A 57671-nucleotide genomic window follows, 5' to 3' on the forward strand; every position below is an offset into this window, starting at 1 on the left:
TTGAGTGCTTGTCTGCCCATTCTCCAATGGTTGTTGTGTTGAACACCTGAACTCGCTATTACTTTCTATTGGCACGTTTGTATCTTGTACAAATTCCTTAGTTTCATATAAAGACTCTTGGGCTTTGGTAGACAGCGTTGTTGATTGGGAAGTGTTTCTGATCCCCAACATTTCTTCTATTTCTAGTAACCGTTCGACATCTAATGAGTACTCCAAATGATTTTCCAGTTCGTTCTCTGGAGCAACTTTTTGTTTCTTATACGGGGGAACTTGTACTTTGTTATTCTGTTCTGACACTGCATGACTATCTTGGTTTTGTGTCATTTTCAGTTCATTTTCGTTAATAATGTTTTGCAACGTTCTCTTTCTTTGAATTGTTTCCGATCGCGAGTGTTGTTGCTCAGCAAGATTACCTGTATTATTTTCCGATAGAGGTGGACCAAAATGATGTCTGTTAGATGGAAACTCCTCTTTTTCTTGTTTTTCTGATTCAAGGCTCTTCTTTAAAAGATAGTCCCTAAATTCTTGTAATTGTTTATGTAACGAAACTGTTTGATCATCCGTAAGATTGCCTACTATTTCTGAGTAAGATAGCGATTTTTGTTGCGTATGTGTTTCTTTTTTTGTGTCTACTGAGGAAAACCGTTGAATTTTTTTTGGCATTATGATACCTCCTTTTTTACTGCAATTAGTTTACCATAGTATCATAATGATGAAAGTTCCATATTTTTATGTAACAAAGAAGTAATTGTTCTTTACTTTTTATGTTTAGAATATAACTACCAATAAAAAAAACGATAAAAAAATCCAAAATTCTAAGGAATCTCCTTAAGAATCTTGGATTTTTTAAGGCCTACTTGTTAGGTCCTCATTCGTTGCTTTTAAGAATGTTTTGAAACCTTGATTCGGTTGATCGCACGATGCAAAGCAACTGTCGCACGTTTCAATTCATTCGTATCTTCTTTTTCTTTTGCTTCTGCGATTTGTCGCTCAGCACGTTGTTTGGCTCTTTCTGCCCGAGAAACGTCAATATCTCTTTCACGTTCTGCACTATCGGCAACGATTGAAACAACATTGTCACGAACTTCCATGATTCCGCCATTGACAGCAATCCAATCGACGTGGGTATCAGAGTCTGTTCTCTTCACACGGACTTCATCAATTGTTAATGGAACAATGATCGGCGCATGTTTAGGTAAAATACCAAGTTCCCCCGCTGTAGTACGTGCTACTACGATCGCTGCATGGTGATCATAGACCAAACCGTCAGGAGTCACCACATTCACAGTTAAATATTGATCCATGGGGCACCCCTTTCTAGTAGCCTAGTTTTTTCGCTTTTTCTACGACGTCTTCTATTCTACCAACACTTCGGAATGCTTCTTCAGGAAGATCATCGTATTTACCTTCTAAGATTTCACGGAAACCCTTGACTGTTTCTTCAACTGGTACATAAGAACCAGGAAGACCTGTAAATTGTTCCGCTACGTTAAAGTTTTGTGACAAGAAGAATTGAACTCTACGTGCACGTGAAACTAAAACTTTTTCTTGATCAGATAATTCATCCATCCCTAAGATCGCAATGATATCTTGTAATTCACGGTAACGTTGTAAGACATGTTGGACTTCAGTCGCTACTTTATAATGTTCTTCACCAACGATTTCAGGTGCCAAAGCACTTGAAGATGAAGCCAATGGGTCCACGGCTGGATAGATCCCTTGTTCTGTCAATTTACGCTCTAAGTTTGTTGTAGCATCTAAGTGGGCAAATGCTGTTGCTGGCGCTGGGTCAGTATAGTCATCGGCTGGTACATAGATTGCTTGGATCGAAGTGATCGAACCTTTTTTCGTTGATGTGATACGTTCTTGTAATTGACCCATTTCAGTTGCTAACGTTGGTTGGTAACCAACGGCAGAAGGCATACGACCTAAAAGGGCAGATACTTCTGAACCAGCTTGAGTGAAACGGAAAATATTATCAATAAACAATAGCACGTCTTGACCTTCTACATCACGGAAGTATTCAGCGATCGTCAAACCAGTCAAAGCTACCCGCATCCGAGCACCTGGTGGTTCGTTCATTTGTCCGAACACCATCGCTGTTTTTTCGATAACGCCTGAATCTTTCATTTCATAGTAAAGGTCATTTCCTTCACGAGTACGTTCCCCAACACCGGTAAATACAGAAATACCACCATGTTCTTGGGCAATATTATGGATCAATTCTTGGATCAATACCGTTTTACCTACACCGGCACCACCGAATAATCCAACTTTCCCACCTTTTAAGTAAGGTGCTAACAAATCGATAACTTTGATCCCAGTTTCAAGGATCTCCGTACTAGTACTTAATTCATCAAAGCTTGGTGCTTTTTTATGAATCTCACTACGTTCTGCATCTTCTGGGAAAGATGATCCTAAATCGATCGTATCTCCTAAAACGTTGAATACACGTCCTAGTGTATCTTTCCCTACTGGAACAGAAATGGCTTTACCAGTATCGATAACTTCCATACCACGTTGTAAACCATCTGTTGATTCCATGGCAATGGTACGGATCACTCCGTCCCCTAATTCTAATGCTGTTTCAAGAACAACTTTTGATTTTTTCTCATCATTTTTATAAACAACTAATGCGTTGTTGATATCTGGTAAGGATTGGTCTAAAGAAAATTCCACGTCGACAACGGGACCGATTACTTGAACAATCTTGCCTGAACTCATCTTTTTTCCTCCAATCTCAATACTATTCTAGCGCCGAAGCTCCGGCAACAATTTCGGTAATTTCTTGGGTAATAGCCCCTTGTCTTGCACGGTTATAAGATACCGTCAAATCATCAATGATCGTTGCAGCATTATCCGTTGCTGTCTTCATGGCAGTCATGCCGGCAGCGTGTTCTGCTGTCTTCGCATCAACGATTGCACCATAGATTAAGCTTTCCGCATATTGAGGCAATAACTGCGCCAAGATTTCTTCTTTTGAAGGTTCAAAAATGTATTCTTGGTCAAAAGTAGTTGCTTCTTCTGGATCTAAATCTGAAATTGGCAGCATTTTTTCTACACGAAATTGGCTAGTTAGTGAATTGATATGATGATTGTAGCATACGTACAATTCATCAAATACTTCATTTTGATACATCGTTGTTGCCATACCTACGATTTTACGCACTTCATCAAAACTTGGTTGGTCCGATAAATTACGTAATTCGTAAGCCAAATTAATTCCTCTAGCCTTGAAGAAATCTGCACCTGTACCTCCGATTGCGATCATCACATAATCGTCAGGAGATTTATGGTCTTCTTCTAAAATAGACATTGTTTGCTTTAAAATCGAACTGTTATAGCCACCAACTAAACCACCATCAGCGGTAATCACGATATACCCCGTTTTCTTTACCGGACGGCTGATTAACATACTATTGTAATTGATATCTCCACGAGGATTATCAGAAGCAATATCATTTAGTTGAGTAGCTGTCAAATGAGTGACGATTTCTCTGACTTTATTTGCATAAATCTGAAACTTCTGAGAAGAAGCTTCAGATTTTGTCAGTTTAGAAGCGGACACCATTTGCATTGCTCGAGTGATTTGACTCGTTTTCTTCGTTGAAGCAATCCGAGTCTTGATTTCATTTAATGAAGCGCCCATTCATCTCACCTCACTATGCATTTTGAATGGATTTCAATTTGTCTTCTGTTGAAGAAGTGTTTCCTTTTGTCGCTAAGAAAATATCTTTGTATTCTTGGATCGCTTGATTCAATCGTTCTTCTTCTGGAAGATCTTTCGTTGTACGGATCGTTTCAAAGATATCTGCATGATTCGTATCTAGATATTCAAATAATTCATGTTCAAAATCTAAGATGCTGTCAACTGGAATACTATCTAAGAATCCATGTGTCAAAGCATATAAGATAACTACTTGTTTTTCAACAGCTAGTGGTGCATGAAGTTTTTGTTTCAAGATCTCAACTGTACGACGTCCACGATTCAATTTCGCTTGAGTCGCAGCATCTAAATCAGAACCAAATTGGGTAAATGCTTCTAATTCACGGTAACTTGCTAAGTCAAGACGTAATGTTCCTGCCACTTTTTTCATTGCTTTGATTTGAGCAGAACCACCTACACGGGAAACGGATAACCCAGCATCAACGGCTGGACGAGTTCCAGCGTAGAACAAGTCACTTTCTAAGAAGATTTGTCCGTCAGTGATTGAAATAACGTTTGTTGGAATATAAGCAGAGATATCTCCAGCTTGTGTTTCAACAAATGGTAAAGCAGTCATTGAACCGCCACCTAAATCATCACTTAGTTTTGCCGCACGTTCTAGTAAACGTGAGTGCAAGTAGAAAACATCCCCTGGATAAGCTTCACGACCTGGAGGACGGCGTAATAGCAATGAAAGTTCACGATAAGCAACAGCTTGTTTTGATAAGTCATCAAAGATAATCAATACATGTTTGCCGTTGTACATGAATTCTTCACCCATTGCAGTTCCTGCATAAGGCGCAATATAAAGTAATGGCGCAGGTTGTGATGCACCCGCATTGACTACGATCGTGTAATCCATTGCTCCATATTTTTTCAAAGTTTCTACTTGTGTACGCACAGTAGAATCCTTTTGACCGATCGCCACATAGATACAGATCATATCTTGACCTTTTTGGTTAAGGATCGTATCGATTGCGATAGATGTTTTACCCGTTTTACGGTCACCAATAACTAATTCACGTTGGCCACGTCCGATTGGAACTAAAGCATCGATGGCTTTTAGACCTGTTTGCATTGGTTCATTGACAGATTTACGTTGCATAACGCCTGGTGCCATCGCTTCGACTGGTCGAGCTTTATCTGTAACGATTTCTCCTAACCCATCGATTGGTTGACCTAGCGGATTAACGACACGTCCGATCAAGGCGTCCCCAACTGGAACTTCCATGATTTTACCTGTTCGTTTTACTTTGTCTCCTTCACGAATGGATTCGAAATCACCAAGGATAATGATACCTACATCATTTGATTCTAAGTTTTGCGCCATTCCGTATGAGCCGTTTGAAAATTCAAGCAACTCACCACTCATCGCATTTTCTAAACCGTGTGCGCGAGCAATCCCGTCACCGACATAAGTCACGGTACCGATTTCTTCGACTGAAAGCACGTTTTGATAATTTTCAATTTGTTCTTTGATCAAGGCACTAATTTCTTCTGCTTTGATAGCCATTCGATTCACCTACCTCTTTGTACTATCTATTTAATTGATTACGCATTTTTTCTAATTGCGTGCGAATGCTTCCGTCGATCACTCGATGGTTGGCTTCAACAATTGCCCCACCAATAATAGAAGAATCAACGATTTGCTTCAATTCAACTGTTTGATAGTCCATTGTTTTTGCAACATTCATTTCTAGTTTTTGTAATTGTTCATCAGAAAGTGGTACTGCTGTTTTTACACTACCTAAAAGTAGTCCTTTGTAATCGTTGTAGCGATGTTCGTATTCATCGATCATAAACGATAATTCAGACATCCGATTATAACTATAGACCACTTCTAAAAAGTTTTTCACGATACCGTCAAACCCACTGACAAGTTTATCCATAATGATTCGTTTTTCGTGAGGTTCTAAGCGGACGTCACTAAGTACGTTGCCTAATCCAGATACTTCACTATAGATTTGGCGTAAGCTTAGTAATTCTTGGTAAATTTCTTCTGCGCTATTTGAATCGATCGCCAGTTCAAATAGTGCTTTACCGTAGCGTCTGCCGACAGTATATTTATCTAGTTTCATTTGAAGAACCTAGACCTTCGATATATTGATTGATTAAAGATTCATGCATTTCTGGAGACAATTCTTTGTTCAAGATTTTAGCCGCGATTTGAAGAGAAAGATCTGCTACATCATCTTTTACAGAGTTTAAAGCTGTATCACGTTCTAACATGATATCAGTTTGCGCTTTGCTTTTTAGACGTGCAACTTCTTCTTGCGTTTCCTTCAAAATATTTTGACGGCTTAATTCTCCACTTTCTTTCGCATTTTTAATGATATCAGCTGCATCAGAGCGAGACGCTAACAATTGTTGTTCGCGTTCTTGTTCCATTTTTGCTGAATTGATGCGAGATTTTTCGGCAGAATCTAAATCATTGGCGATCTTATCTTCACGTTTTTTCAAAATATCGCTGATTGGTCCCCAAGCAAAATGTTTCAATAGAAACATTAGTATCAAAAATGAGCCGCTGACAACGATGATATTACCTAACATCGGATTACCAACTTCTGCAATTGCCAATTGATTCAGCATAGGCTAGCCTTCCTTTCTTTAAGGTGTATCTCATGGATGATGAAGGAATCCTGATTTCAATGATTGAAACAGCCTCCTCAACGCCTTTTGTTCTAGTATTATGATGAAACAACTCAATTATTTTGAAAATAACCAGGTTGTTTTTTTTCAGTTTTCGACAATTAAAAGAGGATTAGTGACAGTTGTCCTATCCTCAAACAGTTAATTGATTAAACAGCAAAGACTAGAATCAAGGCAATAACCACACCTAGAATAGGAACAGCTTCAACTAAGGCTACCCCGATGAACATTGTTGTACGTAATTGACCAGACATTTCAGGTTGGCGTGCCATTGATTCGATTGTTTTAGAGATTACTTGACCATTACCATAACCAGCTCCGATAGCTGCTCCCATGATTGCGATTGCTGCTGCGATATAATTCATAATTTATTTCCTCCTAAATATAGATAAATAGTAGTTTGTTAAAAACGATGTTACTCTTCTACTTCAATCTTATGGCTCATATATACCATCGATAAAGTGACAAAGACAAATGCTTGGATGCTTCCGATAAACAATGAGAATGCGATCCAGACCATCTCTAAAGGAATTGCTAACGGTAATGAGAACCAACCTAAATTATTCATCATATTGGCAATCAAGGTAAGTAAAACTTCCCCCGCGTAGATATTCCCGTAAAGACGCAAAGCAAGTGTTAATAGGTTCGTAAATTCTTCGATCAGCTTCATTGGAAACATGAAACTATATGGTTTCAAGAACGAATTTACAAAATACCCTTTAAATCCAAGCTTTTTCACCCCGAATAAATGAGTAAGTGTGATCATTATAAATGCCAAAGTTAAAGTAACAAACGGGTCTGCTGTCGGACTTTTCCAAAGTGTTGTTTCGCTAGGTAAGACGATTTTCGTTATTAAACCTATATTATTTGCCACGAAGACAAACAAGAACAATGTAAAAGCCAACAAATGAAAATTATTCAATTCTTTTCTAGGCAGATTATCTGTTACGATCCCTCGGGTAAAGTCAATGACCCATTCCAGCGCATTTTGTTTCCCCGTTGGTTTCATCTTAAGATTTCTTGTAAAGAAGTAAACTAAGAAGAAGACAATCAAACAGGTCAATAACACCATCATACAAACAGTACCATCAAACCAAACCGGTCCAATATGGAACGTTAGCGAGCGTTCATCCAATCCATTTCACCTCTTTTCCCTGAATTTCACATAAAATCAAATTCATGTGTACATCTGGTTTTTCTAAATCGTTTTCTAACCAAACGGTATCATACCACCATGAAACAGAAAATTCAAAACATTTTCATGAAAATCAGACAATTTTTTATTTCAGTCAAAAAAGTTTGCTTTTTCCTAAAAATCATCGTGGCGTTTTACAAGAAAAAACCTGTGATATCATGCTTTATCAGATTAAATGCTAACAAATTTTATCATTAAGTAAACCTAAAAGCACCGAATATGCGAAAAAGGATAATGAAATTATCTAGAGAAATTTTTTAATGTTCGATCAATTTGACGATCCACATCTTTTCGTTTTAGATCTTCTCGCTTGTCATAAGATTTCTTCCCTTTCGCAAGACCAATCAAAACTTTGGCATACCCATCACGAATATATACTTTTAAGGGTACGATCGTGACCCCGGTATTCTTTGTTTCAGTCTCTAGCCGTGAAATCTGTTTTTTGTGTAATAGTAACTTTCTTGTTCGTAACGGATCATGGTTAAAAATATTGCCTTGTTCATAGGGACTGATATGAACATTATGCAAAAATGCTTCACCGTTTCGAATACGGACAAATCCATCTTTCAAATTGATTCGGCTGTTTCGGATCGATTTGATTTCTGTTCCTTGCAGCACCATTCCTGCTTCCATCGTATCGATAATCGAATAATCATGGCGAGCCTTTTTATTTTGGGCGATTAACTTTCCGTCGCCTTTTGGCATATGACATTCCTCCAAACTGGTATTCATAGTGATTATTGGTTATTTTTTCTTTTTCTTCTTAATTCCCTTATAAAAAGGTTTTTTCCCTTTTTTATTAGATGGTCCTTTTCCTTTTTTCCGCTCATTTGAATAGGAATTTTTCTTTCCATTCCGTTCAGTATGAGATTTTGATGAACGCTTTTGATGACGATTAGAAGGACGATTTTTGTTTGACGTTTTTGGACGTTCTAATGGAACGATTTCTTCTGCATCAATCAATTCAAAGTCGATTGCACGTTCTTCCGGGTCTGCTTTGATGACTTTTACCCGCACTTTTTGACCGATTTTAAAAGTTAACCCTGTTCGTTCGCCTACTAATGCTAAATGATTCTCAATAAAGTGGAAATAGTCTTGTTTCAACTCATTGATATGAATCAACCCTTCAATCGTATTGGGTAATTCGATAAACAACCCAAATTTAACAACTGAACTGATGATCCCTTCAAATTCCTCTCCTACTTTATCCATCATGTATTCAGCTTTCTTCATTGCATCTACTTCACGCTCTGCCTCGACCGCACGACGTTCCATCTTTGAACTATGCTCCGCAATTTCGGGTAGCTCATTTTCCCAATAAGTTTGATTTGCTTCACTTGGGTCTTGTCCATACGAGCGAATTAAGCGATGGACGATCAAATCTGGATAACGTCTGATAGGCGAAGTGAAATGCGTATAATATTCCGCAGCTAATCCATAGTGCCCAAAATTATCTTCTGAATAACGTGCTTGTTGCATACTTCTCAACAGCATCGTATTGATAACAGCTGATTCCGGTTTGTCTTCGACGTTTTCAATGACTTTTTGAAGATCTTTAGGTGTGATTGTTCCTTTTGTTCCACGAACGACGATTCCTAGTGCAGAAGCAAAATCAAAGAAACGTTGCATCTTTTCTTCTTTAGGTTGCTCGTGAATCCGATAAATGAATGGAAAGTTGCGTTTATTAAAATGTTCCGCCACCGTTTCATTTGCCGCCAACATGAAAGATTCGATCAACCGTTCGCCTACGCCACGGCTTCGCAATAAGATATCAGTTGGTTGTCCATCTGGTTCTACGAGTATTTTTGCTTCACGGTCTTCAAAAGAAATCGCTCCTCGACGAATCCGCATTTCTTCTAAAATCTGATGTAGCTCTTGCATCTCTTGAAACATCGGCACTAATTGCTTATACCGTTCCATTACCTGCTCATCTTGTTCTTCTAAAATCTGATTGACCGCTGTATAGGTCATTCGTTCCGTCGTTTGGATGACACTTGGAAAAATATCATGAGATACCACCTGACCATTTGGATCAATCTCCATCTCACAACTCATTGTTAGTCTTGGTACGTGAGGGTTCAATGAACAAATCCCGTTTGATAATCTTTGTGGGATCATTGGAATGACACGGTCGGTTAAATACACACTCGTTCCTCGTTCGTAAGCTTCACGATCTAACTGGCTTCCTTCGGTCACATAATTGGAAACATCTGCAATGTGTACACCTAAGAAATAATTACCGTTGGCTAATTTTTTCACAGTAACAGCATCATCCAAATCTTTGGCATCTTCTCCGTCAATCGTCACGATCAATTGTTCCCGTAAGTCTCTCCGGCCAACTAGGTCTTTTTCATTGATCGTATCTGGCACTTGATCAGCTTCTGCCAAGACATCATCTGGAAATTTTGTCGGAATCCCGTTTGAGACAACAATCGATAGGATATCCATTCCAGGATCATTTTTATGGCCGATGACTTGTTTGACAATACCTTCTAAACTGGTCGCGTAGTTTTTCTCAGGATAATGGGTCAGCTCAACCATTACGATACTCCCATCAACTGGTCGAATCCCTTCAGCTGCTGCATAAACTTTAAACTGATTCAATTTTTTGTCTTTTGGGATAACCACCCCATAAAGATCCGTTTCATTTATCTCGTCGTCTGTGTAAGCCACGAATTCTCCAGCTAACTGCGTAGTTGCTCGTTTGCGGATCTCAACTACTTTACCTTCTGCTCCACGATCCATCGCAGTATCGGCCGTTTTTATGATATCGATCGCTACCGTATCGCCATCCATGGCATACCCAGTTGCTTCTTTAGGAATATAGATATCATCTTCTTCTGGATCAATCGTCACAAAGCCGAAGCCTCTTTCATTGGCCCGAAACGTTCCTTCGATCAATACTGGTTTTAATGGCAGCTTCACTTTTCCTTTTTTGGTAAAGACCACACTTTGTTCTCGTTCCATTTGAGCGATCGTCTGAACGAGTAGCTTGAAATCTTCACTTTTTTGCAAGCCCAATCCTTGGGCGATTTCTTCCATTGAAAAGCTTTTTTTGCGCTCGCTCTCAATAAAAAAAATAATTTTTTCTTTCAATGTTTCTTTTGTCATTTTCATTCCTCATTCCAAGGTAAATTCTCTAGAAACTCCAACACATCTTTTTCCAGTAATTTTCTAGACTCTCCAACGGTGATCACATGTTTGCTGTTGGGATACCATTGAAGGGTCACTCTTTTATCGGCTAATTTTTTTGCTGTTTCGTAGACTCCAGCTGGATCAATCATTTCATCTTGACCGGCTTGGGCTAAAAAAACAGGTGCTTGGATGTTACTAAGTTTTCCTTCTGTAATTGCTGCTTGGTTTTGTATCTCTGCTAATTGCTGATAAACATTTGGTCGAAGCGCAGCGACAGTTTCTTCGATTTCCTGTTCAGATTCCCCTGCAAGTTTTAGCACATAACGTTCATATCGCTCAAAATTTTCTGGCACATGATTTTCAACTGGTGAAATCGGCGAGCAGAAACATCCGCCACCAATGATCTCTGGCTGTTCTGCTAATGCTCGAACAGCGAAGATTCCTCCCATTGATAATCCAAAAACAGCAACTTGGGAAAAACCTTCTGCTTTTAAAAAGTGGATGGCTTGTTTCGTATCTTCCCACCATGTTTCCGTTTTTTGCGCTAAAATGTCTTGTGGAGCTAGCGTTCCATGTCCAGTAAACAATGGAGCATAGACAGTATATTCTGACTTTTCCAAATATCGAGCCAGCATGCGCACATCATTCGGACTTCCAGAATAGGCATGTAAGAGTAGCACAGCTCTCTTACTATGTTTTGCATAAAGGGGTTTTGGTAGACTTTTCATTAGGTTCACCTCGTTCTTCTCATTTTAACATAGATTGGCGATCCCTTAGGACAAAACCGCTCTTTTGGCAAATAAAAAAGAGCCGCGACGTCAATCACTGCTCTGCATGAAAGGAATTCTTTTTTCGCTCATTCAAATCAACTACTTAAAAAATTAAGCCGAAATTTTTTGAACGAAAAAACGATTCATAATTATTTCGACTAATCGTTAAATCAACTTTTTATTTAGAAGATAAAAAGGCTAGTACAAATAATAAAATCATCCAAATGGCACCCATTACCGCTGTCGAACGTTGCATGACTGCTTCAAAACCACGTGCTTTTTGTTTACCGAATAATTGATCCGCTCCGCCAGTAAATGCACTTGCTGCACTGTTTTGTTTACTTGGTTGCATCATGATTGCAATGACCATTACAATCGATAACACGATCACGATTCCTAAAATTACATTATACATTAAGCAGCCTCCTTTCCGTAAAATATCATCTATTTTACTTTATCATATAAAAAAAACTCTGACAACCTTCTCTTGCGAATGGGGCTCCAATTTTAGATAACATTTAGTATTAGTACTTATTCATGGGCAAAGACTGAAAAGACGAAAAAACCGAAAGAATAACACCGCTGATAGCCGGTTGCTACAATTTCGGTTTCTCTAATTTAAAAAAAGTTCATTTAGCGGATAGATCCACTTTTTGTCATTTCATTCATTGACGATCGTACGAAAACGAGTCGATTATTTACGAAGCACATCTTGATATTCAGGTTTTCTTTCAAATTCTTTCTTCGCATATGGACACAATGGAATAATTTTTTTACCTTCTCTTCGAGCTAGTTCTACGCCATTAAGCACTAATTTTTCTGCTAATTTTTGTCCACGATACTCTGGTTCTACAAATGTATGATCAATGATCATGATGTCTGGTCCTGCATCAGACCAAGTCATTTCCCCGATTTCTTTTGCTTCATCATTCAATAATACGAAACGATTTTTTTCTTCTTTGATTTCCATTTTCGCCACTCCCCGTATTGACCAAATAATTTGTTCTCCTTGATTCTAACAGTCTAGTTCTCAGCAAACAATTATTTATACTCGGAATAACCTGATTATCTCCAATCGATTCGCTGTTCGATAAATGAGAAAACAACCGTCCAATATTTGGTGGGATTTTTCACGGCTGCTTCTAAATGTTGAGCTTCTGGGATCAGAAAAAGATCATTTTCACCAGCTGTCGCATTTTGGATCGTATAAGCGGCACTGACTGGAACGAACTGATCCTCTTCCCCATGAATGATCAATACTGGCAGGTGATTACTGCCCAACTGACGGGTTGCTGACGCCTGTTTCAAAGAATAACCAGCATATTTCTTTGCATAGCGATTTGCATGGCGCATGATCATTTTTTTAGGAAGAAAGGTTAGTTTGCTCAACATGTAGCGAAACTCCGCATAGACGGAAACAAACCCGCTATCCAGGATAAACCCACGAACTGCAGGAGGTAGTTTTTCCCCACTAGCCATCATGATAGCAGAGGCACCCATTGAACTCCCATGTAAAATAATGTTAGCATCTGGCTGCAGCTGTAAAATATAGTTGATCCAGATAATCAAGTCTAAACGATCCAACCAACCCATTCCGATGATTTCTCCTTCACTCTTACCGTGAGCACGCAAATCAGGAATCAAGACGTTAAACCCTGCTTCTGCATATTTCTTTCCAATATAAGACATATCTGTTTTCCCATCACTTCGATAGTCATGGACACAAACAACCCATTTTTTGTTGGGAGAGGAACTTTGAAAGATTCGTCCTAACAGTTTTAACCCATCATGACTTTTGACTTCGATTTCTTTGCCTTTATTCCAAAAGCCCTCAGCTTCTGTTTCCGCAAGTTGCCGCTGCTTTTCCACGATCGTAAAAGCCGATGGGTCCATCAACTGATGACCTGTTTTCTCATACCAATCATATCCTCTTTGTAAACCCGATTGAATTAATTTTTGCGCATAGTAAGAAGAAAGTCCACGATAAATGACTGCGCCTAAAATGAGAACTATAAGAATAAGATACATGACAATCACTTATCTTCCCCGCTTTCCTTAAATATTTTTTCTATTATCAATCCGTATAGCCTTCTATTCCATTGTACCATTTTCTAAAAAAACTGCTCAAGTTTTCACCCTAGGCTTCATTGAAATTTAAAACCAATCAAATAGGAATAAAAAATAAGATAACATTTACATTTTATTTAAAAGCCAGTATACTGATTCCGTGCATTTTAATCAAGGAGTATCCTTGGACTGGTTCGGAAACTTCCCAGAATAAAAAACTAAGTATCTCTACAGAAAGGAGATTGGAAATAATGCGAAAAGTAATTATTGACTGCGATCCTGGAATCGATGACACTTTAGCATTGATGTTAGCCATTAAGTCCCCCGAAATCGAGGTGGTTGCGATCACGACGGTCTGCGGTAATGTACCTGTGACGATCGGTAGCCAAAATGTTTTCAAATGTTTGAAACGTTGCGGACGCTTAGACATCCCCGTCTATCAAGGGCAAACACAACCGTTGAAACAGCCGTTTATTAGCGCACAAGACACTCATGGGATGGACGGATTAGGCGAGACAAACTTTGCTCAAGTACAAGAAAAACAAATAGAAGAAAAATCAGCAGTCGATTTTTTGGCGGAATACTTTTCTAAAGAAACAAACACCTCGATCATTGCACTTGGCCCTTTGACCAATATTGCTCGTGCTTTGATGAAAAATCCACATTTAGGGAAACATTTCGAGCGATTTATTTCAATGGGTGGCACCTACAAAAGCCACGGAAACTGTTCACCAGTTGCTGAGTACAATTATTGGTGCGATCCTGATGCAGCTGCCTTTGTGTTTGAAAATTTAGGGAACACGATTGAAATGGTCGGTTTAGATGTTACGAGAGAAATCGTTTTGACACCTACCTTATTAGAATATTGTTGTCAGCTCAATCCTGAAGAAGGAGAATTTCTAAAAGCGATCACTCGTTTTTATTTTGATTTTCACTGGCAACAAGAAAGAATCCTAGGGTGCGTCATCAATGATCCTCTGGCCGTTGCCTACTTTATCGACGAAAGCATTTGTCAGGGATTTACTAGTTATACCGCTGTTGAAACGCAAGGAATCAGCCGCGGGCAAACACTAGTCGATCGCTTTGATTTTTGGCAAAAAGCACCAAACAGCACCATTATGACAGAAGTTGATACTCATCTATTTTTTCGGAAGTTTTTGACCGTTCTTTTAAATGCACAAGAAGAAACGATTAAAAAAGATCTGGAAAGATTAAAGATGGGATGAAAAACATGCGCAAAAAAAGAATCACCACACAGACGATTACGATCGTCGCTTTATGTATCGGAATCAATTATATCGGCGGAACCATTGCATTATGGCTACGATTACCGATCTATCTTGATTCGATCGGTACCATATTCGCTGGGACTTTGTTAGGTCCAGTATTTGGGTTACTCACTGGCTTGGCCAGCGGGGTATTAAGTGGTGTTACCACCGATATCTTCTCGTTGTATTATTCACCTGTTCAAATGGTAACAGGTTTACTTGCTGGAGTGATTTTCCATCAACGATTCACTCGCAGTAAGAACCGCTGGACCTTAGTTTTCTGGGCACTTGTCTTATCACTGCCTGGAACCATCCTTTCTTCCCTAATCACTGTAAAACTCTTTGGGGGAGTCACTTCTTCTGGTTCAAGCATGATCGTTCAGTTCCTCCATGGAATTGGGTTCAATCAAACAATGAGCGTGATTCTCGTTCAAGCGGGAACCGATTACCTCGACCGCCTGCTCTCAGTAGTCGTCGTCACCCTTGTCGTCTTGGCATTGCCGAAAAGGGTTGTGAACAGAGCGATTTGAGCTGCGTAGTTGTGATGAGCTGGAGTAAATACACGTGCGAATAGAAGTCGGTTACTTCAATTAGTAAATCAAAAAAAACGCAAAACATGAAAATTTGTTTTGCGTTTTTTTGATTTAATTGAAGGATCTACTTTGTACTTTTTTGTATTTTGAACCAAAATAGGCTGTTATGCTAAATAAGACAAGATGATTGCTTGATATGTGTCAATCATATCCAAGTAATTATCGATTTCTACATATTCGTCTATTTGATGAGGCAAGTTTACGACTCCGGGACCGAATACCACAAAATCGAAGGAGTGAGCGGATTTAGTAAATTCAGCTGCATCTGTCGTTGCTGCTGCACCTACTAGGGGCAATGGTTGCTTGAACTGTTTTTGAATATGGTGGATCAACGAAGAATCAGGATTTGCTTTCACAGGAATCTTATTGTAGTCGATCGTCAATTCTAAGTGATAGTTCGTTCCTTCATTCAATTCATCCACGATCTTTTGTAATAAATCAATGATTTGATCGTTTGGAAATTCAGGGATTGAGCGGATATTTCCTTGTAATTGCGCCTGACTTGGAATACTGTTGACTTGATTTCCTCCGTTGATCACTGTAACGTTATGAATCGTTTTTCCTAATGCTGAATTTTGAAAATCATTCGCTAAAGCATCCATTTGCTCATTTGCACGCGTAATAAATTCATTTAAATGGTTGATCGCATTGTAGCCTTCTTGAGGCATTGAGCTGTGGGCTTCTTTACCATGAGAAACAACGGTGTAGTTTATTGAACCCATGTGAGTATACATCAAATTGTAATTGGTTGGTTCACCAATGATCAATCCGTCTAAATCGTCGACATAACCTGCTTTTGTCAGTTGTTCACTACCTAATTCTCCTACTTCTTCCCCTACTGTCGCTAATAATTTGATTGTCCCGTTAAACGGTTTCCCAGACTCTTTCAATTCAATCATCGCAATCACCATAGCGGCTAGCCCGCTTTTCATATCGGTAGCACCACGTCCATACAAACGATTACCTTTTATTTCTGCTGCAAAAGGCGGATAGGTCCAATTCGATTCGTCTCCTGCAGACACAACATCCATGTGACCAGACAAACCTAATACTCTTCCTTGACCATTGTGATACGTCGCCACCAAGTTATCACGCCCCTCAGTGTGAGAAATGATTTCTCCTTGGATTCCATGTTGATTCAATAATTGATTTAAGTAGGCGGCTACTTCCCCTTCGTTCCCATTCACTGACTTGATTCGGATCAGTTCTTGTAAAATAGCTATTTTTTCTTCATTTCCCATCCTGTCTCACACTCCTGCTGTTTCTTTCTATTTTACTGAAACAGTGTATCATTTTCAATCATTCATCCATTCTCAGTCGATTAGTTAGCAGCAGCCATTGACACTCCTATGTCTAAAGACACCGAAGCACCCCAAAATAGAAAAAGCTATTTCGGGATGCTTCGGCAATTCGTTATTGAGCTGTTGTAGATCGAAAACAGTTTTCAATGAACCGCTCCGTCTGCTCATAACATTTTTTTGATTCTGGCAATGTATAATTAAATTGATATTCATGACTGATTTCTTTTTTCTGGTCTTTATAAAATAGTTCGTCTACAGGGACGTCTAACTCTTTTAATTTATTTGCGAAAGCAATCCCTTGATCTTGGAAAGAGTACGCATTTCCATCTGTGATATACGTAGGCGGAAAGTCTTTTGAAACTTGATCAACTAAACTAGCTTGATATAAGCGTTCGTCTGTTTGCCAATCTTTCGTTCCAATCAAAGACCAAGCTACCGTTTTAACGAAGAAATGCATCAATCGATCACTCGATTGCTGTTTTGCCGTTTGTTGCAAATCAACTGGTCCACAGTAAGAAATGGCTCCTTTGATCGCTGTTGGATCAATCATTTGTTTCATCTTCATTTCTTTTGCATACTGTTGATTTGTTTGGATAGTGACATACTGTAAGGCAATCTGAGCGCCTGCACTATCGCCACCAAAAATCAGCTTTGAAAGATCCAACTTCTGATTGTTCTCTTTTTTTAATTGTTGGACTAATTCATTGACTTGGACTACTTGATTGGGATACTGAGAGCTAGGTGCCGGTTCATAGTTCATAGCAACAACTGCGATGTGCGTATCTGAAGCTAATCTTGTTGCAAATTCTTTTACACCTGCTTTATCCCCGCTCACATAGCCTCCACCGTGAACCCAGATCAACGTGGGTAAAGGTCCCTCACTGCCTTTAGGATAATAGATATCGTAGTTGTTTTTTTTGAATTGTGATTGATAAGAACGATCAGTGAGCGAACTGGTGGAATCTTTTGCTTGTTCATACGTTTCTTTATCTGTGATCGTTACAGCATCGCTAAACAGATGTCGGATCACATAAGCACCCGGTCTCGGTGAAACTTGAAAAGCAATCACGACCAATAAAATGGTACTGAGAAGCAAAATACCGAACCATTTGAACCCCTTTAAAATTTTTGCTTTCATACACTTTCCCCATTATTCTTTTTTTTCCTTTTATCATAATATCTTAGCAATAATTAAATCGTTTGTAAACGTGACAAAAAACGATTATGTAATTCAGTTTTTGTTAGGATAATCTCTAAATTTTTTCTGCAAAAAAAGACCTTTCTCCTATCTTCAAGATAAGAGAAAGGTACTTTTTAATAACTTTAGAATGAAGTAGACCAGCACAGCTATATAATCGACGCTCTGCTATCGTCGTACTTATTTGATCGTCCTAAAATTATTTGTTTTTTAAGTTGTAGAAAGATTTCAAACCTTTGTATTCAGCAACTTCGCCTAATTGGTCTTCGATACGTAGTAATTGGTTGTATTTAGCAATACGGTCAGTACGTGATAGAGAACCAGTTTTGATTTGACCAGCGTTTGTTGCAACAGCAATATCAGAGATTGTTGAATCTTCTGTTTCACCTGAACGGTGAGAAACAACTGCTGTGTAGCCAGCTTCTTTAGCCATTTCGATTGCTTCAAAAGTTTCTGTCAAAGTACCGATTTGGTTAACTTTGATTAGGATTGAGTTAGCGATTCCTTTTTCAATACCTTCAGATAATTTTTGAGTGTTTGTTACGAACAAGTCGTCACCAACTAATTGAACTTTGTCGCCTAATACGTCAGTTAATTTCTTGAATCCGTCCCAGTCGTTTTCGTCTAATCCGTCTTCGATTGAGATGATTGGATATTTAGAAACTAATTCTTCGTAGAATTTGATCATTTCGTCAGTTGTTTTTTCGCCTTCGCCTGAATCAGCTAATACGTAAACACCTTTTTCTTTGTCGTAGAATTCTGAAGAAGCAGCATCCATAGCAAGAACAACGTCTTTACCAGGTACATAGCCAGCTTTTTCGATTGCTTCGATGATTACTTCAAAACCTTCTTCGTTTGAACCAAGGTTAGGAGCGAATCCACCTTCGTCACCAACAGAAGTAGCTAATCCACGAGATTTCAAGATTGCTGCTAATGCGTGGAATACTTCAGCACCCATACGTAGAGCTTCTTTGAATGTTGGAGCGCCAACAGGCATGATCATGAATTCTTGGAAGTCGATTGAGTTATCCGCATGTGATCCACCGTTGATGATGTTCATCATTGGAGTTGGTAAAACTTTTGTATTGAATCCGCCTAGGTAGTGGTATAAAGGTACTTCTAGGTAGTCAGCAGCTGCACGAGCAACAGCGATAGATACACCTAAAATTGCGTTCGCACCTAATTTACCTTTGTTAGGAGTTCCGTCTAAAGCGATCATAGCTTTATCGATTGCCATTTGGTCACGTACATCGTAGCCAATGATTGCTTCAGCAATGATGTTGTTTACGTTGTCAACAGCTTTAGTTACACCTTTACCGCCATAACGAGCTTTGTCTCCATCACGTAATTCAACGGCTTCGTATTCACCAGTTGAAGCACCTGAAGGAACCATTCCACGGCCAAAAGCTCCGCTTTCTGTGTATACTTCTACTTCGATTGTTGGGTTACCGCGTGAGTCTAAGATCTCGCGAGCGTAAACATCAGTAATAATTGACATGTTTTGTCTCTCCTTTGAGTTTGTTTTTTCCTAAGGGATTTCCCTCATATACGATTTTAGTTAATTTTAGGCGTTAGTGCAAACATTTCTTGCATTTTTCGCAAATTTTCACTAATTATTTTACAGCGTCTAATAATGCTAAGAATGAATCAGCTTGTAAGCTTGCGCCACCAACTAATGCTCCGTCAACATTTTCTTTCGCCATATATTCAGCAATGTTTTCTGGTTTTACAGAACCACCGTATTGGATACGTACTGCATCAGATACTTCTTTGCCGTATAATTTTTCAACTGTTTGACGTACAACGCCACAGATTTCGTCAGCAATTTGTGCATCAGCTGATTTACCAGTACCGATTGCCCAAATTGGTTCGTAAGCAATAACCATGTTGCTTACTTGGCCATCTGTCAATCCTTCAAGACCAGCAGTGATTTGTCCTTCGATCCATTCAGCTGTTTTTCCAGCTTCGTAAGTTTCTAAAGATTCACCACAGCAAAGAATTGGGATCATGCCGTTTGCAAAGATAGCTTTCGCTTTTTTGTTGATGTCTTCATCTGTTTCATGGAAGTATTCACGACGTTCTGAATGTCCGATGATCACATAGTCCACACCTAAGTCTGCTAAAGCAGCTGGTGAAGTTTCACCTGTGAATGCACCTGAGTTTTCCCAGTAGCAGTTTTGTGCTGAGATTTTTAATTCTGTTCCTTCAGCTGAAGCCATTAGTTCTTGTAAGAACAAAGCAGGTGATCCGATAACAGAATCAACTTTTTCATTTGAAGGGATGTTGTTTTTTACTGCTTCAGCAAATTCTTTTGCTTCAGATGCAGTTTTGTTCATTTTCCAGTTACCAGCGATAATTGGTTTACGCATGACAGTATGCACTCCTTTAAAATTATGAGTCGTGGAACTCTCCTCCACGTATAAAAAGAAAAAGCTGCTTTTTGGTTAAGTTTATTTGAGTTTGAATCAATTCACCGTTGCAAAAAGCAGCTGTCTTCATCTAAATCAGATACAACGAACGATGCTTATTTATCGTTGATTGCAGCTAAACCAGGTAGTTCTTTACCTTCTAGTAATTCTAAGCTTGCGCCGCCACCTGTTGAGATATGTGTGAATTTGTCAGCAAAACCTAATTGTTCTGCAGCAGCTGCTGAGTCACCACCACCGATGATTGTTGTTGCATCTTCAAGGTTAGCGATTGCTTCACAAACACCGATTGTACCTTTAGCAAAGTTACTCATTTCGAACACACCCATTGGTCCGTTCCAAACAACTGTTTTTGCACCTTGTAATGTATCAGCAAATAATTTCACTGATGCAGGGCCGATGTCTAAAGCCATCAATCCTTCAGGGATATCGCCTTCGATTACTTGTGTTTCAACATCGTTTGAGAACTCTGGAGCACAAACGTTATCGATTGGCAAGACTAATTTGTCGCCAGCTTTTTCGATCAATTCTTTTGCTAATTCAACTTTATCAGCTTCTACTAAAGAGTTACCGATTTTGATTCCTTTAGCTTCGTAGAATGTGTAAGTCATTCCGCCGCCGATCAAGATTTTGTCTGCTTTAGGAATCAAGTTTTCGATTACACCGATTTTATCAGAAACTTTTGCGCCACCTAAGATTGCGATCATAGGGCGTTTTGGTTCTTCAACGGCTTCACCGATAAATTTGATTTCTTTTTCCATCAAGAATCCAGCAACTGTTGGGATACCAGTTGAAGCAATTCCGACGTTTGAAGCATGCGCACGGTGAGCTGTACCGAAAGCATCATTGACAAATACATCACCTAATGAAGCCCAGTATTTACCTAGGTCTGCATCATTTTTGCTTTCTTTTTTGCCATCAATGTCTTCAAAACGAGTGTTTTCAAAAACAACCACGTCGCCATCTTTCATGCCATTGATTGCTGCTTCTAATTCTGCACCACGAGTTTCAGGAACGAAAGTTACTTCTTTTCCTAATAGTTCGCCTAAACGTTTTGCAACTGGAGCTAAAGATTTACCTTCTTTATCTTCTTCCGTTTTTACACGTCCTAAGTGAGAGAAAAGAATTGCTTTTCCGCCTTGTTCTAATACGTAGTTGATTGTTGGTAATGCTGCTTTGATACGTGTGTCATCTGTGATCACGCCATCTTTCAAAGGAACATTAAAGTCAACACGGACAAGAACTTTTTTATCTTTTAAATCAATATCTTTCACTGTTTTCTTAGCCATTTTATTTCCTCCTAAATAAACTTACTATCAAAAAAAGCGGAAGAAGCGCGATTGCTTCCCCGCTTTTAAGTGTACATGCTTATAAATTACACTTGTACGTTTGGTCTATCTTATAAGTTAGCGAAGTATTCTAAAGTACGTACTAATTGTGCAGTGTAAGACATTTCGTTGTCATACCAAGCAACAGTTTTAACTAATTGTTTGTCGCCAACAGTCATTACTTTAGTTTGTGTAGCGTCAAATAATGAACCGAAAGTCATACCAACGATATCAGAAGAAACGATTTCGTCTGTGTTGTATCCGTAAGATTCGTTTGAAGCTTCTTTCATTGCTGCGTTGATTTCGTCAACAGTTACTTCTTTTTCAAGAACTGTAACTAATTCAGTTAATGAACCTGTTGGTACAGGAACACGTTGAGCAGCTCCGTCTAATTTACCGTTCAATTCAGGGATTACTAAACCGATAGCTTTAGCAGCACCTGTTGAGTTAGGAACGATGTTTGCAGCAGCAGCGCGTGCACGGCGGAAGTCACCTTTAGGATGAGGTCCGTCTAGAGTCATTTGGTCACCTGTGTAAGCGTGGATAGTTGTCATTAATCCTTCAACAACACCAAATTTGTCGTTTAATGTTTTAGCCATAGGAGCTAAACAGTTAGTAGTACATGAAGCACCTGAGATAACTGTTTCTTTACCAGTTAATGTTTCGTGGTTTGTGTTATAAACGATTGTTGGAACGTCATTTCCACCAGGAGCTGAGATAACAACACGTTTAGCACCAGCTGTTAAATGTTTTTCAGCAGCTGCTTTTGAAGTGAAGAAACCAGTACATTCTAGAACGATGTCAACACCTAGTTCGCCCCAAGGTAATTCTTCAGGGTTACGGTTAGCTAAAACTTTAACTTCTTTTCCGTTAACGTTGAATGAACCTTCGTGAACTTCAACTGTTCCGTTGAAACGTCCTTGAGTTGTGTCATATTTTAACAAGTGTGCTAACATTTTAGCATCTGTTAAGTCGTTGATTGCTACTACTTCGATTCCATCTACATCTTGGATACGACGGAATGCTAGACGTCCGATACGTCCAAAACCATTAATACCTACTTTAACTGTCATTTAAGATTTCCTCCTTATGAAAATCAAAAAAATATTTATTTTAAAGGGATACCCCTTTTAAAATCTCTTTTGCTGCAGCTTCATCAGTGATGAGCCACGTTTGTTTTGGTGCATTTTTCATATAGGCGCGAATCGCTTTTGCTTTTGACTTGCCCCCAGCAATCGCAAGAATGATGGGTACATTTGCCAAATCTTTCAATTCGATTCCGATGCGAGGAACTTTATATACGACTTCGCCATTTTCATTGAAAAAATAGCCGAAAGATTCCGCCACCGCATTCGCCTGTTTCAGCATGACTAATTCCTTTTCAGTCATTTTTCGACGTGCTGCCATATGGAGTGCGCGTCCAATACTATGAATAACACAATTTGCCTGACTAATCAAGTTTAACACTTCTTGAATAGAGGGTTCATTGAGCAAGGAATTGTACGTTGCTAAACTTAATTGTTCTGGAACATACAATGCACGATGATTTCCACTTGCTTTTGTAGCCATTCTAGCACTTACGGAATTTGCTTGTACAGTCACAGCCTCTCCGATACCGCCACGAGCTGGCACAAATAGATTATGTCGCTGATTGTTTTCCAAATTTGTCAGTTGTTCAGCTACTACAGCCATCGTTGTTCCGCCCATTACAGCAATGATATTATTGCCCTCCGGTAGTAACAAATCTAAAGCTTCATTTAATGCTTCACCAAAAGCATCCGCCACTTTAGGCTGTTCTTCACTGTTTCCTGATACCACGATACAACGTTGATTCCCAAAATACTCAGCCAGTTTTTTTTCTGTCTGATGCATTCCTAAAAGTTGATCCATGAAGTTCTCAAGACTTTGATAAACTTCTTCTCCTTTTTTGGTCAAAGTCATACCGCTTTTAGAGGTGTTGATCAAATCTAACTGTTTCAATAGATCTGTTTCTGTTCGTAATACGCGTTCTGTGATGCCCATACTCTCTGATAAACTACGACGACCTATTGGCTGCATCCAATAAATATTACGTAAAATTTTATATCTTTCCTGTAAAACCTCGATAATATCCGGTGCAACAGATTCAATCATTTTCAATTCATCAAGCATAGCGATCTCCTTAGTTGGACGATATTTGTCCAATGTAGACTCAAAACGACCCATGTACGATAAAAAAAGAAAAGCGACTTTCCTACTACTAAGTATTAAAAAGGAAAATCTCAACCTCACGAATGTAAGTCTAACAGTTTTACCCGTTTTTTTCAATAAAAAAAGACTAGAAAAAACTTTTCATTTTTTTCTAGTCGAGATTCACATTATCTATCATAACGTTTTCTTTTCGATGAACTTGGGATTCCCAGCAGGTCACGATATTTTGCAACCGTCCTTCTTGAAATCAATATTTCATCTTTTTTTAATAATTCTACGATCTTTTGATCAGAAAGTGGTTTGATTTTGTCTTCTTGATCTACAAGTTCTTGGATTTTCTTTTGTGCAGTATCAGCTGAGAGATCAGTCTCAGTATCTGTCCCACTTTGCTGTAGTCTAGTTGTAAAGAATTTCTTAAGCTCGAAAACCCCAAATTCAGTTTCCAGGTATTTTCCATTGACGGCACGGCTGACAGTGGATTCATGTACTTCCAACTCTTTTGCCACTTCTTTTAATGTCAGCGGTTTAATTGGTCGTTCTTTATTTGTGAAAAAGGCTTGTTGATGGGAAACAATGATTTGAGCCACCCGTAAAATCGTATCCCCTCGTTGTAGAATCGTTTTTTTCAACCAGTCAAATTCTTGTTTCCGTTCTTTCAAGTACGCTTGCGTTTCTTTGTCTGCTTTTTTAAGCATCTGATTAAAATAATGTTCTTGGAAACGAACATCTGGTTGATTTCCTCGTCTAGAAAGGACAGACACTTTTTGGTCCTTATCAACCATCACTTTGACATCAGGAATGATATATAATTCACTGCTTCGATCAAAAATCCGGCCAGGGCTTGGGCTAAGTGTTTGGATGTAATCAAAGATTCGTTGTACTTCACTAAGTTCGATTGAAAAGCGTTGAGCGATCTCTTTCCATTTGCGATCAACCAGCAACTCAAAACACTCTTCCAAAACGATATACGCTAACTCTGGTGCAAAGTCATCTCTTTCCGTTTGTAACATCAAACACTCTTGTAAACTTCGTGCCCCCACACCTGCTGGTTCAAGTTGTTGGACCAGCGTCAGTGCATCAAGGATCTCAATCGAAGTTGCATTTGTTTGTTCTTGTGCCTCTTTTAAATCAATCGTCAAAAATCCATTTAAATCAATGTACTCGACTAAATAAAGAACTAACTGACGTAAGAAGGTCTGCCGATAGTTCAAATGGATCTGTTCGATCAATGATTCAAATAAGGAAACACTGGTATCGGGAATTTGATTTAAGTAGTTGGTTTCTTCATTATCATTGGCTGATCTGATCTTCTGATAGTCAGATTGCCATTCTGGTTCCACTACTTCTATCAATGGATTTTCTAATGCTTGATTTTCAACAAATGCCAAGAGCTCTTCACTGTTATATTGCAATACCTGGATGGACTGTTGCAGATGTTGTGTCATGGCTAATTTTTGTGTTTGCTGTTGTTTTTGTGAAAAGTTTTGTTGAAATTTCATTTTTTTGTCCATTCCCCTTGTAATTTTTTTTTAGTTTCGTTACAATTGTGTCTGTACTTGCGTCCTTAGTGTAGTGGATATCACGTAAGATTCCGGTTCTTGAGACGGGGGTTCGATTCCCTCAGGACGCGTCTATTGCTATCTTAGCATATTTGGGAATGTTTTGCTTTCTAAATTTAAAAGATAAAAAGCTGATCCGCATGTATGGATCAGCTTTTTTCGTTATTTTTTGTGTAAACTAAGTTTTACGAGCCACCCATATCTCTCCCATCACTTTTCTTTAACCATTCACTATTATTCAGCAATGGTTAGCGATCGCTGTCCACTTCCTTACCCGCCTGCAAATCAAAAAGTGATTCGGTGTTCACTATAACTGTATTGGTAATGGCTCCCGGCATCCTTTGTAGTAAACCTTAGATCTAGCGCACTGTCTACACCACTCGTTGATCCGTTTTTCCATGAAGTCGTACCTTGATTAAAGAAGTCACCATTCACGATATAATAGATACGATTGGCTTCTTCTAAGTTGACATAGACAGTTCCCGAAAAAGCTTTTGCCACTTCCTGGTCTTCTCTAACCAAATTTATTGCTATTATTCGTTTAATCGCTCTAAAATGACCACTTTCACTCGTTTCACAATAAAACCGCATCGTTGGCTTGTACGTCTTATTCACCGTCACAGTCTGCGACAGTACTCGAAAGGTTGCTCTATTTCGAGTAACTGTGTGAACAATTTTGTCCGAAGATTCGAGTTTTTGCCTTGCTTTTGTTGATGAAAGCTGAAGATCGTTTGTGAGTTGCTCAATCATTTGATCATAAGTCATTACTTTGGAAAATGTTGCATGTGTTCCTACATTAGACTTGCTTGTAGTTGCCGCTATTTCTTGGGGATGAGAAACCAACAATAGAAGTATAGAGCTAACAAACAACGTCATGAGTATCTTTACTTTGTTCATACATCACCACTTTTCTTCAATTAAGAATAAATCGCTTACAATAAATAGTTTATTGGACGATCCATTGAGATTCAAGTCTATTTTTCACTCTACTTTTTAATAAAGAGAAGGAATAAATCAATAAAGAGAAGGAGCAAGTTGGCAAACGATGAAATTCAGTTAGCTAATTGATCGAATCTTTCTACCCAAACATTGATCAAAGCCTTACGTGTTGCTCATCTCCCCTGATCCTGCTTGTGGCAAACTATTCTTTGCAACCTTCTTCACACAAAAAGCCAATCAAAACATACGTAATGATTGGCTTTTTTCCGTCATCTATCGAAACAGCTTTTCAACTTAAGAAAAGTCATTATGCTCCGTTTATTCACTTTTGATTCAAAAGATCATTTCTTGTTCTGAGGAAGTTCGTTCTTCCCCTTTCGCTAACTGTGTCACGATTGTTGCCATATTTTTATAGGATTGATTTAGTCCGATCCCACCTTTTTTTGGCATTTTAACGATGGGGATCACTTGCTGATATTTTGCTACAGCAGGATTTTCAACAGACATTGCAGCGGCAGCAGGAATGCCTTCTTTGTTAAAAGCTTCGACTAACCCGCCTGCCATCTCTCCAAAATTAGGATAATGCATAGCTGGTCCACATAATATCGCATCTGCTCCAAACTTTTTGGCGAATCCGATAAATTTTTGTTTGACTTCTTCTGGATGACTTGAATAATAACGATCACCGCAGTATAAAGTAGCAATAATCTCTGCCTTTTTTTCTTTAAACAATGGCGCTAATGTTTCTCCCGGTCCTAGAGCTGTTTTTTTTCCACCTGGAGGCAATTGTGCTTGTTCGTCACTTCCCATACCTGCGGTCACATGGTTGAGGATCAAAATGATTTTTTTCATGCTCCTACTCCTTTTTATAAGGTATCAAAATCAAAGTCATCAAAATTGATTTCTTCTGCTGTTGATTCTTCTGCCTCAAGCTCTTCTTTCAGATATTGATTGTCTAATACTTTGATGAATGGATAATAAACTGCCATTCCTAATAAAATAAGTAATCCCTGAAGGACAGAAGCTTGCCAACCACTGACTAAAAAGCCTGAAATGATCGGTGGCGTTGTCCATGGAAGTTGAATCCCATTGGTGTAAGCAACTAGCCCTAGGTCCATACAAAAATAAGCAATAATGATATTGATTGTGGGTACTAAAGCAAATGGGATCAAAATGATTGGATTTAATACGATCGGTAAACCAAAGATGATCGGTTCATTGATCCCGAAAATTCCTGGTACAAGTGATAATTGTGAAAGTTTTTTCACTCGCTGACTCTTACATACAAGAATCATAATCAAAATCAATGATAAGGTAGAACCGCCCCCACCAAATGTTGCAAACATATCTTGAAATTGACCTGTAATGATATTAGGAATTTCATGTCCGTCTTTGAACGCATTTAGATTTTCAATCGATAAAGCACGAAGAACTGGATTGAAAACTGCACCTACGACACTTGAACCGTTGATTCCGAAAAACCAGAAAAAATGTAAAAATAAGTACGCAATGATCATAGCACCTAAGGTATTCCCTAAACTTAACAATGGTGTTTGTAAGAATTTAAACAGGATTTCTTGTAAATTCCCATATGTGGTTAAACTCGCTACCCAATTCGCCACCATAAAGAACGTTAAGATGACGAAACTTGGAATCAATGCTTCAAACGATTTAACAACAGTAGGCGGCACGCCATCTGGCATTTTGATTGTCCACCCTGTACGAATCAAGGCAACGAACATACGAGTCGCTACTAAAGCAACTACCATCCCTAAAAATAAACCACTTGATCCCATCCAACGTAAAGGAAGACTTCCGACTTCAAATACTTCAGTCGAACCTTCTGGCGTAAATAATGTGGTAAAAGGCGTTACGATAAAGAATGAAACTAAAGAAATAATTGCTGCTTGCATCGCATCCACTTTAAATTGCTTTGCTAAACTATAACCGATGCCCCCAACTGCTAAAATCGTCATGATATCAAAACTGGCAGTAGCAGGCTTATTCAACATGACTGCCCAATTTTCCCCTAAAAAACCAGCCATCCATTCATTCCAATTTGGTATTGGAAAGTTGGTCAATACTAGAAACAATGACCCCACGATCAATAACGGTGTAGAAAGTAAAAAGCCATCTCGTATAGCAATCAAATATTTATTTTCTCCAACCGTTTTTGCCATTGGTGTCAAAACTTTTTCTAACCAATTCAAAAATTTTTGCATCTTTTTTCCCCCGATCTTTTTGTTGACTCCGACTGTTTCCGTTTACAAAAACTCATTTTCTACTTTCTTTGATCATTTTCAGGACATCTTTCATCGCACGTTCGCCATCCATCATGCCATATGCTTCTGTGGCAATTGTGCCTACAGGAATGCCTAACGGCTCAAACGTTTTTTTCATTTTGTCACTTAAATGACGAACTTGTGGTCCTAATAAGATGGCTACCGGTTTCTCTTGTTCAACTTTTTCCTCTGCATGGATTGCTGGGAACGCATGGATTTCTAGTGGCATCTGATGTTTTGTGACTACTTCCATCATTTTATTGACCATAATACTCGTTGACATACCTGCTTCACAGAATAAATAGATTTTTTTTGTTGCCATTTTTTTCTCCTCCTTATATATACATATGCTGATTATCAGCTAAATGACTTCGATACTGGGATCAAACTGGGGCTTTGATGCGTTTTTCATAAGCATCCAGCCATTCTTTGGTGATTGGTTCAATGATCGTTGTCTGATCAACTCCTGGATTAGCTAAGTAGATAGCTGGTTGCTCCTTTTCAGTTGCAACAGTAAACGTAAATTCGACATTGGTCGCAACTCCCCATTCACCTGCTTTATTCATAGCAACTAATGAAAAAGCACCTGCTTTTCCATACCGTTCTTTTAATAAATCAGTAAAAGAATACACAGCTTGATCACAGGCTTTTTGTGGAGTGACTCCTTCTCCCATCAAGCGAACAATTTCATAAGCTAGACAGCCTTTCATTAAATCTTCTCCTAGACCAGTTGCTGTCGCACCACCGATTTGACTGTCGACGTAAAAACCAGAACCTGATAAAGGGGAATCTCCCACACGACCTTGCTTTTTCATAAATAATCCAGAACTAGACGTTCCTGCAGCCATGCCGGTGTGTTGATCCAAAGAAACCACGCCCACCGTATCGTGTCCGTCATAGGGACTTAGATTCGTTTTCGCCACTTCTGCCACTCGTTTTTGCCAAATTTTTTTAGCTCTTGGCGTTAGCATGTTTTTCCGTTCGAATCCTGCTAGCATTGCATATTCAGTGGCTCCTTGTCCTACGCGAAAACTATTGAATTTTTCATTACTTAATTTTCTGGCAACTGATATTGGATTCGCAATATCTACGATCCCAGCCACTGCCCCAATTTTGAACGTATCCCCATCCATAAAAGCCGCATCCATTTCTACAATGCCTCGTTCGTTTGGCAAGCCACCATAGCCAACTGATTTGTAAAATGGATAGTCTTCTACACATTTGATTGACGTTTCCACGGCATCTCCGCACGTTCCTTCCTGTTCTAATAATTTTTTGGCAGCTAACACACCATCATGTGCCATACGCCACGTTGCGATAATTCCCCACATGTTTACCCCTCCTATATATAGCGCTTACATCTATTTTATTTAGTATATACTATTATGTCTATACTAAAAAGAGACTTTTCTTAAAATCTAATTGATTTATAAGAGAAGTCTCTGATAATCTTTTTTTTAAAAAATATATAACTGTTTATTCGATCAATGCTTGAATGCTTCGTAGGTATATCTCTAAATTCATGCGCAGATCTGTTACTTCCATATACTCATTTTTGTTATGCGCAATCCCTTTTTGCCCTGGAAAAGAGGGACCAAATGCTAATACATTAGGAATCTTTCTGGCATAAGTAGCACCCGTTGTCGTCACTGGCGTAGGGTCGTTCCCAGTAATCTCGCCATAAATTTGAGATAGTTTTTTGATTTCAGGCGAATCTTTTTTCTGACAGATTCCTGGAATACTGCGATTGATTGTAAAAGTCGCTTTCTCGGGCAACTGTTTAGCCAACCCACTCACGACTTCCTCTTCTGTGACTGAAACAGGGTAACGAAAAGCAACTTCTAAATCTAACCCGTTAGTGTTTTTTTGCAAATTCACAGGTGTAAGAATCAACCTGCCTGAATCTTCATCAGACAAAGCAAGATCGATTCCTTCTCCATAATGTTTATTGTGGAAAGCTTGCCAGATCCAATCAAAATAAGCTCGTATTTGTTCTGGAACAGCTGAATCTGCTTTGATTTTTTCGGCAAGCAGCGTAATCGCATTCTCTCCTAATTCTGGGGCATTACTTGGAGAACGTTTTCCTTCCACATCAAATTTTTTCTCATTAATCGAAACACTCAGCTGGTCTGGCACATGATCTCGATATTGATCCCCTGTAAAATCACTGATTTGAATAACTTCTTCTTTAACTAATGGGAAATGAATCGTTAGGTTGACTACTCCTCTTTCTCCGTAAACAACTGGATATTTACAATCTGGCGTAAAACCAAATGATGGCGGAACTTCAGCCTGTAAATAATGAGCCACATCAGACATCCCACTTTCTTCGTCAGTCCCAAAAATAATGCGGATCGTTTTTTTAGGAACCGCTCCCATTTTTTTCAACAGGATCAGAGCATAAAAACAACTAATGATCGGCCCTTTATTATCTAAAATCCCTCGTCCATAAAAGCGTCCATCTTTTTCGCTTAAATCAAAGGGTGGAAAATCCCATCCTGATCCTGCTGGAACCACATCTAAATGACCAATGATCCCAATATAGTCCTCATCATCTTCTCCCCATTGGACGTATCCGATCGCATCATCAATCACTTTAGTCTTAAACCCTACTTCTTTTCCTTTTTTGAGTACAAGGTCCAACACTTCTCGAGGTGCTTTCCCAAACGGAGCATGATCTTCCGGCTTCCCTTTCACACTTGGTACTTTCATAACTGTTTGAAGAAACTCAAGAAATTCTTCCCAATGATCATCAATCATCGACTTGCTTTTTTTCAATTTATTCACTCCTTTTTTGACGAATCAACGTATTTTTAAATGTATATTTATCTGCACGATAAAACGAGCAGTCATATAAGATCGGTTTGGCTGCTGGCGAATATGTCATTGAATGGACAAACAACATCGGTTCATCCACAGCTACTTGCAAGAGTTTTGCCACGTCAGCCGTCGCTTTCACTGCTTCGATTTCTTGGTGAGAATAAGCGATCTCCACGTTTTTTTCGATCACTTGATAGAGTGACCCACTTAATTCTTCTTGAGAGACTTCTCCCAGATAACGTTTTAAAATATAAAGATTTTCAACCGTCATTGGTTCGTCATCAAAATAACGTAATCGTCTCAAATGAACGATTGGCTCAGAAATCGATTCACCAAAAGCTTGTTTAACATTCGTTGGTAGTTGTTCAGTAACTTCGCATTCTAAGACTTGCGTTTTTGTCTTTTTCCCTTGGATTCGAGCAGTTTCGGTAAAGCTTTGCAGTCCTCCAGAGCCACTTTGGATCTTAGGTTGTTTCATGACATACGTGCCTTTACTTTTTTCTTTGATCAACTTATTTTGGCTGATCAATAATTCGATTGCTTTACGAACAGTTAAACGACTACATTGAAACTCGTCTGCTAAATCATATTCTGAAGGTAATTTTTGACTAGAAACGTAAATTCCTTCCATGATTCGCTTCTCAATTTCATTCGCAATTTCTTGAAATTTTGGTTGTTTTTTCACGAGATTCCTCCTAAAATATTCTCCAAACTTTCTGCTAGCTTTATTTATTAGCAGAACCAACAATAATGAGAAAATATTTTTATCCAACAATAAGTATATACTAAAAAGTATATACTTTCACATCATTTACGATATTTGCACAAAAAATTCTAGGACGAAATTTGGATAGTTCTCTAAAATAAAAGGGACTGAAACAAAACTTGCTTCAGTCTCTTCTAGTATCTCTAAAAACGAATAAATGATGTTCAAAGAGCTGACCTCTTGTTCACGGTGAGAAAAAAGTAGCATCTTCAAAAAATTTGTGAAGCACCAAGTAGGTAACAATCAACAGCAAAAACCAGTGTTTGCGTTTCTTGTCAATTTTCGGAAATTCCTTCTTATTTCTTGATGCGAAATACTTTTGTCTCAATCTCTCTTAAACAGCTATTTATCCAACAATGGCTGTCCTAGACATTTTGTATATATTATAACCATGTATAATTGAACTATTTGAAGTATTTTTCCAAAATCAAATCAACTCTTATGATAGCGCAAAGGATCAGTTATTTATTTTTTAGGTTGAGCTTACTCATTTAAGTAATCTGGAGAAGCTAAAAGTGAACGTGTCACTTCTTTAGGTATCACAAAGGTTGGTGTGCCCATATAGCCAGGTGCGATCGAAAATTGATCGTAAACTAAGACTAGCTCGTGATTTTTATTGATATAAAAAGATGTGTCTTTAGTAACTAATGGCGTTTTTTTGATTAGTCCATCTTTAAAATCATCATCTGTCCAATAATACTGATCAGGGTTTTCTTTGCTATTTTTTTGCATTTGCTCTTTGACTTCATTTGTCAAAACGGAAAGATACTGATCATCTTTGAATAAAAGTGGTAAAGATAGGACTACTCCGTTTTTTTTATCAATCGTATCATAACGCTTTTCCGTATAGCTGTCTGCGGCAGTTTGTGTCATCTTTCGTTCAATCACTAAAAAACGCGGATCATCCAACAGTTTCTGATAATCTCCCGTAACTTGAAAATGATTTGTTTTAAAGTCTTGGTACTGTACTTTTGCTTTTTCAAAGTTTTCTTGTCCTTCACGAAAGTACTTTTTGTTCAGTCCAGCAATCGTCTGACTATTTTCTTTATCTTTTGTACTGATTTGCGGCACTCGGATCTCGATTGCTTCATCAGACAGTGTTTTCCCTAAAATTAATTTCACGACTGGGCCAATCAAGGGTAAATCTTCAGCAAAACTACGAATTTGATTGTTAAAAAAAATACTGCTGAACATCATCGCAATAATAGCAAAAGATAGAATAAGTCCTTTCACTTGTTTTTTTCGTTTCACTCGTTGGTTAAACCTTTGTTCTTCTAGTGAGTAGCGCTTGATCATCTCATTTTTGATACCACGAGGGATTTCTTGTTGTTGATAGACTTGTTTCAGTTGTTCTAATTCTTTCTGAGCTGAGTACATCCGTCTTTCTCTCCTTTATTGTGATTTTTACTGTAAGATTTTTCTTAGCTGATTTAACGTACGATACATTTTGGTTTTGACGGTGTTTTCATTCAAATCAAGAATCTCTGCAATTTCTTTTAAACGAAAGCCTTCAAAAAAATGTAGAATCAAAATTTCCTTTTCGGGGCTATCAATTCCTTCAATGATTCCATGTAAATCAGTCAATGAATCGTCCATTGTATGAGCGAGTTGAATCGTTTCTTCTTCCAATGTTTCCGATTGATTTCGTTTTTGCTTACGCCAAGCATCGATCGCTGTTCGTATCAAAATACGATAAAACCAAGCTGAAAATCGTTCAATCTCTTTCCCTTGTTCAATAGCAGCTAACGCTTTATGAAAACTGTCTTGCATTACGTCCAATGCTTCTTCTTTGTCATGAACATAATTCATTGTGATCCGAAACATTTTCTCATATTCCTCTTGGATCAATTCACTTAATAAATTCTTGGATTTTTCGATTTGCTTCTTTTTCTTGTAACGATTAAAAATCAGACCCATCTCCTTTCCCTCTCACTTACTATGACGATCAAACAAATCAAAAAGTTTCAATTTTTTTAATTTATGTAAAAAAACAATACAAAAAAACTGCAGATCCCTTATTGGGGGATCTGCAGCTATGAAGCCGAAAGTCTATTCTTCGGTGAACTCTTCGTCCTCGTAGTCTTCGTCTTCATCGTCAATGATGCTTAGATCTTCTTCGATGTTGCCTGGTAATTCTTCTTCATCGTCACTTGTGTCGTCTGCACCGATTTCTTGCAGGTCAGAGTTATAAGCAGCGATTTCTTCATCATCGTCATCATCATCTTCAAAAAGATCATCGTCATCTTCGTCAGACAAGTCAGTATCTTCTGGGTCATCATCATTATAATCGATCGCATCTTCATCATCGTTGATAAAGGCATTGACTTTTTTACGTTTGCGTCGACGAGGTGTATCTTCATCTTCTTCGTCAATTCCATGGTTTACTTCTTCATCGATCGAATCGATCGCATACCATGAACGCAAGCCCCAACGATTGTCACCTAATGAAATAAAGCTACCATCAATATTTAAGTCAGTATAAAATTGTGCCAGTGAATCACGAATCTCACTGTCTGATTTTCCAAGATAGGTTTGGATTTGGTTGGCTAAATCAGAAAAATCCATCACATCGCCACGTTGTTCTAAGATCGCATGTGCTACTTCGATCATTGATAATTCGTTTTTGTTTGCACCTTCAAATACACTAATTTCCAATCAGGACACGTCCTTTCACAGTCTACTCCTTATCATACAAAATCATACGTAAAAAATCAAACGTTTCTTTGCGATTTAAGCAGTAAAATCTAAAGTTAAATAATATTCCCCTAATTTTTCTGGTCCCATTAGCAAGTCGTATTCAATCATTACTTTCCCAGCAGTTGGTCGGTCTTTCAAACTAACATGTAATTCTTTGGTATACGTTTCAATTTGAAGCATGCCATAAGGTGTCCGATACGTTGTTTCCAAACGTTCACGATACCCGAATTTTAGTCGCATCCGTGTTTCTCCCGCACGAATCAATTGAACCTGTCCATCGGGCATCAATTTGATCGTTACAGGGATTTCTTCTGCTGTATTTTCCTGAATTTCCTGGTATCGTATGTATAACGTATCCCCAATTTTGACCATTTGACCTTTCAGATCAAAGAAAAAGTCTTGATGTTCCCCATTTTGCATGACTTTCGTCCGTAATTTGATTGAAATGGGTGTTCCTTGCGATTGTGCCATTTTACCTTCTCCTTTACTTCATATAGGTACATTGTTCCTAGTTTTCGTCTATTTGTCAAACAACTCGTCATCGAAGAGGTTGTGAAAGCATCGGGGAGCTCCGATGACAATAAGAAAGAATTTTTTAAAATAGCTTCTCATATTTTGAAAAATTCAGGCTTATTTCAAGGAGCTGATGCTTGAACACCGTTTATTCGTTTTTAGAGCTACCAGAAGAGACTGAGCCAAGTTTTGTCCCAGACTCAATAAATTCTTTTTTTAGAGTATGTTAGAGTATAGTATAATAATGAGAGAAACTCCCATGAAACGATGACAAACGTGAATCATTGGAATATCAATCGATGATTAATTATATAAAGGAGCGAATGTAATGAATCCAACAATTATTTTGGATCAAAAAATTTATCAAAAAAATGATTTTACCCCTTTTGCTCTGACGGATATCTTAACCGAGTATTCAAAAAAAAACAACCAAAACTTTCTCCATTTTTGGCAATATGAACAAACGGTGATCTTAGGAATGAAAGATACTCGAACGCCCTACTTCCATGAAGGCATTCAGGAGCTAAGAAAAGCAGGCTATCAGCCAATCGTTCGTAACGCTGGGGGATTAGGGATCATTTCTGATCAAGGGGTTTTAAATATCTCATTGATTTTCCCTCAAAACGAACAGGAGAAGATATCGATTGATGCTGCCTATGAAAAAATGCTCACATTGACTCGTCTGGCTTTTCCAACCGTATCAATCGAAGCTTTTGAAGTGACTCATTCTTATTGTCCTGGTACGTATGACCTGAGTATCAACGGTAAAAAGTTTGCGGGGATCGCCCAACGTCGCATAAAAAACGGGATTTCTGTGATGATGTATGTTAGTGTAAATGGCGCACAACAAACCAGAGGTCAAGCGATGAAACGATTCTATCAAGAAGCGTTGAAAGAGGATTTCGGCACGGATGGTTACCCGGCGGTCGTTCCTGAAAGTATGGCAACCTTAGCTGATTTACTTGAAACGCCTTTAACCATTGAGGATGTAAAACAACAATTCCAATTGGCACTCACACAACTCTATGGAGAGAGTCGTTCAGTTGATGCGCTATGTTGGAAAGAGGCACATGTCACTTCTGAACAGTGGACGGATCAAATCAATCGAATGGAAGAACGAAATAAATTAAAGGAGCTTGCTGATGACTATTCCTTATAAATATCAATTATTACCGATCGAAAAGGTCTTTCGTGACCCGGTCCATAACTATATCCATGTCCAACACCAAGTCATTTTAGACTTGATCAATTCAAAAGAAGTCCAACGATTGCGCCGTATCAAACAGTTAGGCACTTCTTCCTTTACTTTTCACGGCGCTGAACATAGTCGGTTCACTCATTCATTAGGGGTCTATGAAATTTCAAGACGGATCTGTGATATCTTTTCCCGCAATTTCCCTCAAGAAAAAATTGGCGCTGACGGTTGGGATGATCGAGAACGTTTGGTTACATTGTGCGCAGCATTGCTTCACGATGTTGGTCACGGTCCTTATTCTCATACATTTGAGCATATTTTCCATACGAATCATGAAGCGATCACTGTAGAGATCATTACTTCTCCTGAAACGGAAGTTTATCAAATTTTGAATCGTGTGGAAGAAGGATTTCCAGAAAAAGTCGCCAGTGTGATCCAAAAAACATATCCTAATCCCCAAGTCGTCCAAATGATTTCTAGCCAGATCGATGCTGATCGAATGGATTACTTGTTGCGAGATGCCTATTACACTGGGACAGAATACGGTACGTTTGATTTAACACGAATTTTACGTGTCATTCGTCCCTATAAAGGCGGGATCGCCTTTTCGATGAATGGGATGCACGCAGTCGAAGATTATATTGTGAGCCGCTATCAAATGTACGTTCAAGTTTATTTCCACCCTGTGTCTCGTGGCATGGAAGTAATTTTAGAACACTTGTTACATCGGGCGCATGAGTTGTATCGAGAAGATCCCAATGTGTTTGAATCCCATTCTCAACTACTCTTACCGTTTCTTGACGAAAACTTTACACTGGATGAGTATTTAAAATTAGACGATGGCGTTTTAGGAACTTATTTTACCCAATGGACGGAATTTTCTGATCCAATCTTAAGTGATTTAGCTAAACGTTTCTTATACCGTAAACCGTTAAAATCGGCGACTTTTTCTGGGGATCGCTCTTCTTCCTTGATCAAGGAAATGACTGCTCTTGTGGAAAAAGTTGGCTACAATCCTGTCTACTATACTGCCATCAATTCCAGTTATGATTTGCCTTATGATTTTTATCGCCCCGAAGAAGGACGCCATCGAACACAAATCGAAATCTTGCGAAATGATGGAACTTTGGTAGAATTATCAGAGGTGAGCCAACTTGTGGCTGCTCTTGCTGGACAAGAACAAGGAGATGAACGATTTTTCTTTCCAAAAGAAATGGTTGATCCGTCTTTAAGAAATCACTACGATCTATTTGACGAAACCTATCAAGAATTTGCAAGCCATATCCGCAATGGTTCACTGATTACCCAAACAAACTAAAACACACGATCACTGGAGGAAATTATGTCTATCAAGTTAGTCGCCATCGACATCGATGGAACCTTATTAAATGAGAAAAGAGAAATTACAGCAGACGTCAAAGAAGCGATTGCTCAGGCTGTTGCTAAAGGAGTAGCCATCGTCTTGTGTACCGGCAGACCGTTGCCTGGTGTACAGGAACAGTTGAATGAACTCGATTTATTCCAAGAAAATGACTACGTGATCACCTACAATGGCGCACTTGTCCAACAAACAAAATCAGGAAAAATCATCGCACGTCATGGTTTGACACATGAAGATTATTTAGAAATCGAAGTGATGGCTCGTCGAGTTGGCAGTCATCTACATTCCATTGATGATCAGGCGATTTACACCTCTAATCGTGATATCAGTGCGTATACGATTCATGAAGCCAGCTTAGTTCATATGCCGTTGAAATACCGCACACCTGAAGAAATGACACCAGATATCAATTTGGTTAAAATGATGATGATCGACGAACCTGATATCTTAGATGCTGCGATTGCTCGTTTACCACAAACATTCCGTGAAAAATACACGACAGTGAAAAGTGCGCCTTATTACTTTGAAGTATTAAACAAAGAAGCAAGTAAAGGCGCAGCCGTTGCGAACTTAGCGCAACATCTTGGAATCGATCAGGATGAGATCATGGCGATTGGTGACAACGAAAATGACTTATCGATGATTGAATATGCTGGCTTAGGCGTTGCGATGGGTAATGCTGTTCCGCTAGTTAAAGAAGCTGCCAACGTGGTCACTAAAACAAATGAAGAACATGGCGTGGCAGAAGCGATCAAAACGTATGTTTTATCATAATAAAAATAACACTTGCTACTAAATAAAAATCCAAAACCAGTTCGTCACTGACTGTACGCTGGTTTTGGATTTTTTCTTGATTTAATTGTTTTAATTGTTTTAATTGTTCAATAACCATTTTTCAACCGCCCACTTGTGGCTACCTCGTTTTAATTTTTCAATGGCTTCTTGTGGTGTGACCCACCAAATAGTATTCGTCTTTTCAGTTGGTTCTGCCACTTGTTGCCAGCCGTTTGCCACGTAAAAGTAGCCTGGGTTATAGTAATAGGTCTGACGGTAATTGGAATAAAAATACTCATCCGCTTCCCCTAGATAAGTCGCAATTTCTGCGACGATCCCCATTTCCTCAAGGAGTTCTCTCTTAAGAGCTGCTTCTTTTGTTTCCATCGCTTCGATCTCTCCACCAGGTAAAAAATAAGCACCATTTGGAGCTTCAATCAAAGCTAGTTTGTTCTTTTCTTCCACGATGATATAGGCAGCATATCGTGGGGAATACTGGACCCCTGCTTCTTTTTCACCAAATACTGGTTTATCCATCATTTTGTCCACCTTAAGCTTATTTACTTTTTATTTTACATGAGAGTTTTCTCATAAACAAGCGCAAATCTTCTATTGCTCTTTCTTTTTTTGTTATGATGAAAAAAAAGGAAAGGAAGTAGTTATTTATGAAAATGGCTCATACTTGCGTTCGAGTGAAAGATCTTGACGCTTCATTAGAATTTTACCAAAAAGCGTTTGGCTTTGAAGAAAGTCGTCGCCGTGATTTTCCAGAAAACAAATTCACCCTTGTTTATTTAACTTTACCAGGAGATGACTACGAACTAGAATTAACTTATAACTATGATCATGAAGGCTATGATCTAGGGAATGGCTATGGACACATTGCTATTGCTGCGGATGATTTAGAAGCACTTCACGAAAAACACCAAGCAGAAGGATTCAATGTGACAGACCTAAAAGGACTTCCAGGAACAGCTCCTTCTTATTATTTCGTTGTTGACCCTGACGGATATAAAATCGAAGTTATTCGGGGATAAGGTTGTAAAAAAAAAACGCTCAAAACAGCTTCTCTTGTTTTGAGCGTTTCTTTTTTATTATCATCAGAACTCCCCGATACCTTCACAACTACCCAAGCATAATGCTTTCTTCTGGGTATTTGTAATTGGCTTCTGCCCTGTTTGCTTTTACTAGTAGTGAAAAAACGACTGTCATGATTCCTACTCGACCGATATACATCAAAGAAATAATGACTAGTTTTCCGATCAATGTCAAATCCGGGGTCAACCCCATCGTCAATCCAACTGTCCCAAAAGCGGAAAAGACTTCAAACGCAATATATTCGATTCCTGACGTTTTAGGAATCGTCTCCGTCACAGATAGGACCATGATCGCAACAACACATAAAGAGAGAGTTACAAAGAAAAGAGTCAATGCACGTAGCACGGCTGCTTGGCGAATGGTTCGACCGAAGGCTTCTGCTCGTGTCTTTCCTTTAAACATGGCATGCATTTGGATCAATAAAATTCCTAATGTCGTAGTTTTCAGTCCTCCAGCTGTCGAACCAGAAGTTCCTCCGATGTACATCAAAAACATCGTTAAAATCAATCCTGCATGACTCATCTGTAAATAATCAATAGAGTAATAGCCTGCTGTTCTTGGTGTCACACTCATAAAAAATGTATTCGCTAATCTTTCTGTAAACGTACCTTTAACTAAAGTCAGTCCATTTCTTTCAGTGATGAAAAATAAAATAAATCCACCAATTAATAAGAGTGCAGTTACAGATAAGGCGACTTTTGAATGTAGTGTGATTTTTTTGACCCGATGATAACTTAGAATATCACGCCAGACAATAAAACCTAATCCACCTGCAATGATCAACGCTGAAATGACCATGATTAGGTAAACATTTGTTTGATCCGCGAGTAAACTGTCTCCTAATAAATCAAATCCTGCATTACAAAAACTAGAAACGGCATGAAAGATACTAAACCAGATACCTTTAGCCCAACCAAATTCAGGAATAAAAACTACACTCAAAGCAACCGCCCCGATTACTTGGATCACCACCGCAAATTTTAAGATATAGATCATTAACTTAATTACACCCGACATCTCTTCAAGGTTTAAGGCTTCCTTTAGCACAATCCGCATACTAAAACTGATTTTTTTCTTCGCAATAGCAAAAAAGAGGATCGGGATCATCATAAAGCCTAACCCACCGATTTCAATCAAGGTCATGATCAAAAACTGTCCTGCACTATTCCAATGCTCCGCAGTATTCAGTGTCGTCAAACCAGTCACACAAACAGCTGAGGTTGCAGTGAATAAGGCATCAATAAAATGGGTGCTTTCTCCGCTGCGGCTAAAAAATGGTAACGTCAGTAAGCTACCTCCAAACAGGATCAAGATAAAAAACCCAGCAGCAATTAGCTGGACAGGTGATAATCGTTTTCTTACTCTTTTTTTCATGATAGTCATTCCTTATGCTTAATTTTTATCTAAGATCTCAGAACGACATTTTGTTCTGCGATCATAAATAGATACAAAATGAATCATTGGCGTGAAGCAACTCCTCAACAATAAGCGATGATTTTCTAAAATAGGAGAAGCTATTTTAAAAAATCCTCTCTTATTCGCTCGGAGCTGACCGCTTCTTTCACGACCTCTTTCCATTATAAGCAAACGAGCGCAAGAAGAAAAATAAATGACTACTTTTTCTTCCTACGCTAAATTCAATTTGTTTCGATCATGAAAAAAAGCCATTAGAATGCTGAATTGGATCAGCCTTACTCTTCTGTTCCCATATTTTTCACTTTGATCAGGCGAGTTACTTCTGCTCGTTCGTTTTCTTCCAGCTTCATTTTAATATAATAAATCGTTTCTTCCAATTGAGGAATCGTCATATATTCTAACGCATTGACCCTTCTTCTGGTTTTCTCGATCTCTTCAGCCATGAGTTGACATGTTTTTTCAACTTCTGCCAGCTTCAAAAGCTTTGGTAAGAGCTGCGTAAAACCATCGATCGAACGATCCAACTCTGCATTAGAATGAAGATAGCCATACTCTAACGGTGTCTCATTCAATGTTTCATCGTATTGAAAATTCATGAGGGGAACTTTGACACTCATAATATTTTTCTCAACTACAGAAAGTGAGACGTTTTCCGCTGGTAATGCTAAAAGTTCGTCAATAAAAGCTTCTTCGACTGTTGACTTTGCTAAGACAAAATCTTTCATTGCTGTTTGGGTTTCTTTTTCTATTGCTTGGCGTAACTCATTATTTTTACGGATCAGTAAAATAAATTGACGCATCAATTCATCTTGTTTATCCTTTAAAAGTTTGTGTCCCCTTGTCGCTGTCGTTAATTGTTTCTTTAAACGAGTTAGCTCCATTCTCGTAGGATTGACGTTTAATCGCATAAGGAACTCACTTCCCTTCTGGCAAATACTTATCCAGTAAATCATCCTTGATTCGTTTTAACTCGGTTCTTGGAAGCATCGCCAACAGTTCCCAACCTAAGTCAAGCGTTTCTGTGATCGTCCGATTGGTGTAAAATCCTTGGTTGACATATTCGTTTTCAAATCGTTCCGCAAATTTTGCATAGATTTTATCAATATCTGACAAGGCAGATTCACCTAAAACGACAGCTAATTCCTTCGCTTGTTTTCCTTGCGCATAGGCGGCAAACAATTGGTTCATCGTTGCTGCGTGGTCTTCTCTCGTTTTACCGGCACCTGTTCCTTTGTCCTTCAACCGTGAAAGAGAAGGCAAGACATCGATCGGTGGTTGAATCCCACTCTTATAAAGCTCTCTCGTTAAAATGATCTGACCTTCTGTGATATAGCCAGTCAAATCGGGAATCGGATGAGTCTTATCATCTTCTGGCATCGTCAAAATCGGAATTTGAGTTACAGAACCTTTCAATCCTCTAATCCGTCCAGCCCGTTCAAATAAGGTGGCTAAGTTTGTGTAAAGATAGCCTGGATAACCACGACGACCAGGAACTTCTCGACGTGCGGCCGAAATTTCTCTGAGCGCTTCTGCATAGTTGGTCATATCGGTCATGATGACTAAGACGTGCATGCCTTTTTCATAAGCTAAATATTCAGCGGCCGTCAATGCCATTCTTGGTGTGGCGATTCGTTCGATTGCTGGATCATTAGCTAAATTCATAAACATAACGGAGCGGTCAATCGCACCTGTTTGTCTAAAGTCTTCCATAAAAAATTCGGCTTCTTCAAAAGTAATACCGATGGCAGCAAAAACCACAGCAAAATCATCGGAAGAATCCAAAACAGTTGCTTGGCGAGCAATTTGGGCAGCCAACTCTTTGTGTGGTAAACCTGAGCCAGAAAAAACCGGCAATTTTTGCCCACGAACTAATGTATTCAAATGATCGATTGCTGAAATCCCTGTTTGGATAAATTCATCGGGATAATCTCTGGCAATTGGATTGATTACTTCGCCATTGATATCTAAATATTTTTCTGGCAAGATTTCAGGTCCATTGTCTTTTGGTCGACCAAGACCATCAAAAACCCGACCGATCATGTCTTCTGATACCCCTAATTGTAAAGGGTGTCCTAAAAAACGTACGGAAGAATTTTTTAGATTGATTCCACTGGTCCCTTCAAAGATCTGAACCATCGCTTTGTCTTCTTGGACTTCTAGTACTTGTCCACGACGAATCTCGCCGTTTTGCATTCGAACTTCAATCAATTCTTCATATTTGACTCCCGAAACTTTTTCGACTGCCATCAAAGGGCCGACCACTTCTTTGATTGTACGATATTCTTTAATCATCGGTCATCCCTCCTTCTGAAACAATCAATTGGATCGTTTCTTTGATTTCTTCATTTATACTACTAATTTTGGCCAACTCTTCTTCTGGAATATACTTGCTCCGACTAATGCGTTCTCTGACCGCTACTGTACCTTCCATGATTTCATTGAAGTACGCTCCCAACGATAAGGCTTTTCGTGCTTCTTTCCCAAAAGTCAAAATAACTTTCAACATGTTGAATTGTTTTTCTCTTGAAGTAAACGTATCTACATCATCAAAAGCATTTTGTTGTAAATAGTCTTCTCGAATCGATTTTGCTACTTCAAGGGTCAAGCGATCGTTATCAGAAAGCGAATCGATCCCTACCAAGCGCACGATTTCATTTAATTGTTCTTCTTCTTGCAAGATCCGCATGCCTTCAGTTACCATATCAGACCAATCCTGTTGTAAGATTTGATCCATATATCTGCCAACTTCTGTTGAATATAATGAGTAACTTTGGATCCAGTTAATCGATGGAAAATGTCTTTTTTGAGCAAGACTAGAATCTAATCCCCAGAAAACCTTTACCACTCGTAAGGTATTTTGAGTCACTGGTTCAGAGATATCTCCACCAGAAGGAGAAACCGCACTGATGGCAGTGATACTGCCCTCACGTTGGTCAGAGCCTAGAGCAATGACACGTCCTGAACGTTCATAGTATTCAGCTAGACGAGAGCCCAGATAAGCGGGATAACCTTCATCACCAGGCATTTCTTCTAAACGTCCGCTCATTTCACGCAGTGCTTCTGCCCAACGAGAAGTGGAATCTGCCATGATTGCTACATCATACCCCATGTCGCGGAAGTACTCAGCAATCGTGATTCCCGTATAAATAGAAGCTTCTCGAGCAGCTACTGGCATGTTCGATGTATTAGCGATCAACACAGTTCGTTCCATCAAAGACTCGCCCGTATTTGGATCGATCAGTTCAGGAAATTCATTGACGACATCCGTCATTTCATTTCCTCGTTCCCCACAACCAACGTAAACCACTAGATCTACGTCCGACCACTTAGCAATCTGGTGTTGCACAACTGTCTTCCCTGCACCAAACGGACCTGGAACGGCTGCCGCTCCTCCTTTAGTTACTGGGAAAAACGTGTCAATGACCCTTTGACCGGTGATCATCGGTACATCTGGATTTAATTTTTGTTTGATTGGTCGACCACGACGTACTGGCCATTTTTGCATCATCGTCAGCTCTTTTAAGCCTTGTTCCGTTTCGATCACACAAATCGGATCATCGATCGTAAATGATCCAGATTCAATTTTTTGTACAGTTCCTTTGATACCATTAGGGACCATGATTTTGTGCTGAATGATCTTCGTTTCATCCACGTACCCAATAATGTCTCCAGCACTTACTTCTGTTCCTTCTTCGATTGTCGCTTCAAACCACCATTGTTTCTCATGATCTAAAGCTGGTAATTGGACCCCACGTCCTAAGAAGTTACTTTGAGTCACTTCCATAAATGTATCCAGTGGTCTTTGAATCCCGTCAAACATTTGTGAAATGATTCCTGGTCCTAGCTCAACAGATAGTGCTTCCCCAGTTGAACGAACAGGTTCCCCGGGACCAATTCCTGAAGTTTCTTCATATACTTGAATAGACGCCACATCTTGACGCATCTCAATGATTTCGCCGATGACTCCTAAATCTCCCACTAAACACATGTCTTGAATACTTGCTTCTGACATATTTTCTGCCATAACGAGAGGACCGGAGACTTTTATGATTTTTCCAATTTGCAAATGACTATCTCCTTTTCCTATTATAAAATATTTTGTCCAACAGCTTTTTCCACACTATTTTGGATCTCTTCTAAACCGATACCAAGGGTTCCTTGATGACTAGGAATCAAAATGATCGCAGGTGTCAATTGTCCTTTATAGCGCTCAATCGTTTCAGGGACCAGATTTGCACATTGTTCGGTGATATAGATCACACCATATTCATTCTTAGCCATCTCATCGATTGTTTTTCTTATTTCAGTCTTTGTCGTACCATGCTGTACATCAAAGCCAAATAATCGAAAAGGCGAGACAGAATCCTTGTCACCTACTACTCCAATTTTATAAGTCATAGACCTGTCTCATCCTTTCTTTTAGTTGTTCCAGTGAAAAGTGATTTCGTTTGCCAATGATCAAAAGGCGCAGATTTTTACTTTCGACTTCTTTTGCGTTCAAAAAAGCTAGTAATGGTAACGGGCCAAACGCTTGTGTCTGTGCTACTTGATAAAAAGAACTTAAATAATCATCTTTCAATTGTTCCAAGCTGACTAGATCAATCTGTTCTTCATGGATGACTTGCTTTAATAGCTCACTGTAATCTGTTGTCAGTAAAAACTGAGTAAAAGATGCCATTTCCCCACGAACAAAGGAAAGCAATGTGTCTTTCGGAATACTTCCTGAACTTGAAATAACTGTTGTCATAAAACCTGCAGAACGATGCTGCAAGATCCCTCTTGCTGTCGTGGTGATATTCGTTAAATCGATAAAAGCAATGATCTCTTCTAATAGTTCAGGGTAACCAAGCTGTTCCCCTAAGCGACGTTGCTCGGTTAGAAAACAACGGTCATAAATCACATCGATCCCTTGTAAAATAGTCGATTCTTCGCAGTATTCATGAACTTCTCGAATATAATCCATGAGACTGTCTGGCAATTCCACCGACACTTGCGTGTGAATCGCATCTTTCAACACTTCCAGCGAATAAAATCCATCATGGATGTAAAGGTGATCAAGGTTTTGCCCTGTGATCTCAGCCTTTGTCAATACTTTCAAATTATGGAAAGTGTAACGCATCGTATAGATCCAAACGATTTCCGGTTCTGGTGCAGATTCTTTCAACCACTGGAATAATTTGCTGCGTTCCTGAGAGAGATTGGCTTCAAAATCCTTGTCAAAGCCGTCATAGATATACGGCTGATAGATCGTGGATTGTAAGATTTCTCCAAGTGAATCGATCGAATCGGTTTGGATCATTTGCTCAAACGTGTCTTTTGAAATCAACTCTAATTCTCTACCACGTATCAAGGGATTTAATTCATGATACTCCATTTAACAATCCCTCCTTAGTCAAATAATTCTTTGGCAATTTCAGCACTCATCGTCTCTTGAATTTCCTTGATCAAGTGACTAAATAAAAAGTTATATTGGATACCAGCATCATCAATGATCAACCCTGCTTGTGCTTTTTCAGTAAAGTCTTCCCGTATTAATTCAAAAGGAAGTTCTTCATTCCATTCAGCGATGACCGCAGGTGTTAAGATATCCGCTGATTTTTCTCCTGGGATCAAGCGAGCTGTGCCATTGATCGGTAATGTTTGGATCATTTGCTTCATCAATGCAAGTTGTTCTTCTTTTGGTTCATTTTCTAACTGAAGCGTTGCTTCCGTGAATAAACGCTGTAAAACTTCTTGTTTCACATTTAAGATTTCTTGTTTCACTTGCATTTTTTGCTTGTTTCTCAACTGGCGATAACTTCGTTCAATTTCTTCCAGTTTACTTGCTTTTTCTTTCTGAAAATCTGCTTCGATCTGCCACTTTTTCACTTCAAATTTTTGATCGATTTCTTTGCGCTTCATTTCTTCGAATGATGCACGTTCGAGTTGTGCTGTTTCATTTATTTGAGTGATGATTTTATCAATCGCATCCACCGTCATTCCTCCTTATAAGCTAGGCTATTACGCATTTAAGACCAGTAAGAAAGAAATAACGAAACCTAAGATGGCATATGTTTCAACCATCGCAGCAAAAATGATCCCTTTCGTTGCATGCTCAGGTTTTTTCGCTAGAATTTGAATACCAGCTGCTGCAACCTTCCCTTGAGCGATCCCTGAGAATAAACCAGTAAAGGCAATCGGTAAGGAAGCTCCTAAGAAGTTCAATCCTTGAACGACAGACATATCACTGCCTAAGTTGATAAAAATCAAGAAGGCGATAACGAAACCGTATAATCCTTGGGTACCTGGAAGTAATTGTAAAATTAACGCTTGTCCAAATTTTTCTGGTTGACTGGTCGTCAATGCAGCTGCCGCTTCCCCAGTCATTCCAACGCCTTTAGCAGACCCGATTCCTGAAAAAATCGTTGCTGTTGCCATCGCTAATACTGCAAATACCATTCCACCATTTTGAGTAATCAAATAATCCATCATTGTATCAAATTCCTCCAATATTTCTATTTTTTCTTATGATTGATGTTGACGTATTTCTCCACCGTTTTTAGTGGTTTGAAGGAACGCCCTCCTCCAGTGTAAAACTTTCCAAAAAATTCTACATATTGTAATCTTGCGCCATGTACATAGGCACTCAAAAGTGTTAAGAACATATTCAAAGCCTGTAGGACAATGATCAATAAAATTCCGACACTAAAACGAGCAGCTGGAGGCATAAAAGCAACTAACATGTTGAAAGCTGCGGCAATACTTCCTCCAGAGATTCCCAGTGCCATTAGTCGTGTATAGCTGACTAAGTCTCCGATATAGCCAGTTAGACCATATAAATTATACGCACCTTTGGCGATCCCCTTGGCTTTTGAAGAAGATTGGAAAACAGGAATGATCAAAATACATACGGCTGAAAGAACAGCTAATGCACCACCTAAATAAACAAAGGCGTTGTTTTTAAGGATCATCGTTCCCAATAAAATCAGAATGATACCAAGCAAGATCCCTTGCCAAGCAAACCCATCATTCACGGCATCGACATATGCTTTTCGTTTGATATGTTCCTTAGCAGCAATAAATAGTCCGACTAAAATTTGGATCAAACCAAAAATTACGGATAAAATCAAGATCGTGTTGACATCATCTGTAGTAGACAAAATCGGAAATGGTAAATGAATACCAAAAATTTCTTTAGGCAATGCCGCCCCAAAAAATGAGCTGTAGATAAATCCCCAGATGATCGAAGGGATTGCTAGAATCTCAAAGAATTTTGCAAAACGTTGCATTCCCCGTGGCAATACCACTAATTTTTGGAGTAAAAATGCCCCTAAAAACATCAGTAACCCATACCCGATATCCGCCACCATCATGCCAAAAAAGACGAGGTAAAACGGCATCATCCAAGGCGTTGGATCAACTTCTTCATACTTTGGTAAACTATACATCTCCGTTAACATCTCAAAAGGAGCGACGATCGGGTGATTTTTTAGTTTGGTCGGTACTTCTTCAGCAATTTCATTGTCCGTTGGCTCGTCAAAGGTCAAATAGACTTCTTCACTTGCTAAGACATTTTGTAGCATGTGGATCAATTCTTGTTTTTCTTCATGATCCACCCAGCCTTGAATCAGAATCAGATAAGGAGTATGAATGATCCGGTCCTTGATTGCTTCTCGTTCAGAGCGAGCCAAGAAGATTTCTTCCGTCCATTCGAAATCTTTGATATACCCACTACAAGCTCCAATGGCTGAAGAGAGTTTCTTTTGTTGGTCCTTGATTTCCTGTAAACTTTGTTTTGCAGCAACTAACTGTTGCTGTGGTGTCCCCTCATACAGATAGTCTTCTTTAACAAATCCATAACGACTGGCGATTTCTTCCATGCGTGACTCGTCAGCTCGTAAAACAATGTAGGCAAAGTAAGTCGTTGTTGGTGAAGAGTTGATTTCTTCTAAATAGGCTTCGTTTATCTCAGCAACTTCAGCTTTAAAAGATTCAGCATTTTTAGCATTGACCGTCCCAATGACTAGCTTGGTCATTTGACTATCAAATGCTTTAGGCGCCAAATCCAGATTTTGCCAATTGAGCAACCAATTCTCTTGGTCTTCCAATTGTTGGCGTTCGTCTACCAGTTGCTCCCATTGTTCCTTCAAAAGTAAGACTTCTTCCAGCTTTTTCGAAAAAGCTTCTTCTGAATAATTTTTTTCCAAAGTATCTAACGAAAGTTCACGCCTTTTTAAGTGTTGTTTTTTCTGACTTTTTTCGCCATGATGTTCGATAAATTGGATAGCTGTACGAATATCCGTTAATTTATAGGATAATTTCGCCAGTTCCTTGTCCTTATCGATCATCTCTGGTTCAGGAAAAAACGTCTCTACCCATTGATTGTTTTCAGATTCTTGGAACAGATCACGGATTTCTACTGCATGAAGTCCTTGAACTGCTTGCAACAAGATTTCACGATTTTTCTTATCTGAAATGAGAGTCACTTTTTCCATTTTAGTGACAGCCATTTTTTTGTTTCATCCTTTCAATGATCTCATTTGTTAAGTTCTTTTTCTTCGCTATTTCCTCTTCTTCTTTTTCTAAATATGTTTTTTCTATTTCAAGAACTTTTTGACGAAATTGTTCTAAAATCAATTCCAGTTTGTGCTGTTCGTCTTCAGTTACTTCCTCTTCATTTTTTCTTTTTTCTTTCATTAGCTTGGTTAATCGTTCTTGGAATTCTTTATTCAAATCGATTAATTCGTTATTTTTTAATTGTTCATATTGAGCAAGTTCTGCTTTGACCTGCTCTTCTTTTTTCTGATTATTCTCTTCTGCTTCTTTGATTCTTGTCAAAATTCGTGCCATTTCTGTCACAATCACTTCCCCCTTTCGATTAAAAAAGGACACATGCTCTCGTTACATTGAAAGTATGTGCCCTTTAGTTGACTAATGATGCTGAGCCCTTCAATATGTTCTTCTCACCCCTTGAAGAACGCGATCCTTGAAGCATTATGCCCAACCATTTTATTCGTGATTTAATTCTATTGTACCAAAATGACGAAAAAATTCAATAAGAACACCATATTTTTCCTCGGTAACTCTGTTTTTTTATAAGAAATTCTCATAAAAAAATTTTTTCTTCATATGTATTCCCAAACTAGATCTATTTCAAATAGTTTTAAATTTTTTTTATTCTTGATAGAATAGAACGAATAGACGATTTGGAGGAATGTTTATGTTACCCATTATTGGAATTGCTGGAAATCAGTTGATCCGAGCGACAGATACTTTTCAAGGAAATCAAGTAACCTATACTCCCCAAGGCTTTGTCAATGCTGTACAGCAGGCGAATGGTTTACCGATCGTTTTACCGATCTCATCCTCTAAGACTGCTTCTGCTTATATTGACCAAATCGATAAACTGATCTTAGCCGGTGGACAGGATATTTCCCCACAACTGTATCATGAACCTCCCCATCCAAAACTTTTAGAAACCAATCTTCAAAGAGACCTCTTTGAAGCGGCACTTATCAGCGAGGCACTCAAACAAAACAAACCAATTTTTGCTGTTTGTCGTGGAATGCAACTCTTAAATGTCGTGCTTGGGGGTAGTTTGTATCAAGATTTAACCACTTATCCTAAGTGGTCAGTCAAACATGAACAGCATCCAACCGCCCCACAATTTGCTACTCATGAAGTAAAGATTTTACCCGATACTCTTTTACATCAGCTACTACCTGATATTTATTTAGTAAACTCTTATCATCATCAGGCGTTGAAAGAGCTGGCACCTTCATTAAAAGCCACAGCCTTTTCACCTGATGGTCTAGTGGAAGGGATTGAAAGTCTCGATAAGGATGTTCGATTATTTGGTGTACAATGGCATCCAGAGCTGACACATTCAAGCAATCCCACTGATCAAGGATTATTTGATTTTTTTGTTCAAGAATTTTAGTCCTGAAGTGATTGGGCAACGATTTTTTTCCTTTAGAATATCCTAAAAAATGCTGGCGTTATTTCGTAGATCAACCGAAATAACGCCAGCATTTAGTTTTTCATTTACCATTTTGTTGTGCCGATACTGCTTTTAATAGTCAGTCGGTTAGGATTTCTTACGTTCATTTCTCATAATTGAAAGTGACTGTTTCAATGAACTCCATAAGCCACCTTCACTATAAACAAGAACATTTGATTTATACATGTTCGCTGAGAAGAACATTAGCAGGAATGTGACAATGATTAACACTACAAGTGAAATCAATACACTAGTCATCCCAACTGTCTCATTCGCCAAACGAATCGGCATAATATAAGAAGAAAGGAACGGAATATAGGACGTGATCCGAATCACGATATTGTTTGGATCAGATGCGCCTAAGATCAACCCAAGCATATAGCCACCTAAAGAAAGATAAGTAACTGGTAAAATCGCTTTTGCTGTATCTTCTGCTTTGTTGACTAATGATCCACATAAAGCCGCTAAAACGGAGAAGATCAAGATACCAAAGAACATAAACAACAATGCGTACCATAAAAATGGTCCGATGATCTTATCTAGTGAAATATTCTCTATGATACTTTTTACAAAATCCATATGTTTAAATTGTTGGAATCCCACAGTCAAGATCACACCGTATAGAGCCATCTGCGTTAAAGCAACTAACAAGACACCAGTCAATTTACCATAAAAATGTTTTTGAGCTGTCGTACTTGATAAAATGACTTCCATGATTCGAGTTCCCTTTTCAGAAGCAATTTCTTGCGCGATGATTTGTGAATAAGTCAGGATAATGATAAATAAGATAATGGTTGCTGCATAACTAATCGCATATTGTACGCCAGAATTATCTTCTCCAACTTTCATTTTGTTATTACTATCAAAACTTACTTTTTGTCTAGTCAAACTTGCTGGTTGACTAAGACTAGCTACTTCTTCAGGAGAAAGTCCCAGTTGGCTAGCTCGCAATAGTGATTGCAATCCAGTTAATTGCTGTTGGATCAACAATTGTGTACTTTGTCCTAACGAATTTTCACTGTAAAGTTGACCTTTTAGCTGATCGTTTTCGACTGTGACGACTAAATAGGCATCAATTTTTTCATCGGCTAATTCTTTTTGAGCTTGTGTTTGCGAATCAACCGCTTGAAAGCTGAACTCATCGGTTTTTACTTGTTCAAGCTGTTGCGTTACTTGTTGATTTTCGGACAATACACCAATTTTATTAATCTCACTGTTTTGCTGAGCAAAATTGCCTGCTAAATAAACGATCCCTATCATAATGAATGGCACTAAGATCATAATCAAGAAAGAGATAGATTTGACATTTTTTAAATAAACATCTTTTGTAATGATCCAAAATTTACGCATCAATCTCACCTGCTTTCATTTTGAATATCTCTTCTAAGGTAGGCGGTTGTTGATTGAACATTGGAATATAGCCAAATTGTGTTGCTCGGGTAAAGATTTCTTTTCCTACATCAGGATCGTTTAAAGTGATTTCAAGCGTTTGATCTTCATGAGTGACGACTTTTTCGACCCCTTCGATCATTGCAACTTCCTCCTGGGACAAGCCAGATTCTAAGAATAACTTTGTACGTCCAAAAGAATTTCTGATTTCATGGACTTTCCCGCTTAACACCATTTTTCCATTACGTAACATAATTAAATGATCACAGATTTTTTCAACATTATCCATATTGTGACTGGAGAAAATAACACATGAGCCATGTTCTTTTAACTCAATGATCCCGTCTTTCAGCAATTCTGCATTGACTGGGTCAAGCCCACTAAACGGCTCGTCCAATATGATTAATTTAGGTTCATGGATCAACGTAGCAATCAATTGGACTTTTTGTTGATTTCCTTTAGATAATGATTTTACTTTATCGGTTTTCTTTCCTTTTACTTGGAACTTTTCCATCCAAAAATCGATTTTTGGTTCGATCTCTTTTCTTTTTTTGCCTCTCAATTCAGCAAAATACAACAATTGCTCTTGAATCGTTACTTTCGGATACAACCCACGTTCTTCAGGAAGATAGCCAATAATGTCATAGTCTTTTTCTCCCAAAGGTTGTCCATTCCATAAAACTTCTCCTTGATCCTGTGTCAAAAAATCTAAGATCAATCGAAAAGTTGTGGTTTTTCCTGCCCCGTTTTGTCCGATCAGCCCCATAATCTTTCCATCAGGTATTTGAAAAGACACATGATCAACAGCGGTATAGTCTCCAAACGTCTTAACCAAATCTTTCACTTCTAACATCGTCTCACTCCTTCGTCTCCATTTCTTCTACCATATTCAGATAGTTCAGACAACTTAAATCGCATACAAATGCAAAAAAATGAAATAGTCCAGAGATTCTTTATCAATTAAAGGTCCAAAGTCTATTGAAAAATGAATAGTTTAAAAAGAAAACCATTCTTTCCCACTTTTTCATTGAAACAACGACCATTTTGACATTTATTCAATCTAGGTTGGCTATAATCATTTCCAATAGTCATCATAGCGCTTCCCGCCTCGTCGAACTAAAACGAATTCTACATCATTTGTTATACAAAAAATCATAGGACACTTTACGTAGTTTGTAAAGTGTCCTATGCTAGTTCTCATGCAATTTATCAAAAACATTTTGAGCAACATTTTTTGGTAGCCCAATTTGTTGGAGTTCTTCCATCGTCGCTGCCGTAACATTTTTCAACGATTTAAATTCTTTTAGAAGTAATTTTTTTCTTTTCGGTCCTAATCCTTCAATTTCATCCAGCTTAGAAGCAAAACTATTTTTACTTCGTAGTTGTCTATGGAATGTGATCGCAAACCGATGGACCTCATCTTGGACCCGTTGAAGTAAAAAGAACTCGGGCGAATTTCTTTCCAATGGAACCACCGAAAGTTCATTTCCAAAAAGGAGTTCATTCGTTTTATGCTTATCATTTTTAGCCATACCAGCCACTGGTATGTCGATCCCAAGTTGATTTTCTAAAACATCTTTGGCGACATCCACTTGCCCTTTCCCACCATCGATCAAAATCAAATCAGGTAAAGGAAGCCCTTCTCGAATGACACGAGAATATCTTCGATAGATCACTTCTCGCATCGAAGCATAATCATCTGGTCCTGTGACCGTTTTGATTTTATATTTGCGGTATTCTTTTTTTGCTGGCTTTCCATCGATGAATACCACCATTGCCGCTACTGGATTGGTTCCCATGATATTCGAATTATCGAAGGATTCAATCCGAACAGGTGTAGGAATATTCATGGCATTCCCTAAACGTTCCACTGCCCCAATCGTTCGTTCTTGCTTTCTAGCAATCAAATCAAATCGTTCATTCAATGCAACCGTAGCATTTTTATTCGCAAGTTCTACTAATTTTTTCTTTTCACCACGTTTAGGTTGTAAAACTTTTGTGGACAACAATGCCTCCACACTCGGTTGATCGATCGTGTTAGGAATCAAGACTTCTTTAGGAATAAAATGTTCATTTTCTTGATAAAACTGCCCGATATAAGTCAGAAAATCCTCTTCTGCTTCATTATAAAAAGGAAACATCGAAACATCCCGTTCAATCAATTTCCCTTGTCTCACAAAGAATACTTGGACACACATCCAGCCTTTGTCAATGGCATAACCAAAAACATCTCGATCCACCAGATCTGTATTGGTCATTTTTTGACGTGTCATAATCGTTTCAATGGCTCGTATCTGATCGCGGTATTCTGCCGCTTTTTCAAATTCCATCTTTTCAGCAGCATGGACCATTTTTTGGTGGATTTCTGATTCAACTTTTTCATAGCCACCATTTAAAAAGCTTTTAACTTCATCAACGATTTTCGTGTAAACTTGTGGATCAACATCAAAATAATAAGGACAAAGGCATTGTCCTAAGTGATAATACAAACACGGTTCTTTCGTTTGGCTAGGTTTACACTTGCGTAACGGAAACAACCGATCAAGGATTTTTTTGGTTTCGTTGGCTGCGCCAACATCTGGATATGGTCCAAAATAAACTGCTTTGTCTTTTAACACTTTACGTGTAATGACTAAACGTGGGTACTTTTCGTTTGTGATTTTCAAAAAAGGATACGTTTTATCATCTTTCAACATGATATTGTATTTAGGATCATTTTTCTTGATCAAATTGATTTCTAAAAGTAAAGCTTCGATATTGGATTCTGTAACGATATATTCAAAGTCTTCGATCTCACTAACTAATCGTTCGGTTTTGGTATTATGACTACCTGTAAAGTAGGAACGGACTCTATTTTTGAGAATCTTTGCTTTCCCAACATAGATGATGGTGCCATTTTTATCTTTCATCAAGTAGCAGCCAGGTTGATCAGGAAGTAAGGCTAATTTATTTTTGATACGTTCGTTCATGAAATACTTCCTTTCAAATTTCATTGAATTAATTATAACATGTCTGTCAAAAAGAATCGTAATCGGCTCATTTGTTTCCTAGACTTGTTTGAGGGTTTAGATAAACTAGAGAAAGGTTTTACTGAAATTTGTGCTAAGGACAAAAAAACCGAGATATCAATCCATTGATTGATATCTCAGTAACATTCCAGATGTTTATAAATATTGATCGATCATTTGACGTAATTGCTCTTTCGAATGTACACCAACCGCTTTTTCAACGACTTGCCCATCTTTTTTCAACAATAATGTTGGAATACTCATAATCCCAAATTGTTGAGGCGTTTGTGGGTTTTCATCTACATCCATTTTTACGATTCGGAATTCATCTTCATCGTATTCTTCTGACAGCTGATCTAAAATTGGTGCTTGCATGCGACAAGGTCCACACCAAGTTGCCCAAAAGTCGATTAATACTAAGCCTTTATCTGTTTCTTCGTTAAATGTCGTATCTGTAACTACTTGTGACATATCAAAGACCTCCATTTTTTAGTCTAGAGTCATTATAGCACCTTTCTTGATTCGAGACGAGCCTTCTGCTTACATTTAGTAAGTTTTATTTAAATTTAACGATCGTCGCCCCATTACCGCCTTGGTTAGCAGGAGCAAATTCAAAACTTTTGACACTTCGATGATTTTTCAAGTAGTCGGTGATTCCTTGACGCAAAGCTCCGGTCCCTTTTCCATGTACGATCGTTACTTGGGGATAGCCAGCAAGGATCGCTGAATCAAGGTATTGGTCAACCTCACTCAACGCTTCTTCATAGCGTTTGCCACGAAGATCTAGTTGGTTCGACACGTGACTAGCTGATTCAGAACGTACAGCATGAATGACCCGCTGTTTTGGTTCCTTTTGTGGTGCAACGGGCGTTAATTCACTTTCAGAAACATTCATTTTTAAAATCCCGATTTCCACTTGCCATTGCTCCCCGTTTTTACGTAACAAGGTTCCTCTTTGACCATAAGTTGTCACTAAAACTTCGTCGCCTGGTTTCAATGTTTTTTGTTCTTTGGCTTTTTTCAACACTTTATTTTTTTTCAGTTGTTCTTCTTGATGCAAGTTTGCCAATTTGGTTTTCGCATCAATCAATTGGTGCTCTTTTACATTTCCTTGTCCTACTTGTTGTTGCATTTTACGAATATCTGCAATGATTTTTTCCGCATTTTCTTGTGCTTCAGAAACTAATTCATTCGCTTTTTTCTTGGCTTTTTCGATTTCTTTTTCTCGTTCTTCAAAGAAATAGCGATACGCCTCTTTTAAGTTTTCATATAACTCTTGTGCTTCATCAACGTAGTGGCGCATTTCTAAATACTCCGTTTCAGCCATTTTTCGTCGATTTTCTAAATCAGCGATCATTTCATTTAAATCTTGGCTTTCGTCATTCATCAATTGTTTGGCTTCATTGATGACTGATTGATCTAATCCTAAGCGGCTAGAGATTTCAAATGCGTTACTTCGCCCTGGTACACCAATCAACAGACGATACGTTGGACTAAGTGTATCAACGTCAAATTCCATACTTGCATTGATTGTATTCGCCCGATTGTATCCATAAACTTTTAGTTCTGGATAGTGTGTCGTAGCCATCACATAAGCCGATTTTTTCCCAAGATCGTCTAAAATAGCAATCGCTAAAGCTGCCCCTTCTTGGGGATCTGTTCCTGCACCTAATTCATCAAACAAGACTAAACTTTTTTCATTCACATGTGCTAAGATATCAACGGTGTTTGTCATATGGGAAGAAAATGTTGAGAGACTTTGCTCGATGGATTGTTCATCACCAATGTCAGCAAATACTTCCTCAAAAATACCGATTTGACTTTCTTCATCTACAGGGATCGGTAAACCCGATTGCCCCATCAATTGTAACAATCCTAAAGTTTTTAAAGTGATCGTCTTTCCTCCAGTATTTGGACCAGTAATCACGATCGCTTGGTACTCTTTCCCAATACTGATATCATTAGCCACCACTTTTTCTTGATCAATCAACGGATGTCTTGCTTGTTTTAAAATGACATGATTTTCTAC

General features: G+C 38.6%; 57 protein-coding genes, 1 tRNA gene, 1 riboswitch and 1 other annotated feature (2 of these 60 running past the window's edge). Of the genes, 8 read left to right on the forward strand and 50 right to left on the reverse strand.

All coding sequences use genetic code 11. The annotated features are described in order from the left end of the window. The 15 genes from IGJ32_RS09355 to IGJ32_RS09425 all read right to left on the reverse strand — a co-directional run. Window positions 1-663, reverse strand: the start of a protein-coding gene (locus tag IGJ32_RS09355; RefSeq protein WP_342081857.1) for a hypothetical protein. It extends 846 nt beyond the left edge of the window; 663 of the gene's 1509 nt are visible here — the first part of the coding sequence; it begins with the start codon at window positions 661-663; the stop codon falls past the left edge of the window. 218 nt (window positions 664-881) lie between these two features. After that, window positions 882-1304, reverse strand: a complete 423-nt coding sequence (locus IGJ32_RS09360; RefSeq protein ID WP_010718593.1) for a F0F1 ATP synthase subunit epsilon — start codon at window positions 1302-1304, stop codon at window positions 882-884. Window positions 1305-1317: 13 nt separating this feature from the next. Next, the gene (atpD, locus tag IGJ32_RS09365; RefSeq protein ID WP_010718594.1) at window positions 1318-2724 is read right to left on the reverse strand and encodes a F0F1 ATP synthase subunit beta; all 1407 of its coding nucleotides are present in this window, start codon (window positions 2722-2724) and stop codon (window positions 1318-1320) included. Between the two features lie 22 nt (window positions 2725-2746). Beyond that, a complete protein-coding gene (locus IGJ32_RS09370; RefSeq protein ID WP_010737986.1) occupies window positions 2747-3649 on the reverse strand; it encodes a F0F1 ATP synthase subunit gamma in 903 nt (300 codons plus the stop codon). Window positions 3650-3662: 13 nt separating this feature from the next. Beyond that, on the reverse strand, window positions 3663-5219 hold the full coding sequence (atpA, locus tag IGJ32_RS09375) for a F0F1 ATP synthase subunit alpha (RefSeq protein ID WP_010718596.1): 1557 nt from the start codon (window positions 5217-5219) through the stop codon (window positions 3663-3665). A 22-nt stretch (window positions 5220-5241) separates the two neighbouring features. Beyond that, window positions 5242-5784 (reverse strand): ATP synthase F1 subunit delta, encoded by a 543-nt coding sequence (atpH, locus tag IGJ32_RS09380; RefSeq protein WP_081128079.1) that lies wholly within the window; start codon window positions 5782-5784, stop codon window positions 5242-5244. Further along, window positions 5771-6295 (reverse strand): F0F1 ATP synthase subunit B, encoded by a 525-nt coding sequence (gene atpF / locus IGJ32_RS09385; RefSeq protein ID WP_010718598.1) that lies wholly within the window; start codon window positions 6293-6295, stop codon window positions 5771-5773. Before atpF ends, atpH begins: the two co-directional genes overlap by 14 nt. A 209-nt stretch (window positions 6296-6504) precedes the next feature. Beyond that, window positions 6505-6720 (reverse strand): ATP synthase F0 subunit C, encoded by a 216-nt coding sequence (gene atpE, locus IGJ32_RS09390; protein ID WP_010718599.1) that lies wholly within the window; start codon window positions 6718-6720, stop codon window positions 6505-6507. 50 nt (window positions 6721-6770) lie between these two features. Then, window positions 6771-7490 (reverse strand): F0F1 ATP synthase subunit A, encoded by a 720-nt coding sequence (gene atpB / locus IGJ32_RS09395; RefSeq protein WP_010718600.1) that lies wholly within the window; start codon window positions 7488-7490, stop codon window positions 6771-6773. A gap of 300 nt (window positions 7491-7790) precedes the next feature. Then, window positions 7791-8255 carry an SsrA-binding protein SmpB gene (gene smpB, locus IGJ32_RS09400; protein ID WP_010718601.1) on the reverse strand — a complete coding sequence of 155 codons (465 nt, stop codon included), beginning with the start codon at window positions 8253-8255 and terminating at the stop codon, window positions 7791-7793. A gap of 39 nt (window positions 8256-8294) precedes the next feature. Next, window positions 8295-10661 carry a ribonuclease R gene (gene rnr, locus IGJ32_RS09405; RefSeq protein WP_113820700.1) on the reverse strand — a complete coding sequence of 789 codons (2367 nt, stop codon included), beginning with the start codon at window positions 10659-10661 and terminating at the stop codon, window positions 8295-8297. A 2-nt stretch (window positions 10662-10663) separates the two neighbouring features. Then, entirely contained in the window at window positions 10664-11413 is a 750-nt protein-coding gene (locus IGJ32_RS09410; protein WP_081128081.1) for an alpha/beta hydrolase, read from the reverse strand. Window positions 11414-11633: 220 nt separating this feature from the next. Continuing rightward, window positions 11634-11870 (reverse strand): preprotein translocase subunit SecG, encoded by a 237-nt coding sequence (gene secG, locus IGJ32_RS09415; RefSeq protein WP_010718604.1) that lies wholly within the window; start codon window positions 11868-11870, stop codon window positions 11634-11636. A gap of 279 nt (window positions 11871-12149) precedes the next feature. Continuing rightward, window positions 12150-12425 carry a GNAT family N-acetyltransferase gene (locus IGJ32_RS09420; RefSeq protein WP_010718605.1) on the reverse strand — a complete coding sequence of 92 codons (276 nt, stop codon included), beginning with the start codon at window positions 12423-12425 and terminating at the stop codon, window positions 12150-12152. Window positions 12426-12520: 95 nt separating this feature from the next. Then, window positions 12521-13483 carry an alpha/beta hydrolase gene (locus IGJ32_RS09425; protein WP_232088649.1) on the reverse strand — a complete coding sequence of 321 codons (963 nt, stop codon included), beginning with the start codon at window positions 13481-13483 and terminating at the stop codon, window positions 12521-12523. Window positions 13484-13705: 222 nt separating this feature from the next. Further along, a riboswitch (PreQ1 riboswitch) is annotated at window positions 13706-13750 on the forward strand. A gap of 23 nt (window positions 13751-13773) precedes the next feature. On the opposite strand from IGJ32_RS09425, the gene IGJ32_RS09430 reads away from it, so the two are divergent. Continuing rightward, window positions 13774-14748, forward strand: coding sequence for a nucleoside hydrolase (locus tag IGJ32_RS09430; protein WP_010718607.1), 975 nt, complete (start codon window positions 13774-13776; stop codon window positions 14746-14748). A 5-nt stretch (window positions 14749-14753) separates the two neighbouring features. After that, window positions 14754-15320, forward strand: a complete 567-nt coding sequence (locus IGJ32_RS09435; RefSeq protein ID WP_010737992.1) for an ECF transporter S component — start codon at window positions 14754-14756, stop codon at window positions 15318-15320. 167 nt (window positions 15321-15487) lie between these two features. Here the strand turns inward: IGJ32_RS09435 and IGJ32_RS09440 are convergent, their stop codons facing one another. The 8 genes from IGJ32_RS09440 to rpoN all read right to left on the reverse strand — a co-directional run bounded on the left by IGJ32_RS09440 (window position 15488) and on the right by rpoN (window position 25325). Then, on the reverse strand, window positions 15488-16624 hold the full coding sequence (locus IGJ32_RS09440; protein ID WP_081128087.1) for an ArgE/DapE family deacylase: 1137 nt from the start codon (window positions 16622-16624) through the stop codon (window positions 15488-15490). A 172-nt stretch (window positions 16625-16796) separates the two neighbouring features. Then, window positions 16797-17822, reverse strand: a complete 1026-nt coding sequence (locus IGJ32_RS09445; protein WP_342081858.1) for an alpha/beta hydrolase — start codon at window positions 17820-17822, stop codon at window positions 16797-16799. Window positions 17823-18081: 259 nt separating this feature from the next. Next, on the reverse strand, window positions 18082-19380 hold the full coding sequence (eno, locus tag IGJ32_RS09450) for a phosphopyruvate hydratase (RefSeq protein ID WP_010718611.1): 1299 nt from the start codon (window positions 19378-19380) through the stop codon (window positions 18082-18084). Between the two features lie 115 nt (window positions 19381-19495). Further along, window positions 19496-20251 carry a triose-phosphate isomerase gene (gene tpiA, locus IGJ32_RS09455; protein ID WP_010718612.1) on the reverse strand — a complete coding sequence of 252 codons (756 nt, stop codon included), beginning with the start codon at window positions 20249-20251 and terminating at the stop codon, window positions 19496-19498. A 155-nt stretch (window positions 20252-20406) separates the two neighbouring features. Further along, window positions 20407-21597, reverse strand: coding sequence for a phosphoglycerate kinase (locus IGJ32_RS09460; protein ID WP_010718613.1), 1191 nt, complete (start codon window positions 21595-21597; stop codon window positions 20407-20409). A gap of 110 nt (window positions 21598-21707) precedes the next feature. Next, window positions 21708-22709 (reverse strand): type I glyceraldehyde-3-phosphate dehydrogenase, encoded by a 1002-nt coding sequence (gene gap / locus IGJ32_RS09465; protein WP_010718614.1) that lies wholly within the window; start codon window positions 22707-22709, stop codon window positions 21708-21710. Between the two features lie 40 nt (window positions 22710-22749). Next, window positions 22750-23841 (reverse strand): sugar-binding transcriptional regulator, encoded by a 1092-nt coding sequence (locus tag IGJ32_RS09470; RefSeq protein WP_172595671.1) that lies wholly within the window; start codon window positions 23839-23841, stop codon window positions 22750-22752. Window positions 23842-23993: 152 nt separating this feature from the next. Beyond that, a complete protein-coding gene (gene rpoN, locus IGJ32_RS09475) occupies window positions 23994-25325 on the reverse strand; it encodes an RNA polymerase factor sigma-54 (RefSeq protein WP_034699130.1) in 1332 nt (443 codons plus the stop codon). Between the two features lie 59 nt (window positions 25326-25384). Here rpoN and IGJ32_RS09480 point away from each other — a divergent pair. Further along, window positions 25385-25456, forward strand: a tRNA-Arg gene (locus IGJ32_RS09480). 214 nt (window positions 25457-25670) lie between these two features. On the opposite strand, the gene IGJ32_RS09485 is transcribed toward IGJ32_RS09480, so the two are convergent. From IGJ32_RS09485 to IGJ32_RS09535, 11 genes are all read right to left on the reverse strand, one after another. Then, entirely contained in the window at window positions 25671-26282 is a 612-nt protein-coding gene (locus tag IGJ32_RS09485; protein ID WP_128427388.1) for a hypothetical protein, read from the reverse strand. Between the two features lie 375 nt (window positions 26283-26657). Then, entirely contained in the window at window positions 26658-27176 is a 519-nt protein-coding gene (locus IGJ32_RS09490) for a GrdB-related putative oxidoreductase (protein ID WP_010718618.1), read from the reverse strand. A 14-nt stretch (window positions 27177-27190) separates the two neighbouring features. Continuing rightward, a complete protein-coding gene (gene celB / locus IGJ32_RS09495) occupies window positions 27191-28546 on the reverse strand; it encodes a PTS cellobiose transporter subunit IIC (RefSeq protein WP_010738000.1) in 1356 nt (451 codons plus the stop codon). A gap of 52 nt (window positions 28547-28598) precedes the next feature. Continuing rightward, window positions 28599-28928, reverse strand: a complete 330-nt coding sequence (locus IGJ32_RS09500) for a PTS sugar transporter subunit IIB (RefSeq protein WP_010718620.1) — start codon at window positions 28926-28928, stop codon at window positions 28599-28601. A 61-nt stretch (window positions 28929-28989) separates the two neighbouring features. After that, a complete protein-coding gene (locus IGJ32_RS09505; protein ID WP_081128091.1) occupies window positions 28990-29937 on the reverse strand; it encodes a N(4)-(beta-N-acetylglucosaminyl)-L-asparaginase in 948 nt (315 codons plus the stop codon). A 145-nt stretch (window positions 29938-30082) separates the two neighbouring features. After that, window positions 30083-31366, reverse strand: a complete 1284-nt coding sequence (locus tag IGJ32_RS09510) for a Sapep family Mn(2+)-dependent dipeptidase (protein WP_164885430.1) — start codon at window positions 31364-31366, stop codon at window positions 30083-30085. Window positions 31367-31385: 19 nt separating this feature from the next. Beyond that, a complete protein-coding gene (locus IGJ32_RS09515) occupies window positions 31386-32111 on the reverse strand; it encodes a GntR family transcriptional regulator, LSA1692 subfamily (RefSeq protein WP_063627411.1) in 726 nt (241 codons plus the stop codon). 564 nt (window positions 32112-32675) lie between these two features. Next, a complete protein-coding gene (locus IGJ32_RS09520) occupies window positions 32676-33569 on the reverse strand; it encodes an RsiV family protein (RefSeq protein WP_081128095.1) in 894 nt (297 codons plus the stop codon). A 27-nt stretch (window positions 33570-33596) separates the two neighbouring features. Then, complete coding sequence (locus IGJ32_RS09525) at window positions 33597-34103, reverse strand: RNA polymerase sigma factor (protein WP_342081890.1); 507 nt, start codon at window positions 34101-34103, stop codon at window positions 33597-33599. A 138-nt stretch (window positions 34104-34241) separates the two neighbouring features. Beyond that, window positions 34242-34847 (reverse strand): DNA-directed RNA polymerase subunit delta, encoded by a 606-nt coding sequence (rpoE, locus tag IGJ32_RS09530; protein ID WP_342081859.1) that lies wholly within the window; start codon window positions 34845-34847, stop codon window positions 34242-34244. Window positions 34848-34922: 75 nt separating this feature from the next. Beyond that, window positions 34923-35360 (reverse strand): DUF1934 domain-containing protein, encoded by a 438-nt coding sequence (locus IGJ32_RS09535; RefSeq protein WP_010718627.1) that lies wholly within the window; start codon window positions 35358-35360, stop codon window positions 34923-34925. Between the two features lie 370 nt (window positions 35361-35730). On the opposite strand from IGJ32_RS09535, the gene IGJ32_RS09540 reads away from it, so the two are divergent. The 3 genes from IGJ32_RS09540 to yidA are packed head-to-tail and all read left to right on the forward strand — an operon-like array spanning window position 35731 to window position 38752. Further along, the gene (locus tag IGJ32_RS09540) at window positions 35731-36561 is read left to right on the forward strand and encodes a lipoate--protein ligase family protein (protein WP_160231525.1); all 831 of its coding nucleotides are present in this window, start codon (window positions 35731-35733) and stop codon (window positions 36559-36561) included. Then, complete coding sequence (locus tag IGJ32_RS09545; protein WP_053765708.1) at window positions 36545-37915, forward strand: HD domain-containing protein; 1371 nt, start codon at window positions 36545-36547, stop codon at window positions 37913-37915. Before IGJ32_RS09540 ends, IGJ32_RS09545 begins: the two co-directional genes overlap by 17 nt. Window positions 37916-37939: 24 nt before the next feature. Beyond that, entirely contained in the window at window positions 37940-38752 is an 813-nt protein-coding gene (gene yidA, locus IGJ32_RS09550) for a sugar-phosphatase (RefSeq protein WP_010718630.1), read from the forward strand. A 99-nt stretch (window positions 38753-38851) separates the two neighbouring features. On the opposite strand, the gene IGJ32_RS09555 is transcribed toward yidA, so the two are convergent. Then, window positions 38852-39289: an NUDIX hydrolase gene (locus IGJ32_RS09555; RefSeq protein ID WP_034699102.1), complete on the reverse strand. Its 438-nt coding sequence runs from the start codon at window positions 39287-39289 to the stop codon at window positions 38852-38854. Window positions 39290-39417: 128 nt separating this feature from the next. Between IGJ32_RS09555 and gloA the strand changes: the two genes are divergently transcribed. Then, window positions 39418-39789, forward strand: a complete 372-nt coding sequence (gene gloA / locus IGJ32_RS09560) for a lactoylglutathione lyase (RefSeq protein WP_010718633.1) — start codon at window positions 39418-39420, stop codon at window positions 39787-39789. Between the two features lie 88 nt (window positions 39790-39877). Here the strand turns inward: gloA and IGJ32_RS09565 are convergent, their stop codons facing one another. From IGJ32_RS09565 to IGJ32_RS09610, 10 genes are all read right to left on the reverse strand, one after another. Then, a complete protein-coding gene (locus IGJ32_RS09565) occupies window positions 39878-41224 on the reverse strand; it encodes a TrkH family potassium uptake protein (RefSeq protein WP_342081860.1) in 1347 nt (448 codons plus the stop codon). Between the two features lie 317 nt (window positions 41225-41541). Next, window positions 41542-42174, reverse strand: a complete 633-nt coding sequence (locus IGJ32_RS09570; protein WP_080292479.1) for a V-type ATP synthase subunit D — start codon at window positions 42172-42174, stop codon at window positions 41542-41544. A 7-nt stretch (window positions 42175-42181) separates the two neighbouring features. Continuing rightward, complete coding sequence (locus IGJ32_RS09575; RefSeq protein WP_010718636.1) at window positions 42182-43558, reverse strand: V-type ATP synthase subunit B; 1377 nt, start codon at window positions 43556-43558, stop codon at window positions 42182-42184. Then, window positions 43551-45332: a V-type ATP synthase subunit A gene (locus IGJ32_RS09580; protein WP_010718637.1), complete on the reverse strand. Its 1782-nt coding sequence runs from the start codon at window positions 45330-45332 to the stop codon at window positions 43551-43553. Before IGJ32_RS09580 ends, IGJ32_RS09575 begins: the two co-directional genes overlap by 8 nt. 20 nt (window positions 45333-45352) lie before the next feature. Then, window positions 45353-45664 (reverse strand): V-type ATP synthase subunit F, encoded by a 312-nt coding sequence (locus tag IGJ32_RS09585; protein ID WP_010718638.1) that lies wholly within the window; start codon window positions 45662-45664, stop codon window positions 45353-45355. Then, entirely contained in the window at window positions 45654-46640 is a 987-nt protein-coding gene (locus IGJ32_RS09590; protein ID WP_010738013.1) for a V-type ATPase subunit, read from the reverse strand. The genes IGJ32_RS09585 and IGJ32_RS09590 overlap by 11 nt, the downstream gene beginning before the upstream one ends. Window positions 46641-46654: 14 nt before the next feature. After that, window positions 46655-47239 carry a V-type sodium ATPase subunit E gene (gene ntpE, locus IGJ32_RS09595; protein ID WP_063627423.1) on the reverse strand — a complete coding sequence of 195 codons (585 nt, stop codon included), beginning with the start codon at window positions 47237-47239 and terminating at the stop codon, window positions 46655-46657. A 27-nt stretch (window positions 47240-47266) separates the two neighbouring features. Continuing rightward, window positions 47267-47737 carry a V-type ATP synthase subunit K gene (locus IGJ32_RS09600; RefSeq protein WP_010738015.1) on the reverse strand — a complete coding sequence of 157 codons (471 nt, stop codon included), beginning with the start codon at window positions 47735-47737 and terminating at the stop codon, window positions 47267-47269. Between the two features lie 23 nt (window positions 47738-47760). Next, on the reverse strand, window positions 47761-49755 hold the full coding sequence (locus IGJ32_RS09605) for a V-type ATP synthase subunit I (RefSeq protein WP_034867349.1): 1995 nt from the start codon (window positions 49753-49755) through the stop codon (window positions 47761-47763). Beyond that, window positions 49742-50095 carry an ATPase V gene (locus tag IGJ32_RS09610; protein ID WP_192924300.1) on the reverse strand — a complete coding sequence of 118 codons (354 nt, stop codon included), beginning with the start codon at window positions 50093-50095 and terminating at the stop codon, window positions 49742-49744. The genes IGJ32_RS09605 and IGJ32_RS09610 overlap by 14 nt, the downstream gene beginning before the upstream one ends. A gap of 107 nt (window positions 50096-50202) precedes the next feature. Continuing rightward, window positions 50203-50251, reverse strand: a sequence feature (sodium ion sensor (DUF1646 type); this cis-regulatory element may regulate processes involved in with the transportation of sodium ions). Between the two features lie 214 nt (window positions 50252-50465). Between IGJ32_RS09610 and IGJ32_RS09615 the strand changes: the two genes are divergently transcribed. Next, entirely contained in the window at window positions 50466-51185 is a 720-nt protein-coding gene (locus tag IGJ32_RS09615) for a gamma-glutamyl-gamma-aminobutyrate hydrolase family protein (RefSeq protein ID WP_342081861.1), read from the forward strand. A gap of 147 nt (window positions 51186-51332) precedes the next feature. Here the strand turns inward: IGJ32_RS09615 and IGJ32_RS09620 are convergent, their stop codons facing one another. The 5 genes from IGJ32_RS09620 to IGJ32_RS09640 all read right to left on the reverse strand — a co-directional run. Further along, the gene (locus IGJ32_RS09620; protein ID WP_010738019.1) at window positions 51333-52595 is read right to left on the reverse strand and encodes an ABC transporter permease; all 1263 of its coding nucleotides are present in this window, start codon (window positions 52593-52595) and stop codon (window positions 51333-51335) included. After that, window positions 52588-53487, reverse strand: a complete 900-nt coding sequence (locus IGJ32_RS09625; RefSeq protein ID WP_342081862.1) for an ABC transporter ATP-binding protein — start codon at window positions 53485-53487, stop codon at window positions 52588-52590. The genes IGJ32_RS09620 and IGJ32_RS09625 overlap by 8 nt, the downstream gene beginning before the upstream one ends. Window positions 53488-53824: 337 nt before the next feature. Next, window positions 53825-55603 carry an excinuclease ABC subunit UvrC gene (gene uvrC, locus IGJ32_RS09630; protein WP_342081863.1) on the reverse strand — a complete coding sequence of 593 codons (1779 nt, stop codon included), beginning with the start codon at window positions 55601-55603 and terminating at the stop codon, window positions 53825-53827. Between the two features lie 195 nt (window positions 55604-55798). Then, window positions 55799-56113: a thioredoxin gene (trxA, locus tag IGJ32_RS09635; RefSeq protein ID WP_010718648.1), complete on the reverse strand. Its 315-nt coding sequence runs from the start codon at window positions 56111-56113 to the stop codon at window positions 55799-55801. Window positions 56114-56198: 85 nt separating this feature from the next. Continuing rightward, window positions 56199-57671: the 3' portion of an endonuclease MutS2 gene (locus tag IGJ32_RS09640; RefSeq protein WP_010718649.1), read on the reverse strand. 888 nt of this gene lie beyond the right edge of the window; the window shows 1473 of its 2361 coding nt (coding positions 889-2361); its start codon lies off the right edge, out of view — the gene reads right to left on this strand; the stop codon is at window positions 56199-56201.

Origin of the sequence: Enterococcus sp. DIV1639a (assembly GCF_050530445.1) — a bacterium.
GTDB lineage: Bacteria > Bacillota > Bacilli > Lactobacillales > Enterococcaceae > Enterococcus_B > Enterococcus_B hirae.

What these genes read in the sequence shown, in the direction of transcription:
- IGJ32_RS09360 (WP_010718593.1), bottom strand. Translation starts at nt 1,304, where the DNA reads ATGGATCAATATTTAACTGTGAATGTGGTGACTCCTGACGGTTTGGTC.
- atpD (WP_010718594.1), bottom strand. Translation starts at nt 2,724, where the DNA reads ATGAGTTCAGGCAAGATTGTTCAAGTAATCGGTCCCGTTGTCGACGTG.
- IGJ32_RS09370 (WP_010737986.1), bottom strand. Translation starts at nt 3,649, where the DNA reads ATGGGCGCTTCATTAAATGAAATCAAGACTCGGATTGCTTCAACGAAG.
- atpA (WP_010718596.1), bottom strand. Translation starts at nt 5,219, where the DNA reads ATGGCTATCAAAGCAGAAGAAATTAGTGCCTTGATCAAAGAACAAATT.
- atpH (WP_081128079.1), bottom strand. Translation starts at nt 5,784, where the DNA reads ATGAAACTAGATAAATATACTGTCGGCAGACGCTACGGTAAAGCACTA.
- atpF (WP_010718598.1), bottom strand. Translation starts at nt 6,295, where the DNA reads ATGCTGAATCAATTGGCAATTGCAGAAGTTGGTAATCCGATGTTAGGT.
- atpE (WP_010718599.1), bottom strand. Translation starts at nt 6,720, where the DNA reads ATGAATTATATCGCAGCAGCAATCGCAATCATGGGAGCAGCTATCGGA.
- smpB (WP_010718601.1), bottom strand. Translation starts at nt 8,255, where the DNA reads ATGCCAAAAGGCGACGGAAAGTTAATCGCCCAAAATAAAAAGGCTCGC.
- rnr (WP_113820700.1), bottom strand. Translation starts at nt 10,661, where the DNA reads ATGACAAAAGAAACATTGAAAGAAAAAATTATTTTTTTTATTGAGAGC.
- IGJ32_RS09410 (WP_081128081.1), bottom strand. Translation starts at nt 11,413, where the DNA reads ATGAAAAGTCTACCAAAACCCCTTTATGCAAAACATAGTAAGAGAGCT.
- secG (WP_010718604.1), bottom strand. Translation starts at nt 11,870, where the DNA reads ATGTATAATGTAATTTTAGGAATCGTGATCGTGTTATCGATTGTAATG.
- IGJ32_RS09420 (WP_010718605.1), bottom strand. Translation starts at nt 12,425, where the DNA reads ATGGAAATCAAAGAAGAAAAAAATCGTTTCGTATTATTGAATGATGAA.
- IGJ32_RS09425 (WP_232088649.1), bottom strand. Translation starts at nt 13,483, where the DNA reads ATGTATCTTATTCTTATAGTTCTCATTTTAGGCGCAGTCATTTATCGT.
- IGJ32_RS09430 (WP_010718607.1), top strand. Translation starts at nt 13,774, where the DNA reads ATGCGAAAAGTAATTATTGACTGCGATCCTGGAATCGATGACACTTTA.
- IGJ32_RS09435 (WP_010737992.1), top strand. Translation starts at nt 14,754, where the DNA reads ATGCGCAAAAAAAGAATCACCACACAGACGATTACGATCGTCGCTTTA.
- IGJ32_RS09440 (WP_081128087.1), bottom strand. Translation starts at nt 16,624, where the DNA reads ATGGGAAATGAAGAAAAAATAGCTATTTTACAAGAACTGATCCGAATC.
- IGJ32_RS09445 (WP_342081858.1), bottom strand. Translation starts at nt 17,822, where the DNA reads ATGAAAGCAAAAATTTTAAAGGGGTTCAAATGGTTCGGTATTTTGCTT.
- eno (WP_010718611.1), bottom strand. Translation starts at nt 19,380, where the DNA reads ATGTCAATTATTACTGATGTTTACGCTCGCGAGATCTTAGACTCACGC.
- tpiA (WP_010718612.1), bottom strand. Translation starts at nt 20,251, where the DNA reads ATGCGTAAACCAATTATCGCTGGTAACTGGAAAATGAACAAAACTGCA.
- IGJ32_RS09460 (WP_010718613.1), bottom strand. Translation starts at nt 21,597, where the DNA reads ATGGCTAAGAAAACAGTGAAAGATATTGATTTAAAAGATAAAAAAGTT.
- gap (WP_010718614.1), bottom strand. Translation starts at nt 22,709, where the DNA reads ATGACAGTTAAAGTAGGTATTAATGGTTTTGGACGTATCGGACGTCTA.
- IGJ32_RS09470 (WP_172595671.1), bottom strand. Translation starts at nt 23,841, where the DNA reads ATGGGTCGTTTTGAGTCTACATTGGACAAATATCGTCCAACTAAGGAG.
- rpoN (WP_034699130.1), bottom strand. Translation starts at nt 25,325, where the DNA reads ATGAAATTTCAACAAAACTTTTCACAAAAACAACAGCAAACACAAAAA.
- IGJ32_RS09485 (WP_128427388.1), bottom strand. Translation starts at nt 26,282, where the DNA reads ATGAACAAAGTAAAGATACTCATGACGTTGTTTGTTAGCTCTATACTT.
- IGJ32_RS09490 (WP_010718618.1), bottom strand. Translation starts at nt 27,176, where the DNA reads ATGAAAAAAATCATTTTGATCCTCAACCATGTGACCGCAGGTATGGGA.
- celB (WP_010738000.1), bottom strand. Translation starts at nt 28,546, where the DNA reads ATGCAAAAATTTTTGAATTGGTTAGAAAAAGTTTTGACACCAATGGCA.
- IGJ32_RS09500 (WP_010718620.1), bottom strand. Translation starts at nt 28,928, where the DNA reads ATGGCAACAAAAAAAATCTATTTATTCTGTGAAGCAGGTATGTCAACG.
- IGJ32_RS09505 (WP_081128091.1), bottom strand. Translation starts at nt 29,937, where the DNA reads ATGTGGGGAATTATCGCAACGTGGCGTATGGCACATGATGGTGTGTTA.
- IGJ32_RS09510 (WP_164885430.1), bottom strand. Translation starts at nt 31,366, where the DNA reads ATGATTGATGATCATTGGGAAGAATTTCTTGAGTTTCTTCAAACAGTT.
- IGJ32_RS09520 (WP_081128095.1), bottom strand. Translation starts at nt 33,569, where the DNA reads ATGTACTCAGCTCAGAAAGAATTAGAACAACTGAAACAAGTCTATCAA.
- IGJ32_RS09535 (WP_010718627.1), bottom strand. Translation starts at nt 35,360, where the DNA reads ATGGCACAATCGCAAGGAACACCCATTTCAATCAAATTACGGACGAAA.
- IGJ32_RS09540 (WP_160231525.1), top strand. Translation starts at nt 35,731, where the DNA reads ATGAATCCAACAATTATTTTGGATCAAAAAATTTATCAAAAAAATGAT.
- IGJ32_RS09545 (WP_053765708.1), top strand. Translation starts at nt 36,545, where the DNA reads ATGACTATTCCTTATAAATATCAATTATTACCGATCGAAAAGGTCTTT.
- yidA (WP_010718630.1), top strand. Translation starts at nt 37,940, where the DNA reads ATGTCTATCAAGTTAGTCGCCATCGACATCGATGGAACCTTATTAAAT.
- IGJ32_RS09555 (WP_034699102.1), bottom strand. Translation starts at nt 39,289, where the DNA reads ATGGATAAACCAGTATTTGGTGAAAAAGAAGCAGGGGTCCAGTATTCC.
- gloA (WP_010718633.1), top strand. Translation starts at nt 39,418, where the DNA reads ATGAAAATGGCTCATACTTGCGTTCGAGTGAAAGATCTTGACGCTTCA.
- IGJ32_RS09565 (WP_342081860.1), bottom strand. Translation starts at nt 41,224, where the DNA reads ATGAAAAAAAGAGTAAGAAAACGATTATCACCTGTCCAGCTAATTGCT.
- IGJ32_RS09570 (WP_080292479.1), bottom strand. Translation starts at nt 42,174, where the DNA reads ATGCGATTAAACGTCAATCCTACGAGAATGGAGCTAACTCGTTTAAAG.
- IGJ32_RS09575 (WP_010718636.1), bottom strand. Translation starts at nt 43,558, where the DNA reads ATGATTAAAGAATATCGTACAATCAAAGAAGTGGTCGGCCCTTTGATG.
- IGJ32_RS09585 (WP_010718638.1), bottom strand. Translation starts at nt 45,664, where the DNA reads ATGACTTATAAAATTGGAGTAGTAGGTGACAAGGATTCTGTCTCGCCT.
- IGJ32_RS09590 (WP_010738013.1), bottom strand. Translation starts at nt 46,640, where the DNA reads ATGGAGTATCATGAATTAAATCCCTTGATACGTGGTAGAGAATTAGAG.
- IGJ32_RS09600 (WP_010738015.1), bottom strand. Translation starts at nt 47,737, where the DNA reads ATGATGGATTATTTGATTACTCAAAATGGTGGAATGGTATTTGCAGTA.
- IGJ32_RS09605 (WP_034867349.1), bottom strand. Translation starts at nt 49,755, where the DNA reads ATGGCTGTCACTAAAATGGAAAAAGTGACTCTCATTTCAGATAAGAAA.
- IGJ32_RS09610 (WP_192924300.1), bottom strand. Translation starts at nt 50,095, where the DNA reads ATGGCACGAATTTTGACAAGAATCAAAGAAGCAGAAGAGAATAATCAG.
- IGJ32_RS09615 (WP_342081861.1), top strand. Translation starts at nt 50,466, where the DNA reads ATGTTACCCATTATTGGAATTGCTGGAAATCAGTTGATCCGAGCGACA.
- IGJ32_RS09620 (WP_010738019.1), bottom strand. Translation starts at nt 52,595, where the DNA reads ATGCGTAAATTTTGGATCATTACAAAAGATGTTTATTTAAAAAATGTC.
- IGJ32_RS09625 (WP_342081862.1), bottom strand. Translation starts at nt 53,487, where the DNA reads ATGTTAGAAGTGAAAGATTTGGTTAAGACGTTTGGAGACTATACCGCT.
- uvrC (WP_342081863.1), bottom strand. Translation starts at nt 55,603, where the DNA reads ATGAACGAACGTATCAAAAATAAATTAGCCTTACTTCCTGATCAACCT.
- trxA (WP_010718648.1), bottom strand. Translation starts at nt 56,113, where the DNA reads ATGTCACAAGTAGTTACAGATACGACATTTAACGAAGAAACAGATAAA.